This is a genomic window from Streptomyces sp. VRA16 Mangrove soil (assembly GCF_017377775.1).
GTDB lineage: Bacteria > Actinomycetota > Actinomycetes > Streptomycetales > Streptomycetaceae > Streptomyces.
Window position 1 is genome coordinate 114,729 of the sequence record NZ_JAFVLN010000020.1, and the last position, 55,416, is coordinate 170,144.

Sequence of the window (55,416 nt, forward strand, 5' to 3'; positions counted from 1 at the left end):
CGCCGAAGCGGCGGTCGCGGGAGGCGTACTCGACGCAGGCCCGCCACAGGTCGCGGCGGTCGAAGTCCGGCCACAGGACGTCCTGGAAGACCATCTCGGCGTAGGCGCTCTGCCACAGCAGGTAGTTGGAGGTGCGCTGCTCGCCGCTGGGGCGCAGGAACAGGTCGACGTCCGGCATGTCCGGGTAGTAGAGGTACTTCGCGAACGTCTTCTCGTTCACCTTCGACGGGTCGAGGCGGCCCGCCTTCACGTCCGCGGCGAGCGCCTGCGCGGCGTCGGCGATCTCGGCGCGGCCGCCGTAGTTCATGCAGAAGTAGAGCGTCAGCTTGTCGTTGCCCTTGGTCTGCTCCTGGCTGATCTCCAGCTCCTTGGCGACCGACTTCCACAGCTTGGGCATCCTGCCCACCCAGCGCACCCGCACGCCCAGCTCGTCGAGCTGGTCACGGGTCTTGCGGATGAAGTCCCGGTTGAAGTTCATCAGGAACTTCACCTCGTCCGGGGACCGCTTCCAGTTCTCGGTGGAGAAGGCGTACAGCGAGATCGCGCCGACGCCCATCTCGATCGCGCCCTGGAGCACGTCGAGAACGCGCTCGGCGCCGACCTTGTGGCCCTCGGTGCGGGGCAGCCCGCGCTCCTTGGCCCAGCGTCCGTTCCCGTCCATCACGATGGCGACGTGCTCGGGCACCAGCTCGCCGGGGATCTTCGGGGGCCGCGCGCCCGACGGGTGCGGTTCGGGTGCCACGTACTCGCGGCGTGACGACCGTCCGAGAATTCCGCGACGTGCCATGTTGGTGGGCCTCTCCCCTAGCTCAGCTCTAGCTTTGCGCTAGCTCTTCTCTACGTAACGCAGCGAGCGCAGCCCGCGCTCCAGGTGCCAGTGCAGATACGCCGACACCAGCCCGCTGCCCTCCCGCTGGAACCTCGCCTCGCACGTGTCCGCCGTCTCCCAGTCTCCGGTGAGCAGCGCACCCAGCAGGACGAGGGCCTGCGGTGAGGGTACGACGCTGCCCGGTACCCGGCAGTCGACGCAAACCGAGCCGCCCGCGCCGACCGAGAAGAACCGGTTGGGACCGGGCATTCCGCACTTGGCGCAGTCGCCGAAGCTGGGCGCGTAGCCGTTGACGGCCAGCGAGCGGAGCAGGAACGCGTCGAGGATCAGATGCGGCTCGTGCTCACCGCGGGCGAGGGTGCGCAGCGCGCCGACGAGCAGCAGGTACTGCTGGACGGCCGGTTCGCCCTCGTGGTCGGTGAAGCGTTCCGCCGTCTCCAGCATCGCGGTGCCGGCGGTGTAGCGGGCGTAGTCGGTGACGATGGCGCCGCCGTACGCGGCGATGGTCTCGCTCTGCGTGCACAGCGGCAGCCCCCGCCCGATCAACTCGCTGCCCCGCGCGAAGAACTGCACGTCGACGTGGGAGAAGGGTTCGAGCCGCGCCCCGAACTTCGACTTGGTCCGCCGCACCCCCCGCGCCACGGCCCGTACCCGGCCGTGCCCGCGCGTGAGGAGCGTGATGATGCGGTCGGCTTCGCCGAGCTTCTGCGTCCTGAGCACGATCCCGTCGTCACGGAAGAGACTCATCGCACGCCCCCGCGGGTGTCCGGCCGGGGGTCCGGCCCGCCGCGCAGCGGCAGTCGGACGCAGCGTCCCCCGGGTGAGCGCAGCGTGATGCGGTCCGCTTCGCCCAGCTTCTGGGTGCGCAGCACGATGCCGTCGTCGCGGAACAGACTCATACGGCCATTGTCCCTTACGGGCGGACGCTCTCTTACGGGAACGGGGGTCAGGACGCCGGGACCGTCTCCCGCAGGAAGCCGGTGAGCAGCTCCGTCGTCGCGGTGGGCCGTTCCAGGCTCGGGAGGTGACCGGCCCAGGGCAGTTCGACGTGGCGGGCCTCGGGGAGCAGGTCCGCGACGCGGGCCGCGATGTGCCGGAAGTCCGCCACGTCGTGGCCGCCGGAGACGGTGAGGCAGGGCGCCTTGGCCGCCGCCGGATCGACGTCCACCTTCTTGCGTCCGGCGCCCTCGGGGGCGGCCAGCTGGACGTCGAAGGCGTGCCGCTGCATCGTGCGTACGGCCTCACGGGCCGCGTCGCCGGCGTCCGGGCCGAGCCAGGTGTCGACGTTCAGCTCCACGGCCGCCGCGACGTCGCCCGCTTCGAGGAGCGTGTCCTCGCGCTCGCCGAACGCGCGCAGGGCGTCGGTGGGGGCGTGGTCCGGGAGTCCCGCGCACAGCAGCGCCAGCGCGGTCACCCGGTCCGGGTGGCGGGCGGCGATCTCCACGGCGACCTGGCCGCCGTACGAGGATCCGATCAGTGCGGCCTGCTCGATGCCGAGGGTGTCCATCAGGTCCAGCACGTCCTCGGCGTCGTTGTGCGGCCGGGCCGGCAGGGGTGAGTCGCCGAAGCCCCGGAAGTCGCAGCGCACCACGCGGTAGCCGGCGCCCGTCAGGGCCGCCCACTGCGGGTCCCACATCCTGCGGTCGCACACGCCGGAGTGCAGGAGTATCAGAGCGGGGCCGGTGCCGGCCGCGTCATGAGCGAGAGTCATGCCGCAGACCATAGGTGCCAGAGTGACGCCTGCGCACTCATAATCCACCCCGCACTGTGATCGTGCCCCGCCAGGGGCGGCTCCGCCGCGCGGGCGCGACCGGCGGTGGTCGTGCCCCGCGGGCCGCGCGCTCCACGACGGTCGACAGCCTCCGGGTACGCCTCGTCGATGTCCGCCGCGCGCTCGCCGCGGCGTCCCTCGCCTTCCGGGGCGAGCGGGAGCCGTTCCGTCCGTCCGGCGCCGCCCTCCCGGCCTTCCGACCGGTGCCCCCGGAGCGTTCAGGGCACCTCGCCGCGGCTCCTTCTGTTCTCGTACGCCGTCGCCGCCCGCAGCCGCTCCGTCGTCGTCGCCACGCGCAGCGCCTCGGGCGGGCACTCCCACTCGCGGCCACCGCCGAAGGGCCGCAGCTGTACGTACGGCCCCTCGTGTCCCATCACTCTTCCCACCTGACCCGTACTCGTGTCCACCGCGTACGAACCGATCGGCGGCTTCATCAGGTGGCGCTCCCCTTCGTACGTTCCGACAGCGCGGCGGCCAGTCGTGCCGCCGCGTCAACCGAACAACGCCCCAATTCCACCAATGGACACGGGGCAGTTCGCGCGATTGACCCCTGGTCCAGTCCCAGAGACGGCAACGCAATTCCCGCCGCCGCGAGTGCGGCTCGCAATTTCTCCACCGTTTCCTCCGCCTCCTCCACGCACAGCTCCGCGTCGTCCGAGCGTCCCGTCACCTGGCTCCCCTTCCCGATTCGATTTCACGCTTTCCCCCTCGACCATGGCCTTCCGTCTCTACAGTGGGGAGAGGTCTGTGCCCTACAAGTCATGGGCAGAGCTTGGGGGTTGGCGATGGCCCAGGGTTCTCGGCAGGCGGCGTGGGAGTTCTTCGGTCTCGAACTCAAGAGACGCCGCGAGGACGCCGGGCTCACTCAAGTCGGGTTGGGGTTGCGGGTATTCGTCTCCAGCGGCCACATCGGCCAATTCGAACAGGCAATTCGCAAACCGCAGTTGGATGTCGCCCAGAGGATTGACGACGTCCTGCAATCCGACGGTATTTTCGAGCGGATGTGGCGGAGCCTGATCGACGACCACCGGTACGCGGATTACTTCGCGGAGGTCGTGGAGCTGGAGCGGACGGCGACGCGGATCTGTGAGTTCGCGCCGACCGTGATCCCGAGGTCCTCAAGGACGCTGCACGCGCAAGAGCAGTTACAGCGACGGCGACGGGGGCAACTGCGTCGAGGTGGCCGACAACGTCCCCGGCGTCGTCCCCGTCCGGGACAGCAAGGTGTCCGGCGGGGACGTCGTCGTGATCGGGGCCGCGGCCTGGCGGGCGTTCGTCGCGGACGCGGTGCGGCGGGGCTGAACCACACCCCCGCCTCTGCTCTCGGCCGAGCGCGGGGACACCGGGGGCGCCGGAGGGCAGGATCGACACGTGCCGTCCGCTTTCGTGCTCGTCCACAGCCCGTCCGTGGGCCCCGCCACCTGGGGGCCCGTCGCCGAACACCTGGCCGCGGCCGGGCACCGGGTGCTGGTTCCGTCCCTGCTCCACGTCGGCGAGGGGGACGCGCCACCCTTCTGGCCCGCCGTGGTCGACGCGGTCCGTGACGGGCTGCGGCACGTGCCCGCGGACACCTCGCTCACCCTCGTCGCCCACAGCAACGCGGGACTGTTCCTCCCGGCGATCCGGAAGGCGCTGCACCAGCCGGTGACCGGATCCGTGTTCGTCGACGCCGCCCTGCCCGCCCGGTCCGGGAGCACGACCGTGGCCCCGCCCGAACTCCTGTCATTCCTGCGGACGTTGGCGGTCGACGGCCGGCTGCCGCGCTGGACCGACTGGTGGGACGAGGACGATGTCGCCCCCATGTTCCACGGCTGCGACGCGCGCCGGACCGTCGTGGCGGAGCAGCCCCGGCTCCCGCTGTCGTACTACGAACAGCGCATCCCCGTGCCGGACGGCTGGGACGACCACCCGTGCTCGTACCTCCTGTTCGGGCCGCCGTACGAGGCCGAGGCCGAAGAGGCCCGGTCCCGCGGCTGGCGGGTGGCGCACCTTCCGGGAGCCCATCTGCACCAGATCGTGGACCCGGCCGGCACGGCCGGACACCTCATCGCGCTCGGTGCACCGCGCTGAGCTCGGCGTTGGCGCGGTCCGTGAGGAGGGCCAGCACCCGCCCGGCGACGGCCAGTTCCTCCTCCGGGATGTCCGCGTAGATCCGGGACGCGATCGCCGCCGCGACCTCGGCGGCGCGGGACTGGAGGGCGGCGCCCCGGTCGGTGAGACGCAGGGTCGAGGTGTCGCCGGGGGCCGGCTCGGCGAGGCCGGAGGCGATGACGCCGTCGACGACGGCCTGCGCCGCCGCCTCGTCGATCTTCAGCGTGAAGACGAGACGGTCGACGAGATCGGCACGACCCCAGGAACCGTGGTGCTGGACAAGGAGGTTGAGCACCGCCATGGGCTCGAAGGACGTGCCGAGCTCAGCGAGACGGGCGGACAGGACCGCGCGGGTGGAGTACAGGGCCAGGCCGATGACCTGACCGTTCAGCAGGGGCGTACGGGACATGACGACGACTCCTTGGATGACCTGGCGATCTGGTGACCTGCGGGACTGGAGCGGGACTAGAGCGGGACGTCGAGCAACACCTGGAGATCGGCGGCGAGCGCCCGGGTCCGCTCGCCGTCGGGGCCGCCCAGCGGTTCGAAGAGGCGGGCCATGAGCTGCCGCACGACCGGGATCGCGCGCTCCACGACGGCCTCGCCCTCGTCGGTGAGGGCGAGCCGGAGCGCGCGGCTGTCGGCGGCGTCCCGGGGGCGCGTGATGAGTCCGGCCTTCTCCAGCGAGCGGGCCAGCTTGGACACGTAGAGCGGTTCGAGACCCGTGTGGTCGGCGAGCTGCCGCTGGCTCGGGCTCTCGCCCGCCCGCCGCAGCCCGTGCAACGAGGTCAGCACCGAGTACGTGGCGTGCGTCAGGCCCAGCGGGGTCAGCGCGCGATCCATGGCGGTGCGCACCTTCATCGACAGGCGCCAGACGAGATAGCCGGGCGTGGGCCCCTCAAGGGCTGCGGTGTTGCTCATGGCATTTAATGTACATGGCTACTGTAGCCATGGCTACCATCTTTCGCGGTGCGGCAGCGCGGGCCGCGTGCGCGGCAGGGGCGCTCCGGCCGGGCCGTGGCCCGGGTCCGCGTAGGCGTGGCGCTCGGACTGTTCGCACAGGACGAGGGCCACGTCGTCGCGGAGCGGGCCGCCGGTGTGCGCCGTGACCGCCCCGTACAGGGCGTCGAGGGCGTCGTCCGGCAGGACGGCGGACAGGAGGCCCCCCGCGCGGTCGAGGAGGGGGAACTCGGCGCCGGACGCGTCGCGGGCCTCGGTGAGACCGTCGGTGTAGAAGAGCAGGCGGTCGCCTGGCTGCAGGAGATAGCGGGCCTGCGCGGGACGCGGGGCGAGGCCCAACGGGCTGTCCGGGGCCGGGGGTTCCAGGAACGAGGCGCGGGCCCCCAGGCGCAGGGGCGGCGGATGGCCGCAGTTGACGAGGCGTACCTCGCCCGGGGCGAACTCGGCGAACAGGGCCGTGACGAAGTCCTCCGGGCCCAGCTCCGGAGCGAGACGTCGGTTCAACTGCGCGGCCACCGAGGAGAGTTCGGGTGTCGTGTAGGCGGCGTCGCGGAACGTGCGGGCCAGCAGCGCCGTCGTACGGATCGCGTCCAGGCCGTGTCCGCGTACGTCACCGATCAGCAGCCGGGGGCCGTACGGGGTGTGCGCGACGTCGAAGACGTCGCCGCCCACCGAGCTGCCCCGCACCGGGCAGTGGTGGCGGGTGGACACGTCGATGCCGCCGACACGGGCCTCGACCGGGTGCAGGATCGCGGCCTGCGCGACCCTGACCACCTCCGTGAGCCGGGCCAGGTCGGCGACCCGCGCCATGTCCCGTACGGCGATCCGCACCACGAGCACGCCCCCCACGATCAGCCCCGCGTAGTCGGCGGCGAACGAAGGGGTGAGCAGCAGATCACGCGCCGCGCCGACGCCGAGGGCCAGCGCCCCCGCGAGCCCCGCCGCGCCCGCCGTGCACCGGACGTCGAGCCGCACGCAGGCGAGGAGCGGGGCCACCAGGAACACCCCGGCGCCCGGCCGCCAGCCGCCCGGCAGCACCGCGGGGACGCCGAGCAGTACCCCCACCACGAGCGGCAGCGCCAGCCCTCTGAACCCGCTCACCAGCCCGTGCCGCAATCCAAGACCAGCCATGCGGGCCTCCTGTTTTTGTTCACCTTGCTCGGTCGCCCCGCTCGCTGCGCGCCCACTATGACCCGACGGCCAGAGGTTCACACCGCGTTGTCCGAAGTACGTCCGGGGATGACCGTGCGTGACCGCACGGCGTTCACCTCGCGATCTCCGGCCCGTGCGGGCCGCGCGGCGGAGGAGACTGCGGCCGGGAGAGCCCGAGAGAGGGGGAGGCATGACGACCGAGGTCGAACTGCCCGCCGAGACCACGAGTTTCGTGGGCCGTGTCCGTGAACTCGACGATGTGGTGCAGCTGTTGAGACGCGAGCGGCTGGTCACGCTGACCGGCGTGGGCGGGGTCGGCAAGACCCGGCTCGCGGTGCGTGCGGCCGCGCGGGCTGCGGTGGAGTGCGCGGACGGGGCGCGGTTCGTGGCGCTGACACCGCTGCGTGATCCCTCGCTGCTCGGGCACCAGGTCCTGGAGGATCTGCGGCTCGCCGACCCGTCGGTCCTGCCGCCCGAGGACGTCGTCGTGCGGTGGCTGGCCGACAAGGAACTGCTGCTGGTCCTCGACTCGTGCGAGCACGTCGTCGACGCGAGCGCCCGCCTGGTGCGGACCCTGCTCGACGCGGCGCCGGGGCTGCGGGTGCTGGCCACCAGCAGGCAGCCGCTGTCCGTGCCCGGCGAGGTGGCCTACGAGGTGGACCCGCTGCCGGTGCCCGCACCGCCGTCCGGGCCCGACGGGCCCGTACCGCTGCGGCCCGGCGATGCCGTGGAGCTGTTCGCCGAGCGCGCGGCGGCCGTCGTCGAGGGCTTCGAGCTGCTGCCCGCCGACCATGCCGCGGCCGCCGCCGTCGTGCGCCGCGTCGACGGCATCCCGCTCGCCGTGGAACTCGCGGCGGCCCAGCTCGGCGAGTTGGAGCAGCCGTCGGTGTACCGGCTCAACGACCGTCTGCAGCACCGCTTCGAGACCCTGATCGCCCAGTCGGGAAACGGCGGCGCCACGCTTCCCCGGCACCGCACGCTGCGCACCACGATCGGCTGGAGCCACGAGCTGTGCACCCCGCTGGAGCGGCTGCTGTGGGCCCGGCTCTCCGTGTTCACCGGCGGGTTCGACCTGGTGGGCGCGCGGGCGGTGGGCAGCGGCGGACCGCTGCCGCCGGACGCGGTCGCGCGGGTGCTGAGCGGGCTCGTGACGAAGTCGCTGGTGCGGGGGCGCGCCGACGGCCCGTTCCCCGAGCGGTTCACGATGCTCGACACGGTCCGCGAGTACGGCGTGCACTGGCTGTTCGAGCTCGGCGAGGAGACCGAGGCGCGGGCCAGGCACCGCGACTTCTACCGGGACCTGGCCCGGCAGGCGGACGCCGAGTGGATCGGCCCCGACCAGGTCCCGTGGCACCGGCGGCTCCTCGCCGAGCACGCCAACTTCCGTACGGCGCTCGACTTCTGCCTGACCCGGGGCGAGGGCCGGGCCGCCCTGGAGATCGGCGGCTCGCTGTGGATGATGTGGTTCGCCTTCGGTTACGCGCGCGAGGGCGCCCACTATCTGGATCTGGCCCTGGACATGTGGCGGACGCCGGGGCCGGAGCGGGCGAAGGCGCTGTGGGCGCGCGGGCTGACGTGCGTGGGCCTCGGGGACTTCTCGTCCATGGCCGCGCTCGCGCCCGCCCTGCGCACCTGCGTCGGCGTCGGTGACGGCGACGACCCCACCGTGGCGACGGCGCTGTGCTACCTCAGGGGGATCCCGCCGACCCTGACCGGCGACATGCCGACGGCGGCGGCCCTGTTCGACACCCTGCCGCACGCGCCGCACTCCCGGGGCGCCTACCCGGAGGCCTGGTTCGTGGCGATCGTCGCCCGCGCGTTCGTCCGGGTCCACCAGGGCGACTTCGCCGCCGCCGAGGAGGTGGCGGCCGCCGCGGCGGTGGAGTGCGAGCGGCGCGGCGAGCAGTGGATGCACTCCTACGTCGCCTATGTACGGGCCCTGGCCGCGGCGGCCACGGGGCGTCCGGCCGAGGCCGCCCGCCACGCCCGCACGGCTCTGGCGGGCAAGGCGCTGTTCCGGGACAGCATCGGCATCGCCACCACCATCGACGCCCTCGCCGGTGCCACCGCGGGCACCGGCGACCCGGAGCGTGCCGCCCGGCTGCTCGGCATCGCCCACCGGGTCTGGCAGACCCTGGGCCGGCCCCAGCTCGGCGCCCCCGAACTGGTCGCCGCGCGCGCCGACACGGAGCGCGCGATCCGGGCGGCGATCGGCGACGCCGTGTACGACAGCGCGTTCGCGGCGGGCCTCGCGATGCCGCCGGGCGAAGGGGTCGCGCACTGTCTGACGTGACCTCAGATCCGGTGGGGCGACCGCCGCCGGGCGGCGAGCAGGGCGGCGGCGGTCAGGACCCTCACCGTCGGGAACGCCCCGGCCGGCAGTGTGATCACGTACGGGGTGAACATGCCGAGGTACGCCGCCGTCCAGAACCCGGCCGTCCAGCGGGCGAGCCGGGCCGGTGGCGCGAGGGCCGCCGTGCGGGTCAGCCCGTAGGACAGGGACAGGCCGTAGCCCGCGCCGAGGAGCACGGCGGCGAGCAGGGCCAGGGGTCGCTGTCCCGTGGCGGCGGCCGCGGTCACCACGTCGAGGCCGTGGCCGCGCACGTCGCCGATGACGTACCGACCGGTCCTGGTCGTACGACGCGTGGTGCGCGGCGGACCGGTCCTGACCGGAAATGACGCTGCCGCGTCCGGTCGGCACCGGTCCGCCGGGAAGCGCCCGGCACGCTCGGTCACGTTGCGTCATCCGCCCGTACGGGCCCGCGCGCGGAGGAGACTGCTCTCCCGACACGGAGAGGCTGGGGTGGGGCGTGGAGGGTCTTCCCGTCGAGACGACGGAGTTCATCGGACGGACAACTGAAATCGCCTTCCTCGATCAGGAGTTGGCCGATCAGCGCCTGCTCACACTGACGGGGGTGGGCGGGGTCGGCAAGACCCGCCTGGCCGTGCAGCTCGCCCGGCGCGCGGGACCGGACGTCGCGGACGTGGTGTGCTTCGTCCCGCTGTCGCCCCTGCGCGACCCCGCCCTGCTGGGCAACGTACTGCTCGAAGAGCTGCGCCTGGCCGACCAGTCCCTGGACCCCGCCGAGGACGTCGTCGCCCGGTGGCTCGCCGACAAGCGGGCGCTGCTCGTCCTCGACACCTGTGAGCACCTCGTCGAGGGCTGCGCGCGCCTGGTGGCGAAGCTGCTCGCCGCCGCGCCGGAGCTGCGTGTCCTGGCCACGAGCCGGCAGGCGCTCGGTCTCGACGAGGAGCGGTGCTTCGAGGTGGCACCGCTGCCGGTGGAACCGGCCCGGAGGGACGGGCGGCCCGGCGACGCCGTCGCGCTCTTCGCCGACCGGGCCGCCACCGCGACCGGCACGTTCCGGCTCGGCCCCGCGGAGCGCGTCGTCGCCGAGGCGGTCTGCCGTCATCTGGACGGCATCCCGCTGGCCGTTGAGCTCGCCGCCGCCCGGCTGGCGGAGCTGCCGCTGGAGCGGCTCGGCAGCCTGCTCATCGACCGGTTCGACGCACTGTGCGCGCAGGGCGACGACCATGCGGTGCGCACACCGCGCCATCGCGCGCTGCGGACCACCATCGGCTGGAGCCATGAACTGTGCACCCCGCTGGAGCGGTTGCTGTGGGCACGCCTTTCCGTCTTCATCGGCGGCTTCGACCTGGAGGGCGCGCTGGCCGTCGGCGGCTCCCCGCTCAGCGGCGCCGAACTGCCCGCGGTGCTCGACTCGCTCGTCGCCAAGTCGCTGGTGCGGCGGATGCCGGGCGAGGGGGGACGCTACGCAATGCTGGACACCGTGCGCGAGTTCGGGGCGCACTGGCTGCGCGCGCTGGGCGAAGAGGACGCGGTGCGGTGCCTGCACCGAGACCATTACCGGGCGCTCGCCCGTCGGGCCGACGCGGCCTGGATGAGCCCCGCCCAGACCACCTGGCACGCCCGCCTGCTCGCCGAGCACGCCAACTTCCGTACCGCACTCGACTTCTGCCTGAAGCGGGGTGAAGGGCGGCTGGCGCAGGAGTTGTGCGGCAATCTGTGGATTCTCTGGTTCGCCTGCGGCTTCACCCGGGAGGGCCGGCACTACACGGAGGCCGCGCTGAGCCTGGCGCCGGGCTGCGGGCCCGAGCACACCAGCGCCCTGTGGGCCTGCAGTCTCACGGCCGTCGGGCAGGGCGACGCCGCCCGCACGGCCGAACTCGCGTCGCGGATCACGGAGGCCATCGGCCAGGACGGTTCCCTGGGAGTGCGGGCCGCCGCCGCCTACGCCCACGGCAGCGCCCTGACCCTGTCCGGCCGGATCCCGGAAGCCATCGCCGCCTACGACACCGCGGTGGACACCGCGGCGGACACCTCGCGGCGCTCCGGCCCGTACCAGGAGGCGTGGTTCATGCTGACCGTGGGCCGGTCCTTCACCCACGTCATGCATGGCGAGCTGACGACCGCCGCGACCATGGCGCGGAAGGTCGTCGCGGAGTGCGAACGCCGCGGCGATCTCTGGATCCGCTCCTGGGCGGACTACGTCAGCGCGCTCGCCGAGCTCAGCCACGGCCGCCCGTACGAGGCCGCACGGCATGCGCGGGCCGCCATCACGAGCAAGGCCCGGTTCCGCGACACCATCGGTCTCGCCATGGCACTGGACGCCCTGACCACCGCGACCTGCCTGGCGGGGGACGGGCCGCACGCCGCACGGCTGCAAGGCATCGCACAGCAGCACTGGCAGGTGACGGGCCGCCCGCAGCTCGGCATGCCCGAACTCATCGAAACCAGCAGACGGGCCGAACGCCAACTGCGCGCGGCCCTGGGCGACTTGGTGTACGAGGAGCAGTACGCGGCGGGGTTGCACATGCCCGCCGCCGAAGGGATCGCCTACGCCCTCGGCGGCACCGGCTGAGCCCCGCTCACCCCACCCTGCGCGTCTCGCTCTCCGCCCGCTTCTCGATCCCCCGGAAGTGCGTGGCCATCGCCTCCTGGACGCCGGGCGGGCCGGTGCCGTCGGCCACGAAGCCGCCTTCGGGGTGTCCGTTCCGTACGCGGTGCCGGCGGGCCGACGGCGTGTGCGCGGAGGCGATGCCCGGGGTGGGCGGGGCGGTGGGGAGCGGGCATGTCTTGCGGTGCCATCACCCCGTGGACGCGTCGGTGAGCACGCGTGCGTTAGTGGCTGAGGTCACGGCCTGGTCGCGCCCTCCTCCCCGTCCCGTCTTCGGGCTTCGCCCTTCGGGTGCGGGTTCGTGGGGGCTGGTCGCGCCGCTCCCCGCGCCCCCGACGGGGCCATTACCCTCCGCACATGATCACTGGTGCTCATACCGTGCTGTACTCCGCCGATGCCGAGGCCGACCGGGGGTTCCTGCGGGACGTGCTGGGGTGGCCGTCCGTCGATGCCGGGGGCGGGTGGATGATCTTCGCCGCGCCGCCCGCCGAGGTCGCCGTGCATCCGACCGACGGCGCGCCCGCGAGCGAGCTGATGCTGATGTGCGACGACCTGGCCGCCACCGTCGCCGAACTCGCCGTGAAGGGCGTCGAGTTCACCAAGCCGGTGCAGGAACTGCGGTGGGGGAGGCTGACCGCGCTGCGGCTGCCGGGCGGCGGCGAGATCGGGCTGTACGAGCCGCTGCACCCCACCGCCCACACGCCCTAGAAGTCGATCTCCTGCGCCGGGAGCACCCGCACCCGGCGCTCGGGGAAGTCGATGTGGCGGTAGATCTCGTTGTGGTGGGCGATCGCCTGGGCCGGCGGGACGAAATCCGTCGTGTCGGGGCGCAGTGACGTCGTGTGGCCGTCCGCGACGAGGACGAGGTCGTAGCCGTGGCTGAGGGCCTGGCGGGCCGTCGTCTCCACGCAGTTCTCCGTGGCGAAGCCGGTGACCAGGACCTCGGTCACACCGAGGCCGCGGAGCGTCGTGTCCAGGTCCGTGCGCAGGAACGCGTCCGCCGTCGTCTTCTCCACCCGCACCTCCCCCGGCACCACCCCCGACTCGCGCGGCTCCGGGGCGAGTTCGGCGACCACCGGGCCGCCGCCGAGCTGGCCCACCGTGACGACCGGCACTCCGGCCGCCCGGGCCCGCTGCCGCAGCCCGGCGATGACGGCGACCGTCTCGCCGGGCCGGTGCATGATCGGCAGCAGGGCGGCGTGCATGTCGACGACGAGCAGTGCGGGGCGGTGATCCATGCGGGCACTGTATGCGGCTACGGCGGCGTGAGGGGGGTCACCAGGCCCGACTCGTAGGCCAGGATGACCAGTTGGGCCCGGTCGCGGGCCGCCAGTTTGCCCATGATCCGGCTGACGTGGGTCTTCGCGGTGAGCGGGCTGAGGCCGAGCGTGTCGGCGATCTCGGTGTTGTTGAGGCCGCGGGCCACGAGCGTGAGCACCTGGCGTTCGCGGTCCGAGAGGTGGCCGAGCGTGCCGCTCTCCGGCGCGGGGATCTCGGGGGCGCGCAGCACCCGGGCGATCAGCCGGGCCGTCGGGCCGGGCGAGAGGAGGGACTCCCCCGCCGCCACCGTTCTGATCGCGTCGAGGAGATCGGCCGGTCTGGTGTCCTTGACCAGGAAGCCGGACGCGCCGGCGCGCAGCGCCTCGACGACGTGCTCGTCCGTGTCGTACGTCGTCAGCATCAGCACCTTCACCCCGGCCAGGTCCTCGTCGGCGGCGAGCAGCCGGGTGGCCTCGATACCGTCGAGGTCGGGCATCCGGATGTCCATGACGACGAGGTCGGCGCGGGCCGTCCTGGCCAGGTCCACGGCCTCGCGGCCGGTGCCCGCCTGGCCGACGACCTCCATGTCGCGGGCCGACTCGACGAGCATCGCGAACGCGGCGCGGACCAGGGTCTGGTCGTCGGCGAGCAGGACGCGGATGGGGGCGGGCGTCGGGGCCGCCGGGGTCGTCGCGGTCATCGGGCCGGGTCCTTCCGCGGTGTCTTCGGGTGGTCGTCGCCGGTGGCGCGGGCGGGCAGGGGCAGCGTCGCCGCCACCTCGAAGCCGCCCGTCTCCCTCGGGCCCGCCTCCAGTGTCCCCAGCACGCTGCGCGCCCGCTCCCGCATCCCCACGAGCCCGAACCCGCCCTTCTGGAGCGGGAGTTGTGGTGCGGCGCGGCCGTCGTCGGCGACCGTCACCGCCAGCCCGCCGTCGCCCGCCCTGACCTCGACCCGCACCGTGAGGCCGGGCCCGCCGTGCCGGACGGCGTTCGTCAGCGCCTCCTGCACGATCCGGTACGCGGCCGCGCCCACCGCGGGCGGCACCTGCGGGGTGTCGAGGTCCGCGACGACGGTGGCGCCCGCCGTGCGTGCCGCGGACAGCAGTTCGGGGATCCCGTCGAGGCCGGGCAGGGGCCCGCGGGCCTCCTCCGGTGAGGAGCGCAGCACTTCGAGCGTGGCGCGGAGTTCGCCGCGGGCGGCCCGGCAGGTGTCGGCGATGTCGTCGAGGGCCCTGGCGACGGCGGCCCGGTCGAGCCGGTCCGGGTCGGCGTGCAGGACGTGGGCGGCGACCGACGTCTGGACGCCGACCAGGGTGATGCTGTGCGCGAGCAGGTCGTGCAGATCGCGGGCGACGCGCAGCCGTTCCTCGGCGACGCGGCGCCTGGCCTCCTCCTCGCGGGTGCGTTCGGCGCGCTCGGCGCGTTCCAGGACCGAGGCGACGTACTGCCGGTGCACGCGCGCGTACACGCCGAGCAGGATGACGGTGATGATCCAGCCGGTGATCCGCAGCGCCTGCGCGCCTTCGGCCATGCCCTTGCTGAACTTCACGGTGAGCATCAGCCCGATGACCGCGGCGCCGATGACGACGGACCGCCGCGGGCGCCCGGCCATGGCGACCGTGAACAGGGCGGCCAGGGACGCGACGATCGGCGCGGTGTGGTCGTAGTTCAGCGCGTGGTACGGGCCGACGCACGCCACCATCGCGAGGAAGGAGCCGAGCGGGGCCCTGCGGCGCCAGATCAGCGGGATGTGCGCGGCCAGCAGCAACGCCCAGCCGACGGCGTCGGGCGCGCGGCCGTCGCCGTGCACGCCGAGCGCCAGGCACACCGCGGCGACCGCCATCGCGGCGGCGAGCAGCGCGTCCTGGCGCAGCACGCGGGCCGGGTCCGGCGGCCCTGCCGGGTGGTGTGCGGTGCCCGGGTGGGTGCCGGGCAGCAGGAGTATGCGGGAGACGTCCACCGGTCCATCTTCCGTCAGGACTGCGCGCACCGGGCGCCCCCGCACGAGGCGGGGGCGCCCGGTGCGCCGGGTGCGGGTCATCGGCCGGCGGTCACCGGCCGCTCGGCGGACGGTGCGGGAGGCGTCGCCGGTGCGGTACGGGACAGCGGTCCCGGCCACCACATCCTGCGGCCGAGCGCGAGGCCGGCCGACGTGACCAGGTAGGTGCGGACGAGGAAGGTGTCCAGGAGCACCCCGACCGCGATGACGAAGCCGAGCTCGACGAGCTGGACCAGCGGCATGTTGGTGAGCACGGCGAAGGTCGCCGCGAGCACGAGTCCGGCCGAGGCGATGACCCCGCCGGTCGTGCGCAGCGCGGTGAGCGCCGCGGCCCCGGTCTCGGCGCCGCCGAGCACCTCCTCCCGCATCCGGTGCATGAGGAAGATCCCGTAGTCCACGCCGAGGGCGACGAGGAACACGAAGGAGAGCAGCCCGAGCCCCGGGTCGGTGCCCGCGAACCCGAAGAGCGGTCCGAAGACGAGCCCGCCGATGCCGAGGGCCGCGCCCCACACGGCGACCACGGCCGCGAGCAGCAGCAGCGGCGCGATCAGCGAGCGCAGCAGCGCGACCAGGATCAGCAGCACGGCGGCGAGCACGATCGGGACGACGACGAGCCGGTCGCGGGCGTTGGTGTCCTTCAGGTCGAGCTGTTCGGCGCTGGGCCCGCCGACGTAGGCGCCCTGTCCGTCGATCCGGTCGCGCAGGGCCGTGATGGTGGCGGTCTCGGCGGCGCTCTGCGGTGCCCCCTCGGCGACGACGCTGATCTCGGTCCAGCCGCTGCCGCTGCGCCCCCGCTCCACGTCGGCGACGCCTTCGGTGCCGCGGACCTCCTCGACGACCCTGCCGGCACTGCGCGTCGGCGCGATGACGGTGATCGGCTGGGTGCCGGTGTCCGGGTAGGCGGCGGCCAGCGTCTTCATCGCGGCGACCGACTCCGGGGTGGAGGTGAAGGAGTCCTCCTGTTTGAGGCTGCCGGGCAGGTTCAGCGCGCCGAGGGCGAGCGCGCCGAGCAGTACGGTCCCGACGCCGAGGACGGCGAGCGGCCTGCGTCCCGCGGAGGCGCCCATGACGGAGAAGAGCGACCTGCGCTGCTTGGGCCGCGACCCGAACGCCGGCACGATCGGCCAGAACACGCGCCGCCCGAGCAGTACGAGCACGGCGGGCAGCAGCGTCAGCATGGCGACGAGCGCGCACAGCACGCCCACGGCGCCGAGCGGCCCCATGCCGCGCGAGGAGTTGAGGTCCGCGGCGAGCAGGCAGGACAGGCCCACGGCGACGGTCGCGGAGGAGGCGAGGACGGCGGGCCCGCAGCCGCGCAGGGCGGCGCGCATGGCATCGTAGGGCCGCTCGAACCGGCGCAGTTCCTCCCGGTACCGGGACACGATGAGCAGCGCGTAGTCGGTGCCCGCCCCGAAGACGAGGATGGTCATGACGCCGGAGCTCTGGCCGCTGATGGTGGTGCCGAACGCCTGGTTGAGCCCGTACGCGACGCCCATCGACAGGAAGTCGGCGACGCCCGCGACGGCGAGCGGCACGAGCCACAGGAACGGGCTGCGGTAGATCAGGATCAGCAGCAGCGCCACCACGGCGACGGTCGTGTACAGCAGCGGCCCGTCCAGCGACTGGTACACCTCACTGGCATCGGTGGCCAGCGCCCCGGGCCCGCCCACCTGCACCTTCATCCCGGCGGCCGTGTCGGTGCCGTGCGCGCGATCCCGTACGTCGTTGACGAAGGTGTCGCGGAGCTTCTCGTCCTGTCCCGGCGCGTTGCTGGCGACGGGGTACATCAGGGTGTCGCCGCTCCTGTTCGGCACGGCCTCGGGCGCGGCGACGAGCTTCAACTCCCGCTCCACAGCGGCGATCTGCCGTCCGGCGACCCGCTTGTCCGCGGCCGTCAGCCCACCGTCCCGGTGATAGACGACCACCAGCTCGGTGGTCTCCCCGCCCGGCAGCCGGTCCTGGATCCTGGCGACCTGCGTGGAGTCGGCACTGGCCGGAAGATAGTCGACGGCCCGGTCGTGCTGGACGTCGCCGAGTTTCCCGGCGAACGGCATCGCGAGCGCGATGACACCGATCCACAGAGCCAACAACGTCCAGGGCAACTTCCTCGGCAGTCCCCCCATGGGTGGGCCCCTCTCTCGTCTCGAAGTCCGTACGACCAGACTCCGACCCGAGATCCCCACGAACGTCCGCCCACCGATCGAACCGGGGCCTACTGCGCAGGGTGGCGGGGACCGCGCCTTACTCCCCGGGGAGTAGTCGAGCGCCCGTCACCTGGGCGCCCGCGCGGCAGCCACCAACAGCTGCCCCACCTCGTCGGTGCACATGGTGAGCGCGGCCCCCACGGTCCCGAGAACGTCCCGCTCCCCGGCCGAGTAGGGCCCGTCCGCGAGAGCGATCCGCGCCCCCTGCAAGAGAATCGACTCACGCCCGGCAGGGGCGAGGTGCGCGGCGAGCGGATCGAGCGCCTCGTGCAGTTCGATGGCGAGCGAGGCCCCCGCCCCGGCCCCGGCATGCTCCGGCAACCGCCCGGCATCGGTCACCAACGCCTCGACGAGCGCCCCGAGTTGCACCTCGGTGCAGTCCTCGAACCCGGCCCCGCGCAGCACGCCCACCGCGCACTCCAGGGCCTCGCGCGACGGCGCCCCGCCGACGGCGAGCACGGCGAGCACCACGGTGTGCACGGCGTCCCGCAGCATCCCGGAGAACCGGTGCGTGGTGGGGTGATCGAGGGCCTCCGTGCCGAAGCGCCCCTCGCACGCCGCGCACTGGACGACGGGCCCGGTCTCGCCGCGCGGCAGCACCGGCACCCCGAGCACGACGAGCCGCCGCCGCCCGGTGCGCCGCTGATAGTTCCGGTCGCCACCGCAGCCGGGGCAGAAGAACTCCCCGTCGCCCACGGTGGTCCATGTGGTGTGCATGCCCAGGACCCGCGAGATCCCGGCCCGTCGCATACGTCCCCTGTCCGGCAGCACGTCGCACACCTCCGTAACGGCACCGCAACATCGCGGCGTTGGCGTGATGTTAGCCACATTGTTGAGGTGGCGTCAGCACCTTGGTCACGCCCAGGTCACGGAGATCCTGTGACGGTGGCCGAGACGCGACGCGGCCCCGCACACCGGGAAAAGGTGTACGGGGCCGCGAAATGCCAGCTCAGCTCGGGCTCAACTGCCTCAGCGGGAGGCGCGGTTGACCGCGGAGACGACGGCCTTCAGCGACGCACGTGTCGTATTCGCGTCGATGCCGATGCCCCACAGAACCTTGTCCTCGATGGCGACCTCGATGTACGAGGCGGCGACGGCGGAGGCGCCCTCGCTCATCGTGTGCTCCTGGTAGTCCAGCAGGCGGGCGTCGATGCCGATGCCCTGCAGCGCGTGGAAGAACGCGGAGATCGGACCGTTGCCGGTGCCGACCAGGACCCTCTCCTCGCCGTCCACCTCGGCCTCGACGGTCAGCGTGTCGACGCCGTCGGTGTCGGTCGTGGTCTGGCCGGTCTTGACCTGGATGCGGCCCCACGGGTTGGCGGGGTTGGGCAGGTACTCGTCCTGGAAGACGTTCCAGATGTCCTTCGGCGTGACCTCGCCGCCCTCGGCGTCCGTCTTGGCCTGGATGACCTTGGAGAACTCGACCTGCATACGACGCGGCAGGTCCAGCTTGTGGTCGTTCTTCAGGACGTACGCGATTCCGCCCTTGCCGGACTGCGAGTTGACGCGGATGACGGCCTCGTAGGAGCGGCCGACGTCCTTCGGGTCGATCGGCAGGTACGGGACGGCCCACTCGATGTCGTCGACGGTGACGCCCTTGGCCTTCGCGTCGGCCTCCATCGCGTCGAAGCCCTTCTTGATGGCGTCCTGGTGGGAGCCGGAGAAGGACGTGTAGACCAGGTCGCCCACGTACGGGTGGCGCGGGTGGACCTCCATCTGGTTGCAGTACTCCCACGTACGACGGATCTCGTCGATGTCGGAGAAGTCGATCTGCGGGTCGACGCCCTGCGAGAACAGGTTCATGCCCAGGGTGACCAGGTCGACGTTGCCGGTGCGCTCGCCCTGGCCGAACAGGCAGCCCTCGACGCGGTCGCCGCCGGCCATGACGGCCAGCTCGGCGGCGGCGACGGCGGTGCCGCGGTCGTTGTGCGGGTGGATCGACAGGCAGACGTACTCGCGGCGCGACAGGTTGCGGCTCATCCACTCGAAGCGGTCCGCGTGCGTGGACGGCGTCGAACGCTCCACCGTGGCGGGCAGGTTGAGGATGATCTCGCGGCCCGGACCCGGCTGGTAGACGTCCATGACGGCCTCGCAGACCTCCAGGGCGAAGTCCAGCTCGGTGTCGGTGAAGATCTCGGGGCTGTACTGGTAACCGAAGACCGTCTCCGGGCCCAGCAGCTTCTCCGCGTACTCCATGACCAGACGGGTGCCGTCGATCGCGATCTGCTTGATGTCGTCCTTCGAGCCGCGGAAGACGACGCGGCGGAAGACGGGCGCGGTGGCGTTGTACAGGTGGACCGTGGCGCGCTTGGCGCCCTTCAGGGACTCCACCGTGCGCTCGATCAGGTCCTCGCGGGCCTGGGTCAGTACGGAGATCGTCACGTCGTCCGGGATGGCGCCCGGCTCTTCGATGATCGAACGTACGAAGTCGAAGTCGGTCTGCCCGGAAGCGGGGAAGCCGACCTCGATCTCCTTGTAGCCCATCTTGACCAGCTGGTCGAACATCCGGCGCTTGCGCTCGGGCGACATGGGGTCGATCAGTGCCTGGTTGCCGTCGCGCAGGTCGGTGGAGAGCCAGCGGGGGGCGGTGGTGATCCGCTGGTCCGGCCAGGTGCGGTCCGGGATGTCGACCGCGTCGTACTGGCCGTACTTGTGGATCGGCATGCTGCTCGGCTGCTGGTGGTTCGGCATGATGCGTGGGGCTCCTCAGAGGTGGCCGGTTCAGTCGGCCGACGGCGCAACGCCAAACTCCGCGGGGAGGGGGTCGGCCTCGACTACAGGCCCTCGCCGCGGCAGCTAAGGAGAAGCAGCCCGTAACGCATGATGCACAGCACCTTAGCCGAGCCGCGCCGGATGCAAAGGCCCGTATCAGTATGCGGGACCGCCCGGAGGTAACGGGTGCGGGGTGATCAATCCCTCTATTTCACTAATCATGGTTGCAGGTAGTGACAGCGGCATGACCCAGTGCCACATTGCTGCGCATGACCGCCAACCCAACGGGGAACCCGACGGGGTTCGAGCCCGTTTTCTGCACCATCGTGCCGCCCCACATCCAGGACCGGATCACCCGGGCGTCGGACTCCTCGATCGCCGCGAAGGCCCGGAAGTCCCTGGAGCGCGACTCCTTCGAGCGCACGCACCGCCGCCTGACGACCGTGCTCGGCGCGCCCGCCCTGGCGCCGCCCGCCGAAGCCGCCGCGCAACAGAAGCCGCACCGCACCATCTACGACACCCGGCACACCACCCAGCTGCCGGGCCGCAAGGTCCGCGGCGAGGGCGACAAGCCGGGCAAGGACGCGACCGTCAACCGCGCGTACGCGGGCCTGGGCGCGACCTTCGAGCTGTACCTGGAGAAGTTCTCCCGCTACTCGATCGACGGCAACGGCCTGCCGCTGAACGCGACGGTCCACTACGACCAGGACTACAACAACGCCTTCTGGAACGGCGAGCAGATGGTGTTCGGCGACGGTGACGGGGAGATCTTCCTCGACTTCACCATCCCCGTCGACGTCATCGGCCACGAGCTGACGCACGGCGTCACCCAGTACACGGCGAACCTGACGTACTTCGGCCAGCCGGGCGCCCTGAACGAGTCGGTCTCCGACGTCTTCGGCTCGCTGATCAAGCAGTACACGCTGGGCCAGACCGCCGCAGAGGCCGACTGGCTGATCGGCGCCGGGCTGCTCGCGCCGCGCGTCACGGGCGTGGCCCTGCGCTCCATGAAGGCGCCCGGCACGGCGTACGACGACGATGTGCTCGGCAAGGACCCGCAGCCCGCCGACATGGCGCACTTCGTGAAGACCGGCCGGGACAACGGCGGGGTGCACATCAACTCCGGCATCCCCAACCACGCCTTCTACATCCTCGCCGAGTCGCTCGGCGGGCACGCGTGGGAGCGGGCCGGGCAGATCTGGTACGACACCCTCACCGGCGGCGAGCTGAAGCCGGACTGCCTGTTCGCCGACTTCGCCAAGGCGACGCTGAAGGCCGCGAAGGACCGCTACCAGGCCGGCGAGGAGTACCAGGCCGTGCTCAAGGCCTGGGAGCAGGTCGGGGTGCCTACCGCTTGAGAACGCCGGGGAGTAGACAGGAACCCATGCGTATTCACGTCTCGCGCACGGGCGGCTTCGCCGGTATCGAGCGGCACGCCGAGATCGACACGGCGGGCCGCGCCGACGCCCAGGAGTGGCACGCCCTGGTGGAGAAGGCGCTGGCCGCCGGCCGGCACACGCCGCCCATCGGGGTGCCCGACGGGTTCAGCTACACCATCAGCGTGAACGGGACGACCGTGTACTGCGCGGACCCCCGGCTCACCGACGACCAGCGCAGGCTGATCACCCGTGTCATGAAAGAGGGTGCGTAACTTCCTTGTGCGGCCTGGGCGTTGACTTCCTACCGGCAGGTACGGATGATCGCGCCCATGGCCGCCTCTGACATACCGTCACCACCCTTGCCGTCACCTTCCGTTCCGGTGTTCCCGCCCGGTTTCCTGTGGGGCGTGGCCACCTCGGCCCATCAGATCGAGGGTGCCGTGGCCGCGCGCGAACCGTCCGTGTGGGACGCGTTCACCGCCGAGCCGGGGCGGGTGAAGGACGGTTCCACCGCGGAGGTGGCCTGCGACCACGTCGCCCGCTACCGGGAGGACGTGGCGCTCGTCCGCGACCTGGGCGTGGACGCGTACCGCTTCTCGGTCTCCTGGCCACGGGTGCTCGCGCCCGGCGGCCTCGACTTCTACGACCGGCTCGTCGACGAACTGTGCGCCCAGGGCGTACGGCCCGTACCGACGCTCTTCCACTGGGACACGCCGCTGGCGGTGGAGGAGGCGGGCGGCTGGCAGTCGCGCGACACGGCCTTCCGGTTCGCGGAGTACGCGGCCACGGTCGTGGCCCGCCTCGGCGACCGCGTCACCCGGTGGATCACCCTCAACGAGCCCGCGGAAGTGACCCTGCTCGGGCACGCCATCGGCGAGCACGCGCCCGGCAGGAAGCTGCTCTTCGACGCGCTCCCCGTCGCCCACCACCAGCTCCTTGGGCACGGGCTCGCGGTGCGGGCGCTGCGCGCGGCGGGCGTCCGGGACATCGGCATCGCCAACTCGCACGGCCCGACCTGGGCGGCGTCCGAGGAGCCCGCGGACGCCGAGGCCGCCGACTTCTACGACGTCCTGCTCAACCGGCTCTTCTGCGACCCGGTCGTCCTCGGCCGGTACCCGGAGGGGATCGGCGAGTTGATGCCGAGTGCCGATCCGGTGGAGGACCTGCGGATCATCTCCTCGCCCGTCGACTGGTACGGCGTCAACTACTACCAGCCGACCCTGGTGGGCGCGCCGGGTGGGGACAGCGGTGCCGGCACCGAGTTCGGCGGACTCACGCTCCCCTCCGAACTCCCCTTCGCGCCACGGGAGATCACCGGCTATCCGGTCACCGACCACGGCTGGCCGGTGGTGCCCGAGGCCTTCACCGAGCTCCTCGTCGGGATGCGTGAGCGCTACGGCGACCGGCTGCCGCCGATCGTCGTCACCGAGAACGGGTGCAGCCACGACGGAGTGAGCGACCCGGAGCGGATCCGGTTCCTCGACGGGCATCTGCGGGCGCTGCACCGGGCGGTCGAGCAGGGGGTCGACGTGCGCGGCTATTTCGTCTGGTCCCTGATGGACAACTTCGAGTGGGCGGAGGGCTATCGGCAGCACTACGGCCTCGTCCACATCGACTACGCGACCCAGCGCCGCACCCCGAAAGCCTCGTACCACTGGCTGCGTGACGCGCTCGCGGCGCGCGGGGCATGACCGACCCGGCGCTCCAGGAACCGGCCGACCGGGTCGGGCGCGGCTGGACGGCCGCGCTGTCGCTCGCGAACGGGGCGATCTGGGTGGGCTGGTACGGCCCGCTGCAGATCCTGCTCGCCCGGCAGGCGGAGCACATCGCGCCGGGCACGGGCCTGTCGAAGGAGTCGCTGCTGGCGTGGGTGACGGGCGTCGGCGCGTTCGTCTCGCTGGCCGCGAACCCGCTCTTCGGCGCGGTCTCGGACCGCACCACGTCCCGGTTCGGGCGGCGTACGCCGTGGATCGTGGCGGGCACGGCGGGCGGCGCGCTGTCGCTGCTGCTGCTCGGCGGGGCGGACTCGGTGGCGCTGCTGACCGGCGGCTGGTGTCTGGTGCAGCTGACGCTGAACGCGGCGTTCGCGGCGGTCACGGCCGCCGTCCCGGACCGGGTGCCGCGGCTCCAGCGGGGCGCCGTGGGCGGCTGGCTGGGGGCGGCGCAGATCCTCGGAGTGGTCGTCGGGACGGGGCTCGCCACGGTGACGGGCGGGGTGCGGGCCGGGTACGCGGCGTGCGCGCTGTTCACGGTCGTGGGCATCGCGCCGTACGTGCTGCGGTACGCGGATCTGCGGCTGCCCGCCGAGGCGCGGCCCGCGTGGTCGTGGCGGCGCTTCCTCGGCGGGTTCCGGCTCGCCCCGCGTACCTATCCGGACCTGGCCTGGGCCTGGCTGACCCGGTTCCTGATCAACCTGGGCAACGCGCTGGTCCTGCTCTACCTCTTCTACTACCTGCGCGACCGCCTCGACTACGCCGATCCGGACTCCGGGGTGCTGATCCTGACCGCGGTGAACGGGGTGACGCTGCTCGCCACCGTCGTCGTCGGCGGGGTGTGGTCGGACCGGGTGGGCCGCCGCAAGCCGTTCGTGCTCTGGTCCGGGGTGCTGATGGCGGTGGCCACGGGGATGCTCGCCGGGTGGCAGACGTGGCCCGGCGCGATCGTGGCGGCGGCCGTGCTGGGGGTCGGCTTCGGGGTGTTCACCTCGGTCGACTTCGCGCTGATGACGGACGTGCTGCCGAAGGCCCTCGACCGCGGCAAGGACCTCGGCATCATCAACATCGCCAACTCCCTCCCCCAGGTCGCGGCGCCCGCGCTTGCCGCTCCGCTGGTGAATCAGTTGGGCGGGTACCGGGTGCTGTATCTGGTGGCGGCGGCGGTGGGTCTGACCGGGTCCCTCCTGGTCACCCGCATCAAATCCATCCCCTGAAGCCTCGGGCAACCTGCCGCGTCCCCCCGCCGCCTTGGGCAATCTGCCGCCCGCCGCACCCGCCTCGGGCAGCCTGCCGCGTCCCCCGCCGCCTCGGGCAACCTGCCGCCCGCCGCACCCGCCTCGGGGAGCCTGCCGCCCGCCCCACCCGCCTCGGGGAGCCTGCCGCCCGCCCCCACCCGCCTTGGGCAATCTGCCGCCCGCCACGGCCGCCTTGGGCAATCTGCCGCCATGGGCGGCAGGGTGGGCAAGGCGGCACCCCGGCGCGGGGCGAGCGCTCCAACCGGCCTCCAGCTCGGTCCCGGTCGCGCCATCGCCGACCACCGCTCCGGTGGGGGCTGGTCGCGCAGTTCCCCGCGCCCCTGCGGGGCACGACCACAGCCGGTCGCGCCCGCGCGGCGGAGCCGCACGTAGACACAGCCCCGCGCCCCTGCGGGGCACGACCACAGCCCGTCGCGCCCGCGCGGCGGAGCCGCACGTAGACACAGCCCCGCGCCCGTGGCGGGGCAACGACCACAGCCCGTCGCGCCCGCGCGGCGGAGCCGCACATCGACACAGACGCGCGGCCCTGACGGGCCACGGCTAAAGCGCGCCCGCGTCCAGCGCCGTCCACACCGACGGATACAGCGGCCGGAACCCCAGTTCCCGGCGGATGCGGGCGGTCGACATCACGCCGTACCAGGGGTCCGGGTCCACCTTGTCGTAGAGCGCGTCCGGCACCTCGACCCCGTTCAGCTGGAAAAGGTCCACCGTCGTCACCGGAGCGTCGTCCGCGATGTTGTAGACCCCGGACGCGCCCGGCACGTACAGCAGCCGCCGCAGCCCCTGCGCCACATCCGCGTGATGCCCCATGTGCAGCCGCTGCGTCGCGGGCCACTGCGGAGCCCACCGCATGGCGTCGGACAGGTGCGGATCCCCGTCGCCGTACACGAACGGCAGCCGTCCGATCCGCAGATCGTCGAGGCCCTCCAGCGCGGACAGAGCCCGCTCCGCCGCCGCCTTCGACTCGGGGTACGCGCCCCACATGTGCCCGCCGGGCACCGACGCGTCCGTCTCGACCAGCGGCCGGCCCCGCCCGGCCCCGTACACGAGCCCCGTACTGACCTGCACGAACCGCCGCACCCCCGACGCCACCGCGGCCCGCCCGAGCTCGATCGCGGCGTCCCGGTTCACGGCCCGCGCCTCCTCGTCCGGCACCCCGCGGAACGCCGCCGCGACGTTGACCACGGCATCCGCCCCGGCCGTCGCCTTGCCGAGCGCCTCCGCGTCCCGCAGATCCCCGACCACCACCTCCGCGCCGAGCTCGGCGAACCGCTCCCCGCGCGCCTCGTCCCGTACCAGGACCCGCACCCGCTCCCCCGGCGCCGCGCCCTGCAGCAGCCGCGGCACGAACCGCCGTCCGACCTGTCCCGTCGCTCCGGTCACCAACGTCAGCATGGCCGCCTCCTCGTCGTCGTAGCCATGCGAGCAGCCTGCGCCGCAGACGCGTGCGACGGGAGAGACGCGGTTATCCAGGGACCGGCACTCCCTGGCTGCGTACTGGATGCGCGCCCGGTCCCGAGCGATCCTGAAAAGGTGAACCGAGCCGAACTCGCCGACTTCCTGCGCCGCGCCCGCACCCGACTGAGCCCCTCCGACGTGGGCCTGGCCGAAGGCTCCCGGCGCCGTACCCCCGGCCTGCGCCGCGAGGAGGTGGCCCAGCTCGCCGGGATGTCGACGGACTACTACACCCGGCTCGAACAGCGCCGCGGCTCGCACCCCTCACGGCAGATGCTCACCGCGCTGGCCCGCGCGCTGCGCCTGACGGACACCGAGCGCGACCATCTGTTCCATCTGGCGGGCGAGGAACCGCCGCGGCCCGGCACCTCGTCCGGGCACGTCCGCCCGGGCCTACTGATGATCCTGGACCGGCTGCACGACCTGCCCGCGTCGGTGCTGAGCGACTGGGGCGAGAGCCTCGCGCAGAACACGATGTCGATCGCGCTGAGCGGCGATCTGCGCGGCGTGAACCTGATCCGGCGCTGGTTCACCCAGCCCGGGACCCGTGCCCTGTTCCCGCCGGAGAACCACGAGGCGCACGCCCGCTCCCACGTGGCGAGCCTGCGCGCGGTCACCGCGGCCCGCCCCGACGACCCGGGCCCGGCCGCCCTGGTGGCCGAACTCCGTGCCGCGTCAAGGGAGTTCGAGGAGCTGTGGCAGTCCCACGAGGTCGTGGTGCGCCGCCCGTCGCCGAAACGTTTCCTGCACCCGGTGGTCGGCACCCTGGACCTCGACTGCGAGGTGCTGCTCGGCGACGGTCTGGGGCACGGCCAGTGCCTGGTGGTGCACTCGGCGCGCCCGGGCACGGACACCTACGAGCGGCTTGAGCTGCTGCGGGTCATAGGGCTGCAGGATCTCAGCCCCGCGCGGAACCTCTGAGGACGGGCGGAGCCGCCAGGTCGTGTGTCGCCCTAGAAGCCGAGCTTGCGCAGCTGGCGCGGGTCGCGCTGCCAGTCCTTGGCGACCTTCACGTGCAGGTCGAGGTAGACGGGCGTGCCGAGCAGCGCCTCGATCTGCTTGCGGGACTTGATGCCGACGTCCTTCAGGCGCTTGCCCTTCGGGCCGATGATGATGCCCTTCTGGCTGGGCCGCTCGATGTAGACGAAGGCGTGGATGTCCAGGAGGGGCTTGTCGGCGGGGCGGCCCTCGCGCGGCAGCATCTCCTCGACGACGACGGCGATGGAGTGCGGCAGCTCGTCCCGTACGCCTTCGAGCGCGGCCTCGCGGATCAGCTCGGCGACCATGACCTGCTCGGGCTCGTCGGTGAGGTCGCCCTCCGGGTAGAGCGCCGGGCCCTCGGGGAGGAGGGGCACGATGAGGTCGGCGAGCAGGTCCACCTGCTTGTCGCCCACCGCCGAGACCGGGATGATCTCGGCCCATGCGAAGCCGAGCTCCTTGCCGAGCTGGTCGATGGCGATGAGCTGCTCGGCGAGCCGCTTGCTGTCGACGAGGTCGGTCTTGGTGACGATCGCGATCTTCGGCGTCTTCTTGATCGACGCGAGCTCCTTGGCGATGAACTTGTCACCGGGGCCGAGCTTCTCGTTCGCGGGCAGGCAGAAGCCGATCACGTCGACCTCGGCCCAGGTGGTGCGCACCACGTCGTTGAGCCGCTCGCCGAGCAGGGTGCGCGGCTTGTGGAGTCCGGGGGTGTCCACGAGGATCAGCTGGGCGTCCTCGCGGTGCACGATGCCGCGCACGGTGTGCCGCGTGGTCTGCGGCTGGTCGGCGGTGATGGCCACCTTCTTGCCGACCAGAGCGTTCGTCAGGGTGGACTTGCCCGCGTTGGGGCGGCCGACGAAGCAGGCGAACCCGGCGCGGTGCGACGGGGCCTCGGACGGCTGGGGCTGCTGGGTACGAGCGCTCATGCCGCCCATTCTCCCTGATGTCCGGAGGGCCGCAGCACCGTGAGATCCCGGTAACACCTTGGCAACACGAAACACGGAAGAAACGCGCGGGTAGAGATTCGGAAACGCGGGCCGGTGACGCTGGCCCGATGACCGCGACGACACTGGCCGCCCCTGCCCTCGACACCGGCGACACCGCCTGGCTGCTCGCCGCCACCGCGCTCGTCCTCCTGATGACACCGGGCCTCGCCCTCTTCTACGGCGGCATGGTCCGCACGAAGTCCGTGCTCAACATGCTGATGATGAGTTTTGTGTCGATCGCGCTCGTGACGGTGGTGTGGCTGGTCGCGGGGTACTCGCTCGCGTTCGGCGACGACGCGTTCGCGGGGGTCATCGGCGACCTCGCGCACGCCGGGATGGCGGGCATCGGCCCGTCCGACGTGACCGGCACGGTCCCCACCTTCCTCTTCACGACCTTCCAGCTGACGTTCGCGTTCCTGACGGCGGCGCTGATCAGCGGCTCGATCGCGGACCGTGCGAAGTTCGGGGCGTGGATGGTCTTCGTGCCCGTCTGGACGCTCCTCGTATACGTTCCCGTGGCCCACTGGGTCTGGGGTCCCGGGGGCTGGATCGCGAACCACCTGGGGGCCCTCGACTTCGCGGGCGGCCTGGTCGTGGAGATCGCCTCGGGCGCGTCGGGCCTGGCCCTGTGCCTGGTGCTCGGCCCGCGCGTCGGCTTCAAGAAGGACGCCATGCGCCCGCACAACCTGCCGATGGTGCTGATGGGCGCGGGGCTGCTCTGGTTCGGCTGGCTCGGCTTCAACGGCGGCTCGGCGCTCGGCGCGAACGGCCTCGCCGCCGCCTCCCTCTTCAACACCCTGATCGCGGGCTGCACGGGCCTGCTGGGCTGGCTGTTCGTGGAGCAGAAGCGCGACGGGCACCCCACGACGTTCGGTGCCGCGTCCGGCGCGGTGGCCGGCCTGGTCGCGATCACGCCCGCGTGCGGGGTGGTCGGGGTGCTCGGGGCGGCGGTGGTCGGCCTGGCGGCCGGTGTCGTCTGCTCGTACGCGGTGGCCTGGAAGTTCCGGTTCGACTACGACGACTCGCTCGACGTGGTCGGCGTGCACTTCGCCGGCGGTGTGGTCGGCACGGTCCTGATCGGCCTGTTCGCGACGTCCGCGATGACCGGCTCCACGGCGAAGCAGGGGTTCTTCTACGGCGGCGGCTTCGGCCAGCTGGGCAAGCAGGCGCTCGCGGTGGTGGTCGTGGCGGCGTACACGTTCCTGGTCACGTACGGCATCGGCAAGGCGATCGACCGGCTGATGGGCTTCCGGGCCGCGGCCGAGGACGAGCTGACGGGCCTGGACCAGACGGTGCATGCGGAGAGTGCGTACGATCACGGCGTCCTCAGTGCCTCCACGCACCCCGCCCACGCCCCCGTTGTCCGAAAGGTCGCGCCATGAAGCTGATCACCGCGGTCGTCAAGCCGTTCCGCCTCGACGAGGTCAAGACGGCCCTGCAGGAGCTGGGCGTGCACGGCCTGACGGTCACCGAGGCCAGCGGCTACGGGCGCCAGCGCGGCCACACCGAGGTGTACCGCGGCGCCGAGTACCAGGTCGACCTGGTCCCGAAGGTCCGCATCGAGGTCGTGGTCCCGGACGAGGACGCCGAGCCGGCGATGGAGGCGATCGTCCGCGCGGCCCGCACGGGCAAGATCGGCGACGGCAAGGTGTGGGCGGTCCCGGTGGACTCGGTGGTGCGGGTACGGACGGGCGAGCGCGGCCCGGACGCCGTATGAGCGACCGGGCCCCGTAGGGGCGAGGCCCCGAGTGGGACGGGAAGGGGAGGGGGCGGCCCCAGGGCCTCAGCCCACCACGGCCCCCCGCCGACGTCGCGCCCGCACCCGGACCCGGGCCACGACCCCGACCCCCACTCCCCCCACGAACACCACGGCGAGCACCACCCACGGCACCGCGACAAACCCGACCCGCCCCGATTCCCGTGTCCGCTGCGCGCTGGCGGTCACCGTGACGTCGCCCCAGTCGAACTGCGGCGCCCCGCTCCACCGCTCGGTGAGCCGCACCTTCTGCCCCGGCAGCAGTTCGGACGGCACCCGGTCCAGCGTCCGCGACAGCAGCGTGCGCCCGAACAGCCCCTCGGCCCGCAGGCTCACCACGGGATCGAGCGTCACGTTGCCCCGGTTGCGCAGGGTGTACGAGACGACAGCGGTACTGGCGCCGAGTCCCGGCACGACCGGCCGGTTCTGCTCGATGCGCAGATCCTCCACGGACACGGCGGGCAGGGTGGGCCCGCCGACCCGCAGATAGACCCGGGCGCCGACGGCCCGCCGCACCCCGACGGCCACCGCCCCGTCGCCGCCCGCGTCCGCGACCCGCTCGTCGAGCGCGACGAGCGCCCCGGGGTGGTCGCCCGGTTCGGCCCCGGGCGGCACCCGCAGCGAGAAGGGGACGGTGACCGAGCCGTGCGCGGGCACCTTCACCTTCGTACGCGGCAGCCGCACCCAGCGCCCGACCCCGCGCTGCTGCTCGGTCCGGTCCCGCACGGCGAAGCCGCCGTCCCGGGGCGTGTTGTAGGCGTCGGCGGCGTACAGGCGGAACGTGACCGGCTCCGCCGCCTTGTTGGCGACGACGACCCTGTCGCGGACGGTGGTGCCGGGGTCGGCGGTGAGTACGAAGTAGGGACGGCTGCCGAGCTGGGTGGCGTACGGGTACACGGACCAGCGCCCGTTGTCGGCGGCGTGCGCGACGGCGGGGACGCCGAGCAGCAGCGCGGCAAGCACGACAACGGCGGCACGGGCGATGTAACCGGTTCTGCGGGCAGGGGAGTTCACGGGGATGACCAGCCTCCGGGTGCGGGCCGGAACCCCGGTCAGGTGAGCGTCAGAGTGAGCACGGCCGAGTAGGAGCCGGCCGGCGTGAACTGCGGGACGTTCAGCGACAGCCGGGCCCCCGCGGTGAACTCACCGCCGGTGTGCGCGGCGTCCGGCGCCGAGGCGAGCGTCGCCCCCTGGGAGCCGATGTTCACCGGTGAGCCCGCCTTGCAGGTGCTCGGGCTGCCCGTGGTGGTGACGCAGGTCGGCGTCCAGCCGAGCTTGTCGGCGCCGATCGTCGCCCCGCCGGGCCCGGTGAAGTCGGTGACCTTGCCGGTCAGGGACCAGCCGGCGCTGCCGCCGCGGTAGTCCTTGACCGTCACCGCGTTCAGGTCGCCGCGCGAGCGGCCGCCCTCGCCGAAGTTCACCGCGTTCATGGCGACGGTGTCCCCGGCCTGGGTCATCGAGAGCGTTCCGGCGGTCACCGAGGTGTTCAGCTTCTGACTGTCCGCCGGTACCGGGTTGTCGGTGATCACGGTGTAGGCGGCCGGGCCCGCGCCGTTCGCGGGGTCCCAGCCGGTGCCCTCCCAGGCCACGATGCCGACGGTCGCCGGATCGTTGATCTGGGGCCGGAAGGTGAAGTCGCCGGTGGACGTCGACTTCGCGGTGATCCGGTCGGCGGTCGGCGCGGTGCCGTTCCAGCCGGCCACCGTCACGTCCGTGACCGGGGTGAACTTCGCCCCGGTGACGGTCACCCGGTCGCCGGCCTTCCCGGACGAGGTGCCGAGCGAGATCGTGCGCTCGTTGACCGGGGTGCCGCTGCCGGTGGCCGTGATCGTCTCCGAGACGGGCGCGGGCGGGTTCGTGACCGTGCAGGGCGTGTCCAGCTCCATGATGTAGCTGGTGTGGATGTTGTAGTCGCCCGGCGACAGCTTGATGTCGCCCGGCTCGGTGACCTTGAACGTGCCGGTCATGGAGAACGACGGGAAGACGCCCTTGCCGGGCACCGGGTCGTTCTTCTTCGGCCCCGCCACCGTGACCTCACCGCTCTGCGCGCCGGTGAGCTGCACCTTTCCGGTCGGCGTCATGATGTCGGCGGGCAGCGCCAGCTCGGTCGGGTTGCTCGCGGCCGCGGTGACCACGGTGTACGTGACGGTGACGGTGTCGCCGACCTTGGGCGCGGCGTTGTCGACCTCGACCTTGGCGGTGGTGGTGCCGTCGATCGGCGGGAGCCCGGCGATGGCGGGCGGGATGCAGTGGGTGGCGAAGTCCACGGCGGTGGAGTCGGCCGCGGCGGCTCCGGCCGGGCAGGCGAGCGCCCCGCCCGCCGACGCGAGGAGTGCGACGGTGCCGAGCAGCGGCGCCCAGCGGCGGTGTCCCGGGGCCGCCCTCACCGCGCGGCCTCGTAGACGAAGGGTCCGGGCTGCTGCGGCCCGGTCAGCGAACAGGTGACGGTGATCCCGGCGATGACCATCTTCAGCGAGCCGCCGCCCGCCTCCAGGACGTCGCCCGGCGCGACGGTGCCGTCCAGCGGCCCGACCTGGACGCCGCTGCCGGCCTGCATCTCCGGGTTGCGGGTGCCGGAGAAGGCGGTGGTGCCCGTGGACGTGCCCGACTTCACCAGGGTGAGCGTGGACTGGATGGTGTCGGCGGCGACGTGCACGGGGGTGGTGATCTCGATGGAGCTGAGGGTCATGGTGGCCGCGGTCCCGTTCTGGGTCGCGGTGAGGGTCGCCTCGCCGCTGCCGTAGATGCCGCAGGAGGCGTCGACGGTGGCCACCTGCGGGGTGACGGCGCCCGCGGCCGGGGCGAGGCCGAGGCTCAGCGCGGCCAGCGCGCCCGCCGTGAGCGCCGCCGCGGCCATGGGTCCGCAAGCCGTCCGGGGTCTCTTGCCTGATCTGGTGCTCGATGTCGTCCTCATCGGAGCCCTTTCCCGTTGCGGCCCGCGAACGGGCCGACGTCCAGGGGCGCGGCCGGGCGGCCGCGCCCGCGGCGCACCGCGACGTGCCGTCGCCCGAACCGGCGGGCGATGGCGTGGGGGACGTACGCAGATCGTTCACGTGAGCGGGTGCGGCGCAGCACGCGGAGCATTTCTGACGCCCCGTCATCTCGCGGGGCGGACGTCCATTGATGCGCAGGAACCGTGAAGACGCAAGAGGTGTACGGGAGTCGTCCCGTGCGGAAAGCACGCGGCCCCCGGCGCACGGGCGCCGGGGGCCGGGTGGGAAGAACGGTTCGGGCGGGCCTTACAGGCCGGCCTTGGCGCCGCACACCGGCCAGGCGTTCGCGCCCTGCGCGGCGAGCACGGAGTTCGCGACGTTCATCTGCTCCTGCGGGGTGGCCAGGTGGGCCGAGGAGGCGTACTGGGTGCCGCCGTAGGCCGCCCAGGTCGACGGCGTGAACTGGAGGCCGCCGTAGAAGCCGTTGCCGGTGTTCGCGGCCCAGTTGCCGCTGGCCTCGCACTGCGCCACCTGGTTCCAGGTGGACGCGGACGCACCGGTCGCGGCCGACGCGGAACCGGAGCCCGCGATGACCATCGCGCCGCTCGCCCCGACGAGGGCGGCGGTGGCGGCCAGGCGGCGGACACGGGAGGAGCGGGCGGGGTTGCGAAGGGCGGAGATCACGAAGCGGAACCTTTGTTCGGGGACGGGGAGGGTCGCCGGGCCGGGGGTCCGGCGCATCAGGCAACCGCTCCACCGTGACGGCTGCGCACCCCCGCCCTCAGCAGGCGAAGGACACACCGGGCGGGACCTTGGTCCCGGCCGCGCGGCCGGCATCGCCGGGACTTCGGTCCCGGGCCGAAGGTCCCGCCACCCGCTCCCCGCGCCGCCTCGGCCGCGACGCACGGCGCCCGCCCGCGCCGGGTACTCGGGCCCCGGCGGGGGCGGGCGTGAGCGTCCTCACCCCGGGCGCTTTCGTGTGACAAGCGCCGCAGGAAAAGGGCGAGTTGGCGTGACCCAGCCCACTCGCCCCCTCGGCCGGCCCGGTCGCCCGGCCGGCCCGGCCCGGTCAGCCGGCCTGCAGCGCGGCCTTCACCTCGCCGTCGGCGCCGGCCAGGAACACCGGGGTCCCGGCCCCGCCCAGATCCCGCACCGCCGCCAGATCCTCACCCGGCAGGGCATCGACGGCGGAGACGACGGCCGCCGCCTCCAGGGACTGCGCGCCGGACGCGACCGCCATGGCGACGGCGGTCTGCAGCGCGCTCAGCTTCAGCGAGTCGAGGGCGACGGTGCCCGCGACGTAGGTGCGCCCGGTCTCGTCGCGCACGGCGGCACCCTCGGGCACACCGTTGCGGGCCCGCGCGGAGCGGGCCAGGGTGACGATCTTGCGGTCCTCGGGGCCGAGGTCGGTGCTGTCAGTCATGGAGTGAGCATAAGGAGGCGCCGGGCGACGGCTTGACTCAGGGACGCCCGGTTCTTACGGTGACCCTAATAACTAACCAGTTCGTACATTACTGGCGGTGCTGCCAGTACCGCCAGTACCGCAAGAGCTGCGCGGCGCAGCGCACGCGGCGCGTGCCGGCCGAGGATGGATCCCGAAGGAGCCCGTATGAAGGCCGCGGTCCTCACCGCCCCCCACCACCTCGCCGTCGTCGACGACCTGCCGGAACCGGTCGCGGGCCCCGGCGACGTCGTCGTGGCGCTCGAAGGGCTCGGCGTCTGCGGCTCCGACCTCTCCCTCCACGACGGCCATCGCGCCGTCCCCGGCACGCCCTGGGTCGTCGGGCACGAGGCGTTCGGCCGGATCGTCTCCGTCGGACCGGCCGTCACCGGACACGAGGTGGGGCGCCGGGTCGTCGTCGAGCCGAACTACGCGTGCCTGGAGTGCGCCGACTGCCGCCGCGGCCGCACCTCGGCGTGCGCGCGCCGCGCCATCGTCGGGATGAACTCCCCCGGGCTGCTCGCGGAGCGCTTCGCCGTCCCGGCCGCGTACGCGCACGTCGTACCGGAGGAGCTGGCCCCTGAGGACCTGGCCGCGTTCGAGCCGTTCGTCGTGGCGCGCACGGCGGTGCGGCGCAGCGAGATCACCAAGGGCGAGCGGGCCCTGGTCCTCGGCGCGGGCGCGCAGGGCCTGCTGCTCAGCCAGTCCCTCCTGGCCCGCGGCATCGAACCGGTCATGATCGAACTGCACCCCGGGCGGCTGGCCCGCGCCGTCGAACTCGGCGCCACCGCGGCCCGCGCCGACGACCACGGCTTCCTGTGGCTGTACGAGACGACGGGGGTCGCCCAGGCCCTGGAGGCGGCCGTCGCCCGGCTCGCCGCCGGCGCGACGATCACCCTGGTCGGTCTGGACGCGGCGCCGCTCCCCCTCACCATGGAGCAGGTGGTGCGCGGCCTGTACACGATCCGCGGCTCGCTGATCTACGACCACCCGCACGACTTCCGGGCGGCTCTGGACGATGTCATCGCGGAGCGCGTCCGCCCTTCGGTGGCGCTCACGAACCGGTACGCCTTCGAGGACGCCCCGCGCGCCTTCGCCGAGGCCCGGCGCCAGCCGGGCAAGACGTGGATCGAGGGGCCCCGGTAGCGGCGGCTCACCCGGCCACCGGGTACACCGATCCGCGCCGCCCCTCGGGCGAGGCCGGCCACTCCAGCTCGGCGGCGGTGTCCGCCTCCGGCAGCGGGGTGTGCAGGACGACGGTCAGATCGCGGCGGGCCGGCACCCTCGTTCGGCGCCCAGGGCGCACTCAATCTCCTCATAGGGATCCACAAGATCGTGGTCGAGTGGATTCTGCCCTTCGTGTGACAGCGATCAGCCCCGACCGAAAGGCCGGGGCCGAAAGCGGCGGGCGCTCCATACAGGCGCTGCCGTTCCGAGTTTCCCTGGTAGGCGGCCCGGAGCGGTGGCGTCGTCGCGCACCCTCAGTCCATTTTGCCGTTGAGCCCCGCCGTTGGCGAGGCCCAGTCGGGCCATTTCGCGGCATGCCTGGTGGCACGCCTGAACTTCACGCCCGCATCTCGCGCCGGGACTTCACGCCCGGTCGAGCTTCAGGCGCTCCGCCCGCGGCAGCCCCGCCACCACCAGGTCGTAGGAGTCCTCGACCAGTTCCCGTACGAACCGGTCCGGCAGGTCGCCCGCGCTCACCGTGTTCCAGTGGCGCTTGTTCATGTGCCAGCCGGGCACGACGAGGCCCTCGTGCTCCCGGCGGAGGCGGAGCGCGTCCTCCGGGTCGCACTTCAGGTTCACCGTCAGGGGCCGCGCGTCCAGCGTGCTCAGGGCGAACATCTTGCCGAGCACCTTGAAGACCGAGGTCTCCGCGTTGAACGGGAAGTCCTCCACCGCCGCGTTGAACGACAGGCACAGGGCGCGCAGCTCCTGAGGTGTCATGTCCTCTGCTCCCCCACCGGCTCCACGAGCACCGTCACGATCTTGTTCCGGCGGCCCGCGGCGGCCTCCGCCGTCAGCCGCAGTTCCCGCTCGTCGGGCAGCGTCACCAGCGCGGAGGCACCCGCGATCGGGACCCGGCCGAGCGCCTTGGCGAGGAGTCCGCCGACCGTCTCCACGTCCTCGTCGTCGTACTCCTCGATGCCGTACAGCTCACCGAGGTCGGTGATGTCGAGGCGGGCCGTGACCCGGTAGCGGTCGTCGCCGAGGTCCTCCACCGGCGGCAGTTCACGGTCGTACTCGTCGGTGATCTCGCCGACGATCTCCTCCAGGATGTCCTCGATCGTCACGATGCCGGCGGTGCCGCCGTACTCGTCGATGACGACCGCCACGTGGTTGCGCAGCTGCTGCATCTCGCGCAGCAGGTCGCCCGCGTTCTTGGTGTCCGGGACGAAGGTGGCCGGGCGCATCGCGGTGGAGACCAGCTCGGCCTCGGAGTCCCGGTTGATGTGCGTCTTCCTGACCAGGTCCTTCAGGTAGACGATGCCGACGACGTCGTCCTCGCTCTCGCCGACGACCGGGATGCGGGAGAAACCGGAGCGCAGGGCGAGGGTGAGGGCCTGGCGGATCGTCTTGTAGCGCTCGATGACGATCAGGTCGGTGCGCGGGACCATGACCTCGCGGACCAGCGTGTCGCCGAGCTCGAAGACGGAGTGCACCATGCGGCGCTCCTCGTCCTCGATCAGCGACTCCTTCTCAGCGAGGTCGACCATGGCGCGCAGCTCGGCCTCGGAGGCGAACGGGCCGCGGCGGAAGCCCTTGCCGGGCGTCAGCGCGTTACCGATCAGGATCAGCAGGGGCGGGATCGGGCCCATGATGCGGGCCAGCGGCAGCAGGACGTACGCGGCCGCCGTCGCCGTGTTCAGCGGGTGCTGGCGGCCGATGGTGCGCGGGGAGACCCCGACCGCCACGTACGACACCAGCACCATCACGCCGATCGCCACGAGCAGCGCCTGCCAGGTCGCGCTGAACTCCTCCAGGCACGCGTACGTGACCAGGGCGGCCGCCGCCATCTCGCAGGCCACGCGCACAAGGAGCGCGACATTGAGATAGCGGGTCGGGTCGGCGGCGACCTGCGCGAGCTTCGCGCTGCCGCGCCGCCCGGACCGGACGGCCTCCTCGGCGCGGAAGCTGGAGGTACGGGCGATGCCCGCCTCGGCGCACGCCGCCAGCCACGCGACGACGACCAGGGCGACGGCGCCCGCGATCAACGAGAAACTCATGACACGGTCGGGGCCGGGGACGGGCCCTCCATCCCCTTCTCCGCGCGCCAGCCGTCCACGATGGCGGCCTGGAGACCGAACATCTCGGCCTTCTCGTCGGGCTCCTCGTGGTCGTAGCCCAGCAGGTGCAGCACTCCGTGGACGGTGAGCAGCTGGAGCTCCTCGTCCATGGAGTGCTGCGTCGGCGCCTCGGCGCCCTGCTTGGTGGCGACCTCGGGGCAGAGCACGATGTCGCCGAGCAGGCCCTGCGGGGGCTCCTCGTCGTCCTTGGCCGGCGGACGCAGTTCGTCCATCGGGAAGGACATGACATCGGTCGGCCCCGGCAGGTCCATCCACTGCACGTGGAGCTGCTCCATGGCGTCGGCGTCCACGACGATCACCGAGAGCTCGGAGAGCGGGTGGATGCGCATCCGCGCGAGTGCGTAGCGGGCGATGTCGAGGATCGCCTGCTCGTCGACCTCGGTTCCGGACTCGTTGTTGACGTCGATCGACATGGCGCTGTTGGTTCTCTACTTCCCTCGGGGGCGGCCCTTGTGGGTGCCGTTCTCCGTACCGTGCTCGGTGTCGTACTTCTCGTACGCGTCGACGATACGGCCGACCAGCTTGTGCCGGACGACATCCTGGGACGACAGGCGCGAGAAGTGCACGTCGTCCACGCCGTCCAGGATGTCCTGGACCTGGCGCAGACCGCTCTTCGTGCCGTTCGGCAGGTCGACCTGCGTCACGTCACCCGTGATCACGATCTTCGAGTCGAAGCCGAGGCGGGTGAGGAACATCTTCATCTGCTCGGGGCTCGTGTTCTGGGCCTCGTCCAGGATGATGAAGGCGTCATTGAGCGTGCGACCCCTCATGTACGCCAGCGGCGCCACCTCGATCGTCCCCGCCGCCATCAGGCGCGGGATCGAGTCCGGGTCGAGCATGTCGTGCAGCGCGTCGTACAGCGGGCGCAGATACGGGTCGATCTTCTCGTAGAGGGTGCCGGGCAGGAAGCCGAGGCGCTCGCCGGCCTCCACCGCGGGGCGGGTCAGGATGATCCGGTTGACCTGCTTGGACTGGAGGGCCTGGACCGCCTTCGCCATGGCGAGGTAGGTCTTACCGGTGCCCGCCGGGCCGATGCCGAAGACGATCGTGTGCTTGTCGATCGCGTCGACGTACCGCTTCTGGTTGAGCGTCTTGGGGCGGATGGTGCGGCCGCGTGAGGAGAGGATGTTCTGGGTGAGGACCTCGGCGGGGGTCTCCGAGCCGTCGCCCTCCCCGTTCTGCGTCGCCTTCAGCATCGCGATGGAGCGCTCCACGGCGTCCTCGGTCATCGGTGCTCCCGTCCTCAGGACCAGCATCATCTCGTCGAACAGGCGCTGGACGAGGGCCACTTCGGCGGGCTCTCCGGTCGCACTGATCTCGTTGCCCCGGACGTGGATGTCGGCCTCCGGGAAGGCCCTCTCGATCACTCGCAGCAGCGCGTCCCCCGACCCCAGGACCTCGACCATGGGGTGCTTGGCCGGGACGGTGAACCGCGCGCGGGCGCTGGATGGTGTCTGCGTCATGAGCCGGGCCGGTGGCCCTCTGCTTCCTCCCGAACAGGACGGCTGTTACACCGCCAAGGGTACGGCGCGGATATGACAACGCCGAGTGGGTTTCCGGATACGGCCGGGGCCCACGTGACGGGCCCCGGCGGCGCTCCGGTCAGGCTTCGAGCCGGGTGTACAGGCGGGTGCCGGTCGGCCGGAACCCGACGCGTTCGTAGACGCGCCGCGAGTCCTGGCCGCCGTACTCCAGCCACACCGACGACGCCCCGCGCTCGTGCAGCAGGGTGCGGGCGAGGTCGGCGGTGACGGCGGCGGCGATGCCCCGGCCGCGGTGGGCGGGGCGGGTGCCGACGCCGGCGAGCTCGGCGGTGCCGACGGCGGGGGCGCTGCACAGGGCGCCGCCCGCGACGCTGCCGTCCGCGGCCCGTACGAGGCGGACGGCGCCGCCCGACTCGGCGGTGCGGCGCAGCCGGGCCGCGCCCTGCGGCGACGACGCGAACTCGCCGCTGAACGCCTCGGCGAGGGCCGCGTCGAGCTCTGTGTAGTCGTCGTCGGTGACCGGGGCCTCCACGGCCGGGCCCGACGGCGGCACGGCGAGCGTGTCCGGCGTGCAGACCAGGTACGTGTGCTCGGCCTCGGGCACGAAGCCCGCGGCGGTGAGCGCGGCGGCGGCCGCGGGCGCGGCGTCCGGCGCGAACTCCAGGCGGGGCACCAGGTCCCGCTCGCGGAACGCGGCGATCAGCGCCGCCACGTCGGCCGCCGTGGGGTCGCAACCGGGCAGCGGGGTGGCGTAGTTGACGTAGGGGCTGGTGGTGCCGGGGTCGAAGCCGAGCACGAAGCCACCGGTCTCCACGGGCGCCGGGCGGCGGCGCAGGTGGGCGACGGTGAAGAGCTGGACGTCCGAGTCCATGACGGTGATGGTGTCCTCACGTGTGAGCAGGCGGGTGGAGACGCGTGCGTGGGGCCGCCGTGAGGAGAGAGCTCCGCGAGGAACGCAGAGACGCAGAAGCGTGCGAACGCGGATGCGCGGAGCTCAGTGCCGACAGCGGCCGCTGGGGGTCGCCGGGATCATGGGCTTCAGTCCTTCGGGAGGAAGTACGGGTGGCCGTCGGGTGACGGCGGCCGCCAATGTCGCACGGTCACCGCCACCCCCACAAGGTGTTTTACGCGGACCTGCCGAACCCGATCGTCGGCACCGCACGGCGCAGCGGCCACGGGCGTGACGTCTCCGGCAGCAGCGGGCCCAGGAAGGCGTACCGCTGGAGCGCGGCCAGGTCCTGGTTCTCGTACGACCTGACCTGCCGCCACCAGGCGGCGATCTCCGACCAGCCGGGGGCGGAGAGCGAGCCGCCGAAGTCCTGGACGGAGAGGGCGGCGGTGAGGCCGGCGAAGGCGAGGCGGTCCGCGAGGGGCCAGCCGGCGAGGGTGCCGGTGACGAACCCGGCGACGAAGACGTCTCCGGCGCCGGTCGGGTCGAGGGCCTCGACCTCGATGGCGGGGACGGAGGCGGTCTCGCCGGTGCGGCCGTCGACGGCGTACGCGCCCTCGGCGCCCAGGGTCACGACAGCGACGGGCACGTGCTTGGTGAGGGCGTGCGCGGCGGCGCGGGGACAGGAGGTGCGGGTGTAGCGCATCGCCTCCTCGGCGTTGGGCAGGAACGCCTCGCACTGCGCGAGGTCGGGCAGTGCGGCGAGGTCCCAGGCGCCGGTGTCGTCCCAGCCGACGTCGGCGAAGATCCGGGTGCCGCCCCGGGCGGCCTGGCCGACCCAGGGGGCGGCGGCGCCGGGGGTGAGGGAGGCGACGGCGGCGCGGGCGGGCGGCGGACAGCGCGGCGCCGGTTGCTGCGGCGGCGGCTCGTGGCCGTGGCTGACCATGGTGCGTTCGCCCTCGTACGCCATGGAGACGGTGACCGGCGAGTGCCAGCCGGGGACGGTGCGCGAGTGGCTGAGGTCGATGCCCTCGCCCTGTTCGAGGGTGTCCCAGCAGTACTCGCCGTAGTGGTCGTCCCCGAAGGCGGCGGCGAGCGAGGTGCGCAGGCCGAGCCGGGCGAGCGCGGCGGCCATGTTGGCGATGCCGCCGGGGCTCGATCCCATGCCGCGCGCCCAGGACTCGGTGCCGCGCACGGGCGCCGAGTCGAGGCCCGTGAAGATGATGTCGAGGAAGACGGTGCCGGTCAGATAGACGTCGCAGGCCGGGTCGCCGGGGGCGCGGAGTGCGGCCAGGGGGTCGGTGCGGGGCCGGTCGTTGCGGGTCACGGATGCTCCCTGCGTGGTACGGGTCCGCACAGTGTGCACGACACGGGCCCGCACCACGGGGGTTGACATCAGTACGTCATGCGGCGCTCATACGGTGCCGGGTTCCGGGCGGGCCGTGATCCGGTGGGCCGTGGCGTCCGGGGCCGCCGGGGCGCACCCGGGCCGGTCGCAGAGGTGTCCCGACACCCGACAGGTGCACGGAGGCGATGACGAGCGACAAGGGCGTCACCAGCGCGGGACCGACGGGGTGACCCACTCCGGGTCGAGGACGCGCATCGCCGCGGCGTCGTCGCGGTCGCGCAGATGGGCGTACGTCTCGTCGAGCCACCGCTGGTGCAGGGCCTCGACCTTGGCGCGGTCGAGCTCGACGCCGAGGCCGGGTGCGTCGCGGACGGTGACCTTGCCGTCCTCGAAGGTGAGGCGTTCGGTCAGGACGTCCTCGGACTGCCACGGGTAGTGGGAGTCGCAGGCGTGGTGGAGGCCCGGGACGGTGGCCGCGACGTGGGTCATCGCGGCGAGGCTGATGCCGAGGTGGGTGTTGGAGTGCATGGACACCCCGACGCCGAACGTGCGGCAGATCGCGGCGAGTTGCTGGGTGTTGCGCAGGCCGCCCCAGTAGTGGTGGTCGGAGAGCACCACCTGGACGGCGCCCGTCGTGAACGCCTCCTTGATCTCCGCGAACGTCGTCACGCACATGTTGGTGGCGAGCGGCACCCCGGCCTTCGCGGCGACCTCGGCCATGGCGGGCGTGCCGAGGGCGGGGTCCTCCAGGTACTCCAGTACGTCGCGCAGCTCGTCGGCGACCTTGAGCGAAGTCTCCACGGACCAGGCGCCGTTGGGGTCGAGACGCAGCGGCTTGCCGGGGAAGGCCTCGGCGAGGGCCTTGACGGCGGCGATCTCCTGGTCGGGCTCGAAGCAGCCGCCCTTGAGCTTGAACGACTCGAAGCCGTAGCGCTCGTGGAAGAGGCGGGCCTGGGCGACGATCCCGGCCGGGTCGAGGGCGGCGCCCCAGTCGTCCTGCTCGCTCGCGATGCCCTCGGGGTGGTGCGCGTTCTTGTAGAAGAGGTACGCGCTGTACTCGACGGCGTCGCGGACCTTGCCGCCGAGCAGGGCGTGCACGGGCAGGCCGAGCGCCTTGCCGAGCGCGTCGAGACAGGCCACCTCGAAGCCGGAGACGACGGACAGGCGCAGCTTGTCGGCGGTCTGGACGCCGCGCAGGCCGCCGACGTCGACCTGGTTGTCGACGCGCGCGTCGTCCACCGCGACCTCGCCGGCGATCGTGAACAGGCCGTTGAAGTCGCTGACTTGACGGCCTGTCAGTTTCTCGGCGAAGGGCCGGGCCAGCTCCAGGTACTTGGTGTCGCCGTACGTCTCGCCGACACCGGTGACACCGTCGGCCGTGACGACCTCGACGATGAGCCGGGGCGTGTACGGCTGGTGCAGGCCCTGCGTGTTCAGGAGCGGCGGGTCCGCGACGAGGATCGGAGTGAGGCGGACGTCGGCGATGGTGAGGTCTGCGGTCATCGGGCGGCTCCAGCGACAGCGGGTCGGGCGGGCGGTACGAGAGCGAGTCCGGCGGCGAGGACCTGTTCCAGGTCGGCGAGGTCGGCCGCAGTGGGGTCGGCGAGCGGGGCGCGGACCGGGCCGACGGGGCGGCCGCGCAGCCGGGCGGCGGCCTTGACGAGCGAGACGCCGTAGCCGGGGACCCGGTCGCGGATCTCGACGAAGGGGACGTAGAACTCCCGCAGGAGACGGTCCACCCGGGTGTGGTCGGCCTCGTGCAGGGCGGTGAAGAACGCGGCGGCGATCTCGGGGGCGAAGGCGTGCACGGCCGAGGAGTAGGCGGCGCAGCCCACGGCCGCGTAGGCGCGGGCCTGGATCTCGGCGGTGGCGGCGCCGTTGAAGAAGAGGAAGTCGTCGGGCGCGGCGAGGGTGAGCCGCTGGAGCCGGTCGAGGTCGCTGTGGCCGTCCTTGAGCCCGATGACGTTCGGCAGCGCGGCGATCCGGGTCAGCGCGTCGACGCCGAAGGCGACCTGGTCGCGCTGGTAGACGATGACCGGCAGCGCGGTGCGGGCGGCGATCTGCCCGACCTGCGCGACGAGCCCGCTCTGCGGCCCGCGCACCAGGTAGTGCGGCAGCACGAGCAGTGCGTCGGCGCCCGCCTCCTCGGCGATGCGGGCGAAGCGGGCGGCCTGCGCCCATCCGTAGCCGACTCCGGCGACGACAGGCACACGGCCCGCGGCCTCCTCGACGGTGACCGCGACGACCTGGCGGTACTCGTCCTCGTCGAGGGAGAAGAACTCGCCGGTGCCGCAGGCCGGGAAGACCGCGCCGGGCCCGGTGGCCACCTGGGCGGCGACGTACTCCCGGAAGGCGTCGAGGTCGAGCGAGCCGTCGGCGCGGAAGCTGGTCAGCGGGAACGAGAGCACGCCGTTCGCCATGCCCTCGCGCAGCCGCGCCGCCACTTCGGCAACCGCCTCCATAGCTGTCTCCGTACGTAGATGCTGTCCACACATGTAGATGGAGATTAGGTACGCGGACGGGAGCCGTCAATGGGGCGGGCTCCCCCGCTTCCGGCTCGGCTTACGATCGGCCCATGTCAGAGCGCGAGGAACAGGCCCATGGCGTCCGCGAGGTGAAGTCCGCGGCCCGCACCGTCGAGCTGCTGGAGGTGCTCGCCGCCCGCGGCGACCGCCCGGCCCGCCTCCAGGAGCTCGCCGACGAACTGGCGGTGCCGCGCAGCTCCATGTACGCGCTGCTGCAGACACTGATCGCACGCGGCTGGGTGCGCACGGACGTCACCGGCTCGCTGTACGGCATCGGCATCCACGCCCTGCTGACCGGTACCAGCTACCTCGACACGGACCCGTACGTGCGCACCGCGCGCCCCTTCCTCGACGAGGCGTCGGGGGCGCTCGGCGAGACGATCCACCTGGGCCGCCTCGACGGTTTCGACGTCGCCTATCTCGCCACCCGCGAGTCGCACGAGTACCTGCGCACGATCAGCCGCGTCGGCCGCCGGCTGCCCGCGAACGTCGGCGCGCTCGGCAAGGCGCTGCTCGCCGAGCGGTCCGACGACGCGCTGCCGCCCGGCCCGTACCCCCGCGCCACCGAGAACACCCGCACCACCCGCGAGGCGCTCGCCGCCGATCTCGCGGCCACCCGCGCCCGCGGCCACTCGATCGACCGCGAGGAGGGCGTCACCGGCATCGTCGGCTTCGGTTTCGCGCTGCGCTACGCCCTGCCCGCGCACGACGCGATCAGCTGTTCGGTGCCGGTCGCGCGACTGACTCCGGAGCACGAAGAACGCATCGTGGCGGTCATGCGCGAGATCCGCTCGAAGATCGAATCGGCGGCCCGTCACGGGGCTCCGGGCGCCCCCGACTGGCGCTGAACCACCAGCGAAAAGCACCTCGACTACCCGGCCGAACCACCCCCAAACCACATGTGTCTCAGGTCACAAGGCCCCGCCTTCTGTGCGGGGCCTTCGGCTTGATACAAATTGGCCGCGCCCAACGTCCCCGGTTCGGTCCCGTTCGCAAAGACGTCGCGCTCCCCAACCTCTTGCCTTACCTCCCCCTTGCCCAAAACAGCGGCCTCGGCATGTCCCGGGCAAGGGGCCGTTCTACAGGATTGCCCGTGTCCTCGCGCGCCCTCCCGTCTCCCGCCACCGCCCTCAACGGTGGCCCTGCGGGCCGCACTTCCTTCTCGAAGCCCGCGCTCGTCGCCCTCTTCACCGCCGGTTACCTCGCCGCGTATCTCCTCCCCACGGTCGTGGGCAGAGTCGCCGACAGCCTGGCGCTCTCCCCCACCCAGGCCGGTCTCGTCGGCAGCGCGCTGCTGCTGAGTTCGGCCACCGCGGGCCTCACCCTCGCGACCCGCGTCGAACGGATCGGGGCGCGCCGCGCGGCCCGGTCCGGGCTGCTCCTCGCGGCCGTCGGCTACGGCACCGCGGCGCTCGCCTCCACCGTCCCGCTGGTCGTCGCGGGTGCGATGATCGGCGGCTTCGGCTCGGGCACCGCGACGGCCGTCGCCGCCACCGGGATCGCCGCCCAGAAAGACCCGCACCGCGCCTCGACGCTCGGCCTGCTGTCGGTCTCGGCGCTCGCGGGCGCCCTGTATCTGACCATCCCGCGCATCAGCCCGTCGGGCCACATCCTGCCGTTCGCGGCGCTCGCCCTGACCGCGCTGTCCGTGTGGCCCGTCACCCGGCACCTGGCGGGACCGGCCACACCCGACAACTGCGCGGCCCCCGCCCCCAAGTCCCCGCTGCCCTTCGCCCGTTCAGGCGCGGTCCTCGCGGCCGTGATCGTGTGCTGGTCGATGGCGCAGAACTCGCTGTGGGGCGTCTCCAGCCGGATCGGCACCGAACAGGCGGGCCTGTCCGAGGTCGCCGTCGGCTCCGTCTTCGCCGTCGCGCTCGGCGCCGGACTCCTCGGCGTGATCGGCGCGGGCGCGCTCGGCGCCCGGATCGGCCGCGCCCTCCCGATCGGCGCCGGCACGGCCGCCATCGCCTGCTGCATCGCGCTCAGCGCCCGCGCCGAAGGGCTTGCCACCTTCGCGGGCGGCGAGATCGCCTGGAACACCCTGTACCCGGTGGTGCTCTCCTACCTGCTCGGCCTCGCCGCGTCCCTCGACCCGCGCGGCCGCTGGGCGGTCCTGGTCGGCTCGGCGTCCTCGCTGGGCACCGCGTGCGGACCGCTGGTGGGCAGCTCCCTGTCGCAGTCGGTCGGCTTCCCCGTGATGGGCGCGACGCTCGCCGTGCTGCTCCTGCTGCTCGCGGTGCCGCTGACCGCGGTGGCCCTGCACACCGGCGGCCGCCCGCTGTTCGCGGGCGCGGCACGGCGGCGCAGCGGCGCCCCGGTGGGCGCGATGGTCCCGCCGTCCGGTCTGCCCGAGCAGCCGGTCGTCGAGATCGAGGTGCCCGCCGCCATGGAAGAGGCGCAACCCGACCCCGTACAGGCCGGGTTCACTCAGGTCCAACCCGCGCAGTCCGCTCCGGTGACCCGTCCGGCGAGCTTTTCCGGCCGGGGGTCCGGGGGTTGCCCCCCGGGAGAACGCAGCACCACCGCGGGGCCGCGCTCCGCAGGGGCTCAGTCCTCGAACTCGTACGCCTCGACCTCGGCGATGTAGCGGGCGCGACGCCGCTCGTCGTCCTCGTTGCCGTCCAGGAAGGACGCCACGAACGAGTTGCGGGCGAGTTCCCGCAGCCGTTCGTGGTCCAGGGCGAGGGCCTCGCCGACGGCGTGGAAGTTGTCGCCCGCGTAGCCGCCGAAGTAGGCCGGGTCGTCGGAGTTGACGGTGCACAGCAGCCCGGCGTCCATCATCGCGACGAGCGGGTGGTCCTCCAGGACGTCGATGGTGCGCAGGCGCACGTTCGACATCGGGCACAGCGTCAGCGGGATCCGGTCGCGCACCAGACGGGCCACGAGCTCGGGGTCCTCCATGGACCGCAGGCCGTGGTCGACGCGCTCGACACCGAGCACGTCCAGGGCCTCCCACACGTACGACGGGTCGCCCTCCTCACCGGCGTGCGCGACCTTCCGCAGGCCGAGCTCGCCCGCGGCCGCGTACACGTCGCGGAACTTGGACGCCGGATTGCCGACCTCGGCGGAGTCGAGCCCGACGCCGACGATCTTGTCGAGGTACGGCTTGGCGGACTCCAGGGTCTCCATCGCCGACTCGGCGGACTGGTCCCGCAGGAAGCACATGATGAGCTTCGTGGAGATCCCGTGCCGCTCCTCGCTGCGGGCGAGAGCCCGGTGCAGGCCCGCCACGACCGTGCCGATCTCCACACCGCGCGCCGTGTGGGCCTGCGGGTCGAAGAAGATCTCCGCGTGCCGTACGCCCTGCTCGGCGGCGAGCGCCAGATAGGCGTCGGCGAGCGCCTCGAAGTCGTCCTCGGTGATCAGGACGGCCATCAGCGCGTAGTACAGGTCGAGGAACGACTGGAGGTCGGCGAAGAGATACGCCGTGCGCAGCTCCTCCGTGTCCGCGTACGGCAGGGTGATGCCGTTGCGGGCGGCGAGCTCGAAGGCCAGCTCGGGTTCGAGGGTGCCTTCGATGTGCAGATGGAGCTCGGCCTTGGGGATCCGGGCGTGCGTGGCGAGGGGGGTGCGTGATGCGTCGGACATCCGTGCATCGTACGGGCCCGCCCCCGCCGTGACCCCCCTCACCTGCTCATACGCGCTTGGGAACGGGGACGCGGTCCAGGTCGCGGGCGACCGTCAGCTCCCCCGTGAAACCGGCGGCCCGCGCCTGCCGGGCGAATGCGTCCGGGTCGGTGTAGCGCTGGCTGAAGTGGGTGAGCACGAGGTGGCGCACCCCGGCGTCCCGGGCCACGCGGGCGGCCTGCCCCGCGGTCAGGTGCCCGTGCTCGGAGGCCAGCTGCTCGTCCTCGTCGAGGAACGTCGACTCGATGACGAGCAGATCGCAGCCGTCGGCGAGCGCGCTGACGCCCTCGCACAGCCGGGTGTCCATCACGAAGGCGACCCGCTGCCCGCGCCGCATCTCGCTCACGTCGTCGAGGGTGATGCCGCGCAGCTCGCCCTGCTTCTGCAGCCGCCCGACGTCGGGCCCCGCGATCCCGCGCTCGGCGAGCAGTCCGGGCAGCATGCGCCGCCGGTCGGGCTCGACGAGCCGATACCCGTACGACTCCACGGGATGGGAGAGCCGCCGCGCCTCGAGCCGGTAGTCCGGCGTCTCGGCGAGCACGCCGCCCTCCCCGCTCACCGGCTCCTCGGTGATCCCGACGGTCTCCCGGTACGCGGTGGCGTACCGCAGCCGTTCGAAGAACCGCTGCCCGGACGCCGGGTAGTGGGCGGTGACGGGGTGCGGCACCCGGTCGAGGTTGATCCGCTGGATCACCCCGGCGAGCCCGAGGCTGTGGTCGCCGTGGAAGTGGGTGACACAGATCCGGTTCAGATCGTGCGCGGCGACCGAGGCCCGCAGCATCTGCCGCTGGGTCCCCTCGCCGGGGTCGAAGAGGAGGCCCTCGCCGTCCCAGCGCAGCAGATAGCCGTTGTGGTTGCGGTGCCGGGTCGGCACCTGGCTCGCGGTGCCGAGCACGACGAATTCACGTACGGACATGGGGAGTCGGGTGCTCGCCTATCCGGGGGGCCACTGCAGGCCACGGCCGCCGAGGACGTGGGCGTGCGCGTGGAAGACGGTCTGGCCGGCGCCGCTGCCCGTGTTGAACACGAGGCGGTAGCTCTCCAGCTTCTCCTCCTTGGCGACCTCGCCGGCCTCGCGCAGCACATCGGCGGCGACGGCGGGTTCGGCGGCGGCGAGGGAGGCCGCGTCGGGGTGGTGGACGCGCGGGATCACCAGGATGTGCGTGGGAGCCTGCGGGTTGATGTCCCGGAAGGCGACGGTGGTCTCGGTCTCCCGGACGACCGTGGCGGGGACGTCCCCCGCGGCGATCTTGCAGAACAGGCAGTCGGCCTGCGGTTCGCCGGACACGTTCTGTCTCCTTTGCGGGGTGGTGGTGACTTGGCGGCATGGTATCGATCACGCCTGACGGGCATCGCATCGGCGTCTGCCGGGTCGGTCGTTCGTCGGCGACCGCGGACCGGTGGTCCGGCCTCGCGCGGTTCCCCGCTTCAGAGGCGCGGGGAACCGCTGAGAACCCCACCGGCCGTCGGCCGACGACGAGACCAGGGGGGCCGGGGGCGCAGCCCCCGGTTTCGCGACCCTCAAGGCAGCTCCGGCGCCACCTTCGCCGGGTTCGACTCCAGCGCGGCCAGCGCGAGCCGCACCGCCTCGTCGAGCTGAGGATCCCGCCCCGCCGCCGCGTCCTGAGGCGCGACCACGACCTCCACGTCCGGATCCACCCCGTAGTTCTCGAGCCCCCACCCGACCCCCTCCATCCAGGTCGCGTACTTGGGCTGCGTCACCAGCGTCCCGTCCACCAGCCGGTACCGGCTGTCGATCCCGATGACCCCGCCCCACGTCCGCGTCCCCACGACGGGCCCGATCCCGAGCGCCTTGATCGCCGCGTTCACGATGTCCCCGTCCGACCCGGAGAACTCGTTGGCGACGGCCACGACGGGCCCGCGCGGCGCGTCCATCGGGTAGCTGAAGGGCCGGCTGCCGCGCGGCACGTCCCATCCGACGACCCGCCGCGCCAGCTTCTCCACGACGAGCTGGGAGGTGTGCCCGCCCCGGTTCTCCCGGACGTCGACGATCAGCCCCTCCCGGGCCACCTCGACACCGAGATCGCGGTGGATCTGCGCCCAGCCCGGCGCCTGCATGTCCGGCACGTGGAGATAGCCGAGCCGACCGCCCGAGCTCTCGTGGACGTAGGCCCGCCGGTCGGCGACCCACGCGTGGTAGCGCAGCGGCTCCTCGTTGTCGACGGGCACCACGACGACATGCCGTGCGTCGCCGCCGCCCGCCGGGGACACGGTCAGCTCGACGGGCTTGTCGGCCGTCCCGACGAGCAGCGGTCCCGGCCCGGTGACCGGGTCGACGGGCCGCCCGCCGACCGCGACGATCGCGTCCCCGGCCCGCACGGCGACCCCGGGCGCGGCCAGCGGCGAACGGGCGCGCGGGTCGGAGGTCTCCGAGGGCAGCACCCGGTCGATCCGCCACTGCGCCGCTCCCTGCGGGCCGTCCTCGTGGCGGGAGATGTCGGCGCCGAGCAGCCCCTGGCGGCGCGCCGCGGACCCGCCGCCGCCGCGCGGGACGACGTAGGCGTGCGACGTGCCGAGCTCGCCCTGCACCTCCCACAGCAGGTCCACCAGGTCGTCGTGGGTGGCGACCCGGGCGAGGACCGGCCGGTACCGCTCCAGGACCGCGTCCCAGTCGACGCCGCCCATGTCGGCGCGCCAGAAGTTGTCGCGCATCAGCCGGCCGGTCTCGTCGTACATCTGCCGCCACTCGGCGGCCGGGTCGACGGTCTGCGAGATCCGGGCGAGGTCGACGGTGATGTTGGTGTCGCTGTCGTCGTCGTGCGCGGGCCGCCGGTCGCTGGGGACGACCTTGAGCACCTCGCCGGTCCACAGCAGTACGCGTTTGCCGTCGCCGGTGACCTCGAAGTGGTCGGCGTCCGAGCCGATCTCCTCGATGCGCTGCTGGAGCAGGTCGTAGCGCTCCAGGCGGGTCTTGGGTTCGGCGTCGCCGAGGCTCGCCCGGGAGTCGCCGAGCACGCCGCGCACCGGGTGGCGCAGCCACAGCACGCCGTCCTTCGCGGTGCGCAGCGTCGAGTAGCGGGCGGCCTCCACCGGGAACGGCACGATCCGGTCGACGAGCCCTTCCAGGTCGACGCGGGTCGCGGGAGCGCCCTCGCTGTCGGGGGTCTCGTCCTTGTCCGGCGCGTCGAAGGGCCGCCCGTGGCGCTGCGGCCCGAACGGCGACGGGGTGGTGGCGGCCAGCGTGATCAGGTGCGGCCGCGAGCCGCCGACGAAGGCCAGGTCGAAGGCGTGCTCGTCGTAGACCGGGTCGAAGGAGCGGGCCGACAGGAACGCCAGGTGCTTGCCGTCGAGGGTGAACGCGGGCGCGTAGTCCCGGAACCTGAGCGGTGTCGCCTCGCTCACCGACAGGTCCGTGGCGTTGGCCAGCTTGAGCTGGCGCAGCCCGTGCGGCCCCGCGTGGGACCAGGCGAGCCACGCCGAGTCGGGCGAGAACGCGAGCCCGGTGGCGTGCCCGTCCTCGCTGCGGTCCACCTCGCGTACGTCGCCGCTGTCCCGCTCGACGAGCAGGACGCGGCCGTCGTGCGCGGTGACGGCGACCCGGCCGCCGTCCGGGGCGACGGTCAGCCCGAGGACCCGGCCGAGCCGGCCGCCGCCGAGACGGCGCGGGCTCGCCCCGGGCGCGGCGCCGGTGGCGGGCGCGAACTCCAGGGCGTCGTCGCCCTCGGCGTCCGTCACCCACACCACGTGCTCCTCGCCTGCGCCCCCGTCGGCACGGAAGGTGTGCGGGAGCCGGGCCCGTACGCCGGGCTGCGCGGCCAGCGCGCGGGCCGGACCCGCGCGGTGCGTCACCCAGTGCACGGCGCCGCGCACCGCGACGGCGCTGCCGCGCCCGGTGTGGTCGGGCGAGGCGGCGCCGAACCAGTGGGCGGCGTCCACCGGCCGCGGCTGCAGGTCGGCCCGCTGCCCGCCGAGCCGGATGTCCAGGCGGCGCGGCCCGGCGCCCTCGGCGAGCAGATCGTCAACGACCCACAGTTCACCGGCGCTTGCGTACACGACGCGCGTGCCGTCGGTCGCCGCGTGCCGGGCGTAGAAACCGTCGACGGGGGTGTGGCGGCGCAGGTCGGACTCGTCGGGCAGGGACGAGTACAGCGCGCCGACGCCCTCGTGGTCGGAGAGGAACGCGACCCGCTCCCCCACCCACATCGGGTACTCGATGTTCCCGTCGAGCCCCGCGTGCAGCCGGACGAACTCTCCCGCCCGCCTCTCGCCACCGCCACCGCCCTCGGCCGAGGGCCTGCGGGCCGCCCCGCCCGCTTCTTGGGTGCGGTCGATCCACAACTTGCCCGCGGTGCCGCCCCGGTACCGCTTCCACCAGGCGGCCTCGCGGCCCATCGGCGCGGAGAGCAGCACCACTTGGGAGTCCGGGCCGTACGCGACGCCGCCGACCGGCCCGTACGGCAGGGTCTCGGCGGGTCCGCCGTCCAGCGGCAGCGCCCGCGCCCAGCTGCGGCGCAGCGACGCCTGGCCGTACGTACTGACGGCGAGAACCCGCCCGTCGGGGGTCCAGCCGCGCACGGAGGTGGTCCAACTCCCCCAGTACGTCAGGCGTTTGGACGGTCCGCCGTCGACCGGGGCGACATGCACCTCGGGGGCGCCGTCGCGCCGCGAGGTCCAGGCGACCATGGTGCCGTCGGGCGAGACACGCGGATGGGTCACCGGCATGTTGTCGGCGCTGACGCGCCAGGCGCGGCCGCCGTCGAGGGGCGCGGCCCACACGTCGTCCTCGGCGGTGAAGACCACCAACTCGCCGTGCAGGTGCGGGAACCGGAGATAGGCAGGAGCGGCAGTGTTCGTCACTCCGCCACATTAATTTTGCGGCGCTCCCGGCGTCAGGGGTTTTCCGATCACCGAAAGCGGGCGGCTCATTTCCCCTGGAACGTGGTGCACGTCGAACTCGGCGCCCGCACGGTGACGGTCTCGGTCACGGTCTGTGTCTCACCGGGCTGCTGCGGCTGGGGAGTTGTGGTCGGAGTGCCGCCCTGGGACGGCGGGGGCGGGGTCGTGGTGTCCGGGGCGGCGCAGTTGCCGAGCACCCCGAGGTGGAACCAGACCTTCCCGTCGACCTTCGCGGTCAGTGATCCCCGTACGCACTTGCCGGAGACGACCCCGTACACGTCGCCGCTGAGGGTGACGGCCTTGCCCTCCTTCGTCTCCCCCCGGCAGTCCACGTGCACTTCCTGCGTCGTCGCGCCGCTGCCCGTGGTGCGGTTGACGTACGCGCCGCTGCAGCTGAGCCAAGCCACCTGGGCGTGCTGCCGGTTGAGCTCGGCCGTGCCCTGCTGATCGGTGGTGGCGGAGACGGTCGACGGGTTCAGATCCCCCTCGACCGGCTGGCACGCGACGGCTCCGAACACGGCGGCCGCACCGCACGCGACGGCCACCGCCACGCGCCGCCCCCGTAACCGGAACAAACGGTCACTGATACGCCTCAAAGCCCCCATGGGCGGCAGGATCCCACCTCGCCCGGCCGGGCGGTAGAGCACTTGCGGCCAGCGGCCGGCCTACCCCTGGTCACGCGGCAGCAGCCACTCCTGCACCTCTACGAGATTCCCCTCCGGATCCTTCAGATGGGCCACGCGTATCCGCTCCCCCATGAGCGCGGGCCCGTGCGCGAGCACACCGCCGCGCGCGACGATCCCGGCGCAGTACGCGTCCAGGTCGTCCACCCGCAGCACCACGAGCGACCGGTACCCGGCGGGCCGCTCCGCCAGCTCGTCGAGGACCTTGGCCATCATCGCCCGGTCCTGCAGAGCGATCCCCGCGGTGCCGCCCGGCGGCGAGAACTTCTCGTACGGCCCGTACTGGGCTCCCCACTGGGGCTTGAGCCCGAGCACATCGGCGTAGAACCGATAGGAGGCGACAAAGTCACCGACCAACAGCCGCACTTGAGCAAGTTCCATACCCGGCACCCTATGCCGCCCCATACACCAAAGCCCCGCCCCCACCCACCCCGGGCCCCAAGCCCCAAGCCCCAAGCCCCAAAGCCTTGGGCCCTACGCCCCGAGCCCCGAAGCCGAACCCCGAAGCCTTGGGCAATCTGCCGCCATGGGCGGCAGGGTGGGCAAGGCGGCACCCCGGCGCCGGGCAGGCGCCCCAGCAGGCCCCGCCCACGGCCCGGGCCCCGAAGCCGAGCTCCAAAGCCTTGGGCAATCTGCCGCCATGGGCGGCAGGGTGGGCAAGGCGGCACCCCAGCGCCGGGCAGGCGCTCCCGCGGGCCCCCGCCCACGGCCCGGGCCCCGAGCCGAGCCACAGCCCGGAGAAACAGGCTCAGCCCCAGCGCCCGGTCCGCCCGAGCAACAACGCCACCGCCGCCGTCCCCGCGGTAGACGTCCGCAACACACTCCGCCCGAGCCGACACGCCCGCGCCCCGGCCTCCCCGAACACCGCCAACTCCTCGGGGGACACCCCCCCTTCGGGCCCGACGACAAGCACGATCGACCCGGACTTCGGCAGCTCCACGGAGGCCAGCGCCGCACTCGGGTGATCCCGGTCCTCGTGCAGCACCACCGCCAGATCCGCCTCCCCGAGCAGCGCGGCGACCTGCTTCGTGGACGCCGCCTCGGCCACCTCAGGGAACCGCACGCGCCGCGACTGCTTCCCCGCCTCGCGCGCCGTCGCCCGCCACTTCCCGAGCGCCTTGACGCCCCGGTCACCCCGCCACTGCGTGATGCACCGGGACGCCGCCCACGGCACGATCGCGTCGACCCCGGTCTCGGTCATGGTCTCGACGGCCAGTTCCCCACGGTCGCCCTTCGGCAGCGCCTGCACGACGGTGATCCGCGGCCGCTCCTCCGCCTCGACCCGCACCGGGCCGGCCTCGACGATCAGCCGGTCCTTGCCCTCCGCCCCGGAGACGACCGCCTCGCACCACGCGCCGAGCCCGTCCGTGAGGACCACGGCCTCCCCGGCGCGCAGCCGCTTCACGGACACGGCGTGCCGCCCCTCGGGCCCGTCGAGCACGAACTCGGGCCCGGTGGGCAGTGCGTCGACGACGAAAACCGGCGCGGTCATGCGGCACCCCGTTCCACCAACGCGGCCTTGGCGGCGTCGAGTTCGGCGATCAGAACCTCCACGAGCTGCCCCGCGGGCAGCTCCCGGGCGAGCCGGTGGCCCTGCCCCGCCCACAGCGCCATGGCCTGCGGGTCACCGGCCTTGGCCGCGGCCTTGCGGACCGGGGACGTCATGTGGTGCACCTCCGGGTACGCGGCGGGCGCGTACGGCCCGTGCTCACGCAGAAAACGGTTGACGAGACCCCGCGCGAGCCGGCCCGAGAACGCCCGGGTCAGCTCGGTGCGGGTGAACAGCGGATCGGTCAGGGCCCGCTTGTGCGCCTCGGGCGCCCCGGACTCCGGGGTGACGAGGAACGCGGTGCCGAGCTGGGCGAGTTCGGCCCCTGCGGCGAGCACGGCGGCGATCTGCGCGCCCCGCATGATCCCGCCGGTCGCGATCACCGGCAGCCGCACGGCCTCCCGCACCTGGGCGAGCAGGGCGAGCAGCCCGATCCCGGCGCCGTCGGCCTCCGGGCAGTCGCGGTGGGTGCCCTGGTGGCCGCCGGCCTCGATGCCCTGGACGCAGAGGCCGTCGGCGCCGGCCTCCTCCGCGGCCCGCGCCTCCGCCACGGTCGTCACGGTGACCACGGTGAGCGTGCCGACGCGGCGCAGCGCGTCGACGACCTCCCGCGTGGGGCAGCCGAACGTGAAAGAGACCAGCGGCACCGGGTCCTCGACGAGGATCGCGAGCTTGGCGTCGTAGCCGTCGTCGCGTCCGCCGTCCGGGTCACCGAGCGGCGTCCGGTACCAAGTGGCCTCGCCCGCAAGCTGGTTGCGGTACACCTCGACCGCCGCCGAGACAGGGTTCGCGGCGCGAGCCGCTCCGGTGGAGCCGGGGCTCGCACCGGGGTACTCGGGCTGCGGCAGGAAGAGATTGACGCCGAAGGGCTGTCCGGTGAGCCCCCGCACCTGCTGGATCTCCTGGTACATCCCGTCGGCCGTCTTGTACCCGGCGGCGAGGAACCCGAGCCCGCCCGCCTCGGCCACGGCGGCCACCAGCTCGGGCCTCGATCCGCCGCCCGCCATGGGGGCCTGCACGATCGGATGGTGACAGAGACCGGTCAGTGGGGAGGACATACGGGCATCGTGCCACGTCCGGTTCAAAGGTCCGAATCGAGCATTCCGCGCAGCTCGGAGGGCATGCGAAAGGGGCCGGGGACCACCGTCTCCGACCCCTTCGCCACACGGGCTCAGCGCCCGTTGAACGCGTCCTTCAACCGCGAGAACAGCCCCTGCTGCCCGGGCTGGAACTGGCCGCTGACCCGCTCCTCGCCGCGCAGCTTGGCCAGCTCGCGCAGCAGCCGCTCCTGCTCGGGGTCGAGCTTCTGCGGCGTCGTCACCTCGACGTGCACGATCAGATCGCCTCG

General features: G+C 72.9%; 54 protein-coding genes and 2 pseudogenes (2 of these 56 running past the window's edge). 16 read left to right on the forward strand and 40 right to left on the reverse strand.

The window, feature by feature from the left end:
* The 5 genes from J3486_RS37535 to J3486_RS37555 all read right to left on the reverse strand — a co-directional run.
* On the reverse strand, positions 1-787 hold the 5' portion of the coding sequence (locus J3486_RS37535) for an isoprenyl transferase (RefSeq protein ID WP_207828330.1). It extends 47 nt beyond the left edge of the window; 787 of the gene's 834 nt are visible here — the first part of the coding sequence; its start codon is at positions 785-787; the stop codon falls past the left edge of the window.
* Positions 788-826: 39 nt separating this feature from the next.
* Positions 827-1,576 (reverse strand): DNA repair protein RecO, encoded by a 750-nt coding sequence (gene recO / locus J3486_RS37540; protein ID WP_207828331.1) that lies wholly within the window; start codon positions 1,574-1,576, stop codon positions 827-829.
* Positions 1,573-1,728, reverse strand: coding sequence for a hypothetical protein (locus J3486_RS45060; RefSeq protein ID WP_307805109.1), 156 nt, complete (start codon positions 1,726-1,728; stop codon positions 1,573-1,575). Before J3486_RS45060 ends, recO begins: the two co-directional genes overlap by 4 nt.
* A gap of 47 nt (positions 1,729-1,775) precedes the next feature.
* Positions 1,776-2,540 (reverse strand): alpha/beta fold hydrolase, encoded by a 765-nt coding sequence (locus J3486_RS37550; protein ID WP_207828333.1) that lies wholly within the window; start codon positions 2,538-2,540, stop codon positions 1,776-1,778.
* Positions 2,541-2,818: 278 nt separating this feature from the next.
* The gene (locus tag J3486_RS37555; protein WP_207828335.1) at positions 2,819-3,034 is read right to left on the reverse strand and encodes a hypothetical protein; all 216 of its coding nucleotides are present in this window, start codon (positions 3,032-3,034) and stop codon (positions 2,819-2,821) included.
* Positions 3,035-3,385: 351 nt separating this feature from the next.
* On the opposite strand from J3486_RS37555, the pseudogene J3486_RS44510 reads away from it, so the two are divergent.
* From J3486_RS44510 to J3486_RS37565, 3 genes and pseudogenes are all read left to right on the forward strand, one after another.
* Positions 3,386-3,759, forward strand: a pseudogene (locus J3486_RS44510) (multiprotein-bridging factor 1 family protein); the annotation flags it as partial.
* Between the two features lie 20 nt (positions 3,760-3,779).
* Entirely contained in the window at positions 3,780-3,902 is a 123-nt protein-coding gene (locus tag J3486_RS37560) for a DUF397 domain-containing protein (RefSeq protein ID WP_207828337.1), read from the forward strand.
* 69 nt (positions 3,903-3,971) lie between these two features.
* Positions 3,972-4,670, forward strand: a complete 699-nt coding sequence (locus J3486_RS37565) for an alpha/beta hydrolase (RefSeq protein WP_207828338.1) — start codon at positions 3,972-3,974, stop codon at positions 4,668-4,670.
* Here the strand turns inward: J3486_RS37565 and J3486_RS37570 are convergent.
* The 3 genes from J3486_RS37570 to J3486_RS37580 are packed head-to-tail and all read right to left on the reverse strand — an operon-like array spanning position 4,645 to position 6,782.
* Positions 4,645-5,100: a MarR family transcriptional regulator gene (locus tag J3486_RS37570; RefSeq protein WP_207828339.1), complete on the reverse strand. Its 456-nt coding sequence runs from the start codon at positions 5,098-5,100 to the stop codon at positions 4,645-4,647. The genes J3486_RS37565 and J3486_RS37570 overlap by 26 nt on opposite strands.
* A 56-nt stretch (positions 5,101-5,156) precedes the next feature.
* Positions 5,157-5,612 carry a MarR family winged helix-turn-helix transcriptional regulator gene (locus J3486_RS37575; protein ID WP_207828340.1) on the reverse strand — a complete coding sequence of 152 codons (456 nt, stop codon included), beginning with the start codon at positions 5,610-5,612 and terminating at the stop codon, positions 5,157-5,159.
* A gap of 33 nt (positions 5,613-5,645) precedes the next feature.
* Positions 5,646-6,782 carry a PP2C family protein-serine/threonine phosphatase gene (locus J3486_RS37580; RefSeq protein WP_207828341.1) on the reverse strand — a complete coding sequence of 379 codons (1,137 nt, stop codon included), beginning with the start codon at positions 6,780-6,782 and terminating at the stop codon, positions 5,646-5,648.
* Positions 6,783-6,993: 211 nt separating this feature from the next.
* Between J3486_RS37580 and J3486_RS37585 the strand changes: the two genes are divergently transcribed.
* A complete protein-coding gene (locus tag J3486_RS37585) occupies positions 6,994-9,096 on the forward strand; it encodes a hypothetical protein (RefSeq protein WP_207828342.1) in 2,103 nt (700 codons plus the stop codon).
* Positions 9,097-9,098: 2 nt separating this feature from the next.
* Here the strand turns inward: J3486_RS37585 and J3486_RS37590 are convergent, their stop codons facing one another.
* Entirely contained in the window at positions 9,099-9,539 is a 441-nt protein-coding gene (locus J3486_RS37590) for a hypothetical protein (protein WP_207828343.1), read from the reverse strand.
* A gap of 74 nt (positions 9,540-9,613) precedes the next feature.
* Between J3486_RS37590 and J3486_RS37595 the strand changes: the two genes are divergently transcribed.
* Both J3486_RS37595 and J3486_RS37600 read left to right on the forward strand, forming a co-directional pair.
* Positions 9,614-11,686, forward strand: a complete 2,073-nt coding sequence (locus J3486_RS37595; RefSeq protein WP_207828344.1) for a hypothetical protein — start codon at positions 9,614-9,616, stop codon at positions 11,684-11,686.
* Positions 11,687-12,079: 393 nt separating this feature from the next.
* On the forward strand, positions 12,080-12,430 hold the full coding sequence (locus J3486_RS37600; protein ID WP_207828345.1) for a VOC family protein: 351 nt from the start codon (positions 12,080-12,082) through the stop codon (positions 12,428-12,430).
* Here the strand turns inward: J3486_RS37600 and J3486_RS37605 are convergent.
* The 6 genes from J3486_RS37605 to leuA all read right to left on the reverse strand — a co-directional run bounded on the left by J3486_RS37605 (position 12,427) and on the right by leuA (position 19,875).
* The gene (locus tag J3486_RS37605; RefSeq protein WP_207828346.1) at positions 12,427-12,960 is read right to left on the reverse strand and encodes an isochorismatase family protein; all 534 of its coding nucleotides are present in this window, start codon (positions 12,958-12,960) and stop codon (positions 12,427-12,429) included. The two genes, J3486_RS37600 and J3486_RS37605, sit on opposite strands and share 4 nt — an antisense overlap.
* 17 nt (positions 12,961-12,977) lie before the next feature.
* Positions 12,978-13,682, reverse strand: coding sequence for a response regulator transcription factor (locus J3486_RS37610; RefSeq protein WP_207828347.1), 705 nt, complete (start codon positions 13,680-13,682; stop codon positions 12,978-12,980).
* Positions 13,679-14,941 (reverse strand): histidine kinase, encoded by a 1,263-nt coding sequence (locus J3486_RS37615; RefSeq protein ID WP_307805104.1) that lies wholly within the window; start codon positions 14,939-14,941, stop codon positions 13,679-13,681. Before J3486_RS37615 ends, J3486_RS37610 begins: the two co-directional genes overlap by 4 nt.
* Before the next feature lie 77 nt (positions 14,942-15,018).
* Positions 15,019-17,103 carry an MMPL family transporter gene (locus tag J3486_RS37620; protein ID WP_207828349.1) on the reverse strand — a complete coding sequence of 695 codons (2,085 nt, stop codon included), beginning with the start codon at positions 17,101-17,103 and terminating at the stop codon, positions 15,019-15,021.
* Positions 17,104-17,250: 147 nt separating this feature from the next.
* Positions 17,251-17,955: a TerB family tellurite resistance protein gene (locus J3486_RS37625; protein ID WP_207828350.1), complete on the reverse strand. Its 705-nt coding sequence runs from the start codon at positions 17,953-17,955 to the stop codon at positions 17,251-17,253.
* A gap of 198 nt (positions 17,956-18,153) precedes the next feature.
* The gene (leuA, locus tag J3486_RS37630; protein ID WP_207828352.1) at positions 18,154-19,875 is read right to left on the reverse strand and encodes a 2-isopropylmalate synthase; all 1,722 of its coding nucleotides are present in this window, start codon (positions 19,873-19,875) and stop codon (positions 18,154-18,156) included.
* Positions 19,876-20,165: 290 nt separating this feature from the next.
* On the opposite strand from leuA, the gene J3486_RS37635 reads away from it, so the two are divergent.
* The 4 genes from J3486_RS37635 to J3486_RS37650 are packed head-to-tail and all read left to right on the forward strand — an operon-like array spanning position 20,166 to position 24,204.
* Positions 20,166-21,254 carry a M4 family metallopeptidase gene (locus J3486_RS37635; protein ID WP_207828354.1) on the forward strand — a complete coding sequence of 363 codons (1,089 nt, stop codon included), beginning with the start codon at positions 20,166-20,168 and terminating at the stop codon, positions 21,252-21,254.
* A gap of 26 nt (positions 21,255-21,280) precedes the next feature.
* Positions 21,281-21,547, forward strand: coding sequence for a protealysin inhibitor emfourin (locus tag J3486_RS37640; RefSeq protein WP_207828356.1), 267 nt, complete (start codon positions 21,281-21,283; stop codon positions 21,545-21,547).
* 45 nt (positions 21,548-21,592) lie between these two features.
* Positions 21,593-22,966, forward strand: coding sequence for a GH1 family beta-glucosidase (locus J3486_RS37645; protein ID WP_207828357.1), 1,374 nt, complete (start codon positions 21,593-21,595; stop codon positions 22,964-22,966).
* Positions 22,963-24,204: an MFS transporter gene (locus J3486_RS37650; RefSeq protein WP_207828359.1), complete on the forward strand. Its 1,242-nt coding sequence runs from the start codon at positions 22,963-22,965 to the stop codon at positions 24,202-24,204. Before J3486_RS37645 ends, J3486_RS37650 begins: the two co-directional genes overlap by 4 nt.
* 582 nt (positions 24,205-24,786) lie before the next feature.
* Here J3486_RS37650 and J3486_RS37655 read toward each other — a convergent pair.
* Positions 24,787-25,641, reverse strand: coding sequence for an NAD(P)-dependent oxidoreductase (locus tag J3486_RS37655; RefSeq protein ID WP_207828360.1), 855 nt, complete (start codon positions 25,639-25,641; stop codon positions 24,787-24,789).
* A gap of 138 nt (positions 25,642-25,779) precedes the next feature.
* Here J3486_RS37655 and J3486_RS37660 point away from each other — a divergent pair, with 138 nt between their 5' ends.
* Positions 25,780-26,622, forward strand: coding sequence for a helix-turn-helix transcriptional regulator (locus J3486_RS37660; protein WP_207828361.1), 843 nt, complete (start codon positions 25,780-25,782; stop codon positions 26,620-26,622).
* 32 nt (positions 26,623-26,654) lie between these two features.
* On the opposite strand, the gene era is transcribed toward J3486_RS37660, so the two are convergent.
* Entirely contained in the window at positions 26,655-27,617 is a 963-nt protein-coding gene (gene era, locus J3486_RS37665; RefSeq protein ID WP_374194819.1) for a GTPase Era, read from the reverse strand.
* Positions 27,618-27,736: 119 nt separating this feature from the next.
* Between era and J3486_RS37670 the strand changes: the two genes are divergently transcribed.
* Together J3486_RS37670 and J3486_RS37675 are read left to right on the forward strand one after the other, a co-directional pair.
* The gene (locus J3486_RS37670; protein WP_207828363.1) at positions 27,737-29,050 is read left to right on the forward strand and encodes an ammonium transporter; all 1,314 of its coding nucleotides are present in this window, start codon (positions 27,737-27,739) and stop codon (positions 29,048-29,050) included.
* Complete coding sequence (locus tag J3486_RS37675; RefSeq protein WP_207828364.1) at positions 29,047-29,385, forward strand: P-II family nitrogen regulator; 339 nt, start codon at positions 29,047-29,049, stop codon at positions 29,383-29,385. Before J3486_RS37670 ends, J3486_RS37675 begins: the two co-directional genes overlap by 4 nt.
* A gap of 66 nt (positions 29,386-29,451) precedes the next feature.
* On the opposite strand, the gene J3486_RS37680 is transcribed toward J3486_RS37675, so the two are convergent.
* From J3486_RS37680 to J3486_RS37700, 5 genes are all read right to left on the reverse strand, one after another.
* Positions 29,452-30,438, reverse strand: coding sequence for a WxL protein peptidoglycan domain-containing protein (locus J3486_RS37680; protein ID WP_307805105.1), 987 nt, complete (start codon positions 30,436-30,438; stop codon positions 29,452-29,454).
* Between the two features lie 38 nt (positions 30,439-30,476).
* Positions 30,477-31,811 carry a beta-xylosidase gene (locus J3486_RS37685; protein ID WP_207828365.1) on the reverse strand — a complete coding sequence of 445 codons (1,335 nt, stop codon included), beginning with the start codon at positions 31,809-31,811 and terminating at the stop codon, positions 30,477-30,479.
* Positions 31,808-32,281, reverse strand: a complete 474-nt coding sequence (locus J3486_RS37690) for a hypothetical protein (protein ID WP_207828366.1) — start codon at positions 32,279-32,281, stop codon at positions 31,808-31,810. The genes J3486_RS37685 and J3486_RS37690 overlap by 4 nt, the downstream gene beginning before the upstream one ends.
* 382 nt (positions 32,282-32,663) lie before the next feature.
* Entirely contained in the window at positions 32,664-33,041 is a 378-nt protein-coding gene (locus tag J3486_RS44520) for a transglycosylase family protein (protein WP_307805106.1), read from the reverse strand.
* Positions 33,042-33,426: 385 nt separating this feature from the next.
* Positions 33,427-33,780, reverse strand: a complete 354-nt coding sequence (locus tag J3486_RS37700) for a cytidine deaminase (protein ID WP_207828370.1) — start codon at positions 33,778-33,780, stop codon at positions 33,427-33,429.
* 186 nt (positions 33,781-33,966) lie between these two features.
* Here J3486_RS37700 and J3486_RS37705 point away from each other — a divergent pair, with 186 nt between their 5' ends.
* Positions 33,967-34,944 (forward strand): zinc-binding dehydrogenase, encoded by a 978-nt coding sequence (locus J3486_RS37705; RefSeq protein ID WP_207828371.1) that lies wholly within the window; start codon positions 33,967-33,969, stop codon positions 34,942-34,944.
* 7 nt (positions 34,945-34,951) lie between these two features.
* Here J3486_RS37705 and J3486_RS37710 read toward each other — a convergent pair.
* The 9 genes and pseudogenes from J3486_RS37710 to J3486_RS37750 form a co-directional block, all read right to left on the reverse strand.
* Positions 34,952-35,083: pseudogene (locus J3486_RS37710) on the reverse strand (XRE family transcriptional regulator); the annotation flags it as partial.
* A gap of 305 nt (positions 35,084-35,388) precedes the next feature.
* Positions 35,389-35,745 (reverse strand): MmcQ/YjbR family DNA-binding protein, encoded by a 357-nt coding sequence (locus J3486_RS37715; RefSeq protein WP_207828372.1) that lies wholly within the window; start codon positions 35,743-35,745, stop codon positions 35,389-35,391.
* Entirely contained in the window at positions 35,742-37,025 is a 1,284-nt protein-coding gene (locus J3486_RS37720; RefSeq protein ID WP_207828373.1) for a hemolysin family protein, read from the reverse strand. The genes J3486_RS37715 and J3486_RS37720 overlap by 4 nt, the downstream gene beginning before the upstream one ends.
* On the reverse strand, positions 37,022-37,519 hold the full coding sequence (gene ybeY, locus J3486_RS37725) for an rRNA maturation RNase YbeY (protein ID WP_207828374.1): 498 nt from the start codon (positions 37,517-37,519) through the stop codon (positions 37,022-37,024). Before ybeY ends, J3486_RS37720 begins: the two co-directional genes overlap by 4 nt.
* 15 nt (positions 37,520-37,534) lie before the next feature.
* Complete coding sequence (locus J3486_RS37730; protein ID WP_207828375.1) at positions 37,535-38,569, reverse strand: PhoH family protein; 1,035 nt, start codon at positions 38,567-38,569, stop codon at positions 37,535-37,537.
* A 139-nt stretch (positions 38,570-38,708) separates the two neighbouring features.
* A complete protein-coding gene (locus tag J3486_RS37735) occupies positions 38,709-39,461 on the reverse strand; it encodes a GNAT family N-acetyltransferase (protein ID WP_207828376.1) in 753 nt (250 codons plus the stop codon).
* Positions 39,462-39,714: 253 nt separating this feature from the next.
* Positions 39,715-40,875, reverse strand: a complete 1,161-nt coding sequence (locus J3486_RS37740) for a PfkB family carbohydrate kinase (RefSeq protein ID WP_229379226.1) — start codon at positions 40,873-40,875, stop codon at positions 39,715-39,717.
* A gap of 156 nt (positions 40,876-41,031) precedes the next feature.
* On the reverse strand, positions 41,032-42,330 hold the full coding sequence (locus J3486_RS37745; protein WP_207828379.1) for a glucarate dehydratase family protein: 1,299 nt from the start codon (positions 42,328-42,330) through the stop codon (positions 41,032-41,034).
* Complete coding sequence (locus tag J3486_RS37750) at positions 42,327-43,289, reverse strand: 5-dehydro-4-deoxyglucarate dehydratase (RefSeq protein WP_207828381.1); 963 nt, start codon at positions 43,287-43,289, stop codon at positions 42,327-42,329. Before J3486_RS37750 ends, J3486_RS37745 begins: the two co-directional genes overlap by 4 nt.
* 113 nt (positions 43,290-43,402) lie before the next feature.
* On the opposite strand from J3486_RS37750, the gene J3486_RS37755 reads away from it, so the two are divergent.
* Positions 43,403-44,200 carry an IclR family transcriptional regulator gene (locus tag J3486_RS37755; protein ID WP_207828383.1) on the forward strand — a complete coding sequence of 266 codons (798 nt, stop codon included), beginning with the start codon at positions 43,403-43,405 and terminating at the stop codon, positions 44,198-44,200.
* A gap of 245 nt (positions 44,201-44,445) precedes the next feature.
* Positions 44,446-45,939, forward strand: a complete 1,494-nt coding sequence (locus J3486_RS37760) for a sugar MFS transporter (protein ID WP_207828385.1) — start codon at positions 44,446-44,448, stop codon at positions 45,937-45,939.
* Here J3486_RS37760 and J3486_RS37765 read toward each other — a convergent pair.
* From J3486_RS37765 to dnaJ, 9 genes are all read right to left on the reverse strand, one after another.
* The gene (locus J3486_RS37765) at positions 45,900-46,940 is read right to left on the reverse strand and encodes an adenosine deaminase (protein ID WP_207828387.1); all 1,041 of its coding nucleotides are present in this window, start codon (positions 46,938-46,940) and stop codon (positions 45,900-45,902) included. The genes J3486_RS37760 and J3486_RS37765 overlap by 40 nt on opposite strands.
* 46 nt (positions 46,941-46,986) lie before the next feature.
* Positions 46,987-47,895, reverse strand: a complete 909-nt coding sequence (locus tag J3486_RS37770; RefSeq protein ID WP_207828388.1) for a ribonuclease Z — start codon at positions 47,893-47,895, stop codon at positions 46,987-46,989.
* A gap of 18 nt (positions 47,896-47,913) precedes the next feature.
* Positions 47,914-48,267: a histidine triad nucleotide-binding protein gene (locus J3486_RS37775; RefSeq protein WP_207828390.1), complete on the reverse strand. Its 354-nt coding sequence runs from the start codon at positions 48,265-48,267 to the stop codon at positions 47,914-47,916.
* Between the two features lie 233 nt (positions 48,268-48,500).
* Positions 48,501-51,797, reverse strand: coding sequence for a S41 family peptidase (locus tag J3486_RS37780; RefSeq protein WP_207828392.1), 3,297 nt, complete (start codon positions 51,795-51,797; stop codon positions 48,501-48,503).
* A gap of 65 nt (positions 51,798-51,862) precedes the next feature.
* The gene (locus tag J3486_RS37785) at positions 51,863-52,387 is read right to left on the reverse strand and encodes a hypothetical protein (protein WP_307805108.1); all 525 of its coding nucleotides are present in this window, start codon (positions 52,385-52,387) and stop codon (positions 51,863-51,865) included.
* A 114-nt stretch (positions 52,388-52,501) separates the two neighbouring features.
* Positions 52,502-52,900 carry a VOC family protein gene (locus J3486_RS37790; protein ID WP_207828395.1) on the reverse strand — a complete coding sequence of 133 codons (399 nt, stop codon included), beginning with the start codon at positions 52,898-52,900 and terminating at the stop codon, positions 52,502-52,504.
* Positions 52,901-53,267: 367 nt separating this feature from the next.
* Positions 53,268-54,011, reverse strand: coding sequence for a 16S rRNA (uracil(1498)-N(3))-methyltransferase (locus J3486_RS37795; protein ID WP_207828396.1), 744 nt, complete (start codon positions 54,009-54,011; stop codon positions 53,268-53,270).
* Positions 54,008-55,126 carry a nitronate monooxygenase gene (locus tag J3486_RS37800; RefSeq protein ID WP_207828397.1) on the reverse strand — a complete coding sequence of 373 codons (1,119 nt, stop codon included), beginning with the start codon at positions 55,124-55,126 and terminating at the stop codon, positions 54,008-54,010. Before J3486_RS37800 ends, J3486_RS37795 begins: the two co-directional genes overlap by 4 nt.
* Positions 55,127-55,239: 113 nt before the next feature.
* A protein-coding gene (dnaJ, locus tag J3486_RS37805) for a molecular chaperone DnaJ (protein WP_207828398.1) crosses the window boundary here: on the reverse strand, positions 55,240-55,416 show its end. 960 nt of this gene lie beyond the right edge of the window; 177 of the gene's 1,137 nt are visible here — the last part of the coding sequence; the start codon falls outside the window, past its right edge; its stop codon occupies positions 55,240-55,242.

Bases quoted from the DNA above. Each gene is read 5' to 3' on its own strand.
- J3486_RS37740 (WP_229379226.1), bottom strand. From the start codon at position 40,875: ATGTCAACCCCCGTGGTGCGGGCCCGTGTCGTGCACACTGTGCGGACC.
- J3486_RS37735 (WP_207828376.1), bottom strand. From the start codon at position 39,461: ATGGACTCGGACGTCCAGCTCTTCACCGTCGCCCACCTGCGCCGCCGC.
- J3486_RS37800 (WP_207828397.1), bottom strand. From the start codon at position 55,126: ATGTCCTCCCCACTGACCGGTCTCTGTCACCATCCGATCGTGCAGGCC.
- J3486_RS37730 (WP_207828375.1), bottom strand. From the start codon at position 38,569: ATGACGCAGACACCATCCAGCGCCCGCGCGCGGTTCACCGTCCCGGCC.
- J3486_RS37640 (WP_207828356.1), top strand. From the start codon at position 21,281: ATGCGTATTCACGTCTCGCGCACGGGCGGCTTCGCCGGTATCGAGCGG.
- J3486_RS37795 (WP_207828396.1), bottom strand. From the start codon at position 54,011: ATGACCGCGCCGGTTTTCGTCGTCGACGCACTGCCCACCGGGCCCGAG.
- J3486_RS37765 (WP_207828387.1), bottom strand. From the start codon at position 46,940: ATGTCCGACGCATCACGCACCCCCCTCGCCACGCACGCCCGGATCCCC.
- J3486_RS37675 (WP_207828364.1), top strand. From the start codon at position 29,047: ATGAAGCTGATCACCGCGGTCGTCAAGCCGTTCCGCCTCGACGAGGTC.
- J3486_RS37570 (WP_207828339.1), bottom strand. From the start codon at position 5,100: ATGTCCCGTACGCCCCTGCTGAACGGTCAGGTCATCGGCCTGGCCCTG.
- J3486_RS37575 (WP_207828340.1), bottom strand. From the start codon at position 5,612: ATGAGCAACACCGCAGCCCTTGAGGGGCCCACGCCCGGCTATCTCGTC.
- J3486_RS37555 (WP_207828335.1), bottom strand. From the start codon at position 3,034: ATGAAGCCGCCGATCGGTTCGTACGCGGTGGACACGAGTACGGGTCAG.
- J3486_RS37550 (WP_207828333.1), bottom strand. From the start codon at position 2,540: ATGACTCTCGCTCATGACGCGGCCGGCACCGGCCCCGCTCTGATACTC.
- ybeY (WP_207828374.1), bottom strand. From the start codon at position 37,519: ATGTCGATCGACGTCAACAACGAGTCCGGAACCGAGGTCGACGAGCAG.
- recO (WP_207828331.1), bottom strand. From the start codon at position 1,576: ATGAGTCTCTTCCGTGACGACGGGATCGTGCTCAGGACGCAGAAGCTC.
- leuA (WP_207828352.1), bottom strand. From the start codon at position 19,875: ATGCCGAACCACCAGCAGCCGAGCAGCATGCCGATCCACAAGTACGGC.
- J3486_RS37605 (WP_207828346.1), bottom strand. From the start codon at position 12,960: ATGGATCACCGCCCCGCACTGCTCGTCGTCGACATGCACGCCGCCCTG.
- J3486_RS37690 (WP_207828366.1), bottom strand. From the start codon at position 32,281: ATGGCCGCGGCGGCGCTCACGGCGGGCGCGCTGGCCGCGCTGAGCCTC.
- J3486_RS37585 (WP_207828342.1), top strand. From the start codon at position 6,994: ATGACGACCGAGGTCGAACTGCCCGCCGAGACCACGAGTTTCGTGGGC.
- J3486_RS37755 (WP_207828383.1), top strand. From the start codon at position 43,403: ATGTCAGAGCGCGAGGAACAGGCCCATGGCGTCCGCGAGGTGAAGTCC.
- J3486_RS37620 (WP_207828349.1), bottom strand. From the start codon at position 17,103: ATGGGGGGACTGCCGAGGAAGTTGCCCTGGACGTTGTTGGCTCTGTGG.
- J3486_RS37670 (WP_207828363.1), top strand. From the start codon at position 27,737: ATGACCGCGACGACACTGGCCGCCCCTGCCCTCGACACCGGCGACACC.
- era (WP_374194819.1), bottom strand. From the start codon at position 27,617: ATGGGCGGCATGAGCGCTCGTACCCAGCAGCCCCAGCCGTCCGAGGCC.
- J3486_RS37645 (WP_207828357.1), top strand. From the start codon at position 21,593: ATGATCGCGCCCATGGCCGCCTCTGACATACCGTCACCACCCTTGCCG.
- J3486_RS45060 (WP_307805109.1), bottom strand. From the start codon at position 1,728: ATGAGTCTGTTCCGCGACGACGGCATCGTGCTGCGCACCCAGAAGCTG.
- J3486_RS37700 (WP_207828370.1), bottom strand. From the start codon at position 33,780: ATGACTGACAGCACCGACCTCGGCCCCGAGGACCGCAAGATCGTCACC.
- J3486_RS37770 (WP_207828388.1), bottom strand. From the start codon at position 47,895: ATGTCCGTACGTGAATTCGTCGTGCTCGGCACCGCGAGCCAGGTGCCG.
- J3486_RS37705 (WP_207828371.1), top strand. From the start codon at position 33,967: ATGAAGGCCGCGGTCCTCACCGCCCCCCACCACCTCGCCGTCGTCGAC.
- J3486_RS37720 (WP_207828373.1), bottom strand. From the start codon at position 37,025: ATGAGTTTCTCGTTGATCGCGGGCGCCGTCGCCCTGGTCGTCGTCGCG.
- J3486_RS37650 (WP_207828359.1), top strand. From the start codon at position 22,963: ATGACCGACCCGGCGCTCCAGGAACCGGCCGACCGGGTCGGGCGCGGC.
- J3486_RS37655 (WP_207828360.1), bottom strand. From the start codon at position 25,641: ATGCTGACGTTGGTGACCGGAGCGACGGGACAGGTCGGACGGCGGTTC.
- J3486_RS37790 (WP_207828395.1), bottom strand. From the start codon at position 52,900: ATGGAACTTGCTCAAGTGCGGCTGTTGGTCGGTGACTTTGTCGCCTCC.
- J3486_RS37715 (WP_207828372.1), bottom strand. From the start codon at position 35,745: ATGACACCTCAGGAGCTGCGCGCCCTGTGCCTGTCGTTCAACGCGGCG.
- J3486_RS37580 (WP_207828341.1), bottom strand. From the start codon at position 6,782: ATGGCTGGTCTTGGATTGCGGCACGGGCTGGTGAGCGGGTTCAGAGGG.
- J3486_RS37745 (WP_207828379.1), bottom strand. From the start codon at position 42,330: ATGACCGCAGACCTCACCATCGCCGACGTCCGCCTCACTCCGATCCTC.
- J3486_RS37750 (WP_207828381.1), bottom strand. From the start codon at position 43,289: ATGGAGGCGGTTGCCGAAGTGGCGGCGCGGCTGCGCGAGGGCATGGCG.
- J3486_RS37610 (WP_207828347.1), bottom strand. From the start codon at position 13,682: ATGACCGCGACGACCCCGGCGGCCCCGACGCCCGCCCCCATCCGCGTC.
- J3486_RS37635 (WP_207828354.1), top strand. From the start codon at position 20,166: ATGACCGCCAACCCAACGGGGAACCCGACGGGGTTCGAGCCCGTTTTC.
- J3486_RS37600 (WP_207828345.1), top strand. From the start codon at position 12,080: ATGATCACTGGTGCTCATACCGTGCTGTACTCCGCCGATGCCGAGGCC.